General features: G+C 68.6%; 51 protein-coding genes and 1 pseudogene (1 of these 52 only partly in view). 17 read left to right on the top strand and 35 right to left on the bottom strand.

The genetic code is table 11. The annotated features are described in order from the left end of the window. Together F8M74_RS19535 and F8M74_RS19530 are read right to left on the bottom strand one after the other, a co-directional pair. Positions 1–1,664: the 5' portion of a bifunctional UDP-sugar hydrolase/5'-nucleotidase gene (locus F8M74_RS19535; RefSeq protein WP_141255791.1), read on the bottom strand. It extends 196 nt beyond the left edge of the window; 1,664 of the gene's 1,860 nt are visible here — the first part of the coding sequence; the start codon lies at positions 1,662–1,664; its stop codon lies beyond the left edge, outside the window. 255 nt (positions 1,665–1,919) lie between these two features. After that, the gene (locus tag F8M74_RS19530; protein WP_162295058.1) at positions 1,920–2,552 is read right to left on the bottom strand and encodes a hypothetical protein; all 633 of its coding nucleotides are present in this window, start codon (positions 2,550–2,552) and stop codon (positions 1,920–1,922) included. Between F8M74_RS19530 and F8M74_RS19525 the strand changes: the two genes are divergently transcribed. Then, positions 2,509–3,912, top strand: a complete 1,404-nt coding sequence (locus tag F8M74_RS19525) for a radical SAM protein (protein WP_228560139.1) — start codon at positions 2,509–2,511, stop codon at positions 3,910–3,912. The genes F8M74_RS19530 and F8M74_RS19525 overlap by 44 nt on opposite strands. 55 nt (positions 3,913–3,967) lie before the next feature. Here F8M74_RS19525 and F8M74_RS19520 read toward each other — a convergent pair whose 3' ends face one another. Further along, complete coding sequence (locus tag F8M74_RS19520) at positions 3,968–4,795, bottom strand: carbonic anhydrase (RefSeq protein WP_141255797.1); 828 nt, start codon at positions 4,793–4,795, stop codon at positions 3,968–3,970. A gap of 363 nt (positions 4,796–5,158) precedes the next feature. Here F8M74_RS19520 and F8M74_RS19515 point away from each other — a divergent pair, with 363 nt between their 5' ends. Continuing rightward, positions 5,159–6,394: an FAD-dependent oxidoreductase gene (locus F8M74_RS19515; protein WP_141255799.1), complete on the top strand. Its 1,236-nt coding sequence runs from the start codon at positions 5,159–5,161 to the stop codon at positions 6,392–6,394. A gap of 16 nt (positions 6,395–6,410) precedes the next feature. On the opposite strand, the gene F8M74_RS19510 is transcribed toward F8M74_RS19515, so the two are convergent. Beyond that, positions 6,411–6,713, bottom strand: a complete 303-nt coding sequence (locus F8M74_RS19510; RefSeq protein ID WP_141255801.1) for an Mpo1-like protein — start codon at positions 6,711–6,713, stop codon at positions 6,411–6,413. Positions 6,714–7,005: 292 nt separating this feature from the next. Further along, the gene (locus tag F8M74_RS19505; RefSeq protein ID WP_141255803.1) at positions 7,006–8,334 is read right to left on the bottom strand and encodes a KamA family radical SAM protein; all 1,329 of its coding nucleotides are present in this window, start codon (positions 8,332–8,334) and stop codon (positions 7,006–7,008) included. 368 nt (positions 8,335–8,702) lie between these two features. Between F8M74_RS19505 and F8M74_RS19500 the strand changes: the two genes are divergently transcribed. Beyond that, the gene (locus F8M74_RS19500; protein ID WP_141255805.1) at positions 8,703–9,122 is read left to right on the top strand and encodes a GFA family protein; all 420 of its coding nucleotides are present in this window, start codon (positions 8,703–8,705) and stop codon (positions 9,120–9,122) included. 8 nt (positions 9,123–9,130) lie between these two features. Here the strand turns inward: F8M74_RS19500 and F8M74_RS19495 are convergent, their stop codons facing one another. The 5 genes from F8M74_RS19495 to F8M74_RS19475 form a co-directional block, all read right to left on the bottom strand. After that, on the bottom strand, positions 9,131–10,414 hold the full coding sequence (locus F8M74_RS19495) for a reverse transcriptase family protein (RefSeq protein ID WP_141255807.1): 1,284 nt from the start codon (positions 10,412–10,414) through the stop codon (positions 9,131–9,133). A gap of 178 nt (positions 10,415–10,592) precedes the next feature. Next, the gene (locus F8M74_RS19490) at positions 10,593–12,191 is read right to left on the bottom strand and encodes a hypothetical protein (RefSeq protein ID WP_141255809.1); all 1,599 of its coding nucleotides are present in this window, start codon (positions 12,189–12,191) and stop codon (positions 10,593–10,595) included. Beyond that, positions 12,188–14,053, bottom strand: a complete 1,866-nt coding sequence (locus F8M74_RS19485) for a gliding motility protein (protein ID WP_216620254.1) — start codon at positions 14,051–14,053, stop codon at positions 12,188–12,190. The genes F8M74_RS19490 and F8M74_RS19485 overlap by 4 nt, the downstream gene beginning before the upstream one ends. A 93-nt stretch (positions 14,054–14,146) precedes the next feature. Then, on the bottom strand, positions 14,147–14,707 hold the full coding sequence (locus tag F8M74_RS19480) for a hypothetical protein (RefSeq protein WP_141255813.1): 561 nt from the start codon (positions 14,705–14,707) through the stop codon (positions 14,147–14,149). 191 nt (positions 14,708–14,898) lie between these two features. Continuing rightward, positions 14,899–16,059, bottom strand: a complete 1,161-nt coding sequence (locus tag F8M74_RS19475; RefSeq protein ID WP_141255815.1) for an MBL fold metallo-hydrolase — start codon at positions 16,057–16,059, stop codon at positions 14,899–14,901. 72 nt (positions 16,060–16,131) lie between these two features. On the opposite strand from F8M74_RS19475, the gene F8M74_RS19470 reads away from it, so the two are divergent. Continuing rightward, entirely contained in the window at positions 16,132–16,671 is a 540-nt protein-coding gene (locus F8M74_RS19470; RefSeq protein WP_171410324.1) for a TetR/AcrR family transcriptional regulator, read from the top strand. Positions 16,672–16,876: 205 nt separating this feature from the next. Here the strand turns inward: F8M74_RS19470 and F8M74_RS19465 are convergent, their stop codons facing one another. Beyond that, entirely contained in the window at positions 16,877–17,377 is a 501-nt protein-coding gene (locus F8M74_RS19465; protein ID WP_141255819.1) for a hypothetical protein, read from the bottom strand. A 29-nt stretch (positions 17,378–17,406) separates the two neighbouring features. Beyond that, a complete protein-coding gene (locus F8M74_RS19460) occupies positions 17,407–18,162 on the bottom strand; it encodes a DUF6585 family protein (protein WP_141255821.1) in 756 nt (251 codons plus the stop codon). 217 nt (positions 18,163–18,379) lie between these two features. Between F8M74_RS19460 and F8M74_RS19455 the strand changes: the two genes are divergently transcribed. Next, entirely contained in the window at positions 18,380–18,592 is a 213-nt protein-coding gene (locus F8M74_RS19455) for a hypothetical protein (RefSeq protein ID WP_228560131.1), read from the top strand. A gap of 57 nt (positions 18,593–18,649) precedes the next feature. On the opposite strand, the gene F8M74_RS19450 is transcribed toward F8M74_RS19455, so the two are convergent. Next, a complete protein-coding gene (locus F8M74_RS19450; protein WP_011556194.1) occupies positions 18,650–19,078 on the bottom strand; it encodes a VOC family protein in 429 nt (142 codons plus the stop codon). A gap of 57 nt (positions 19,079–19,135) precedes the next feature. Between F8M74_RS19450 and F8M74_RS19445 the strand changes: the two genes are divergently transcribed. Then, complete coding sequence (locus F8M74_RS19445; RefSeq protein WP_140857118.1) at positions 19,136–19,723, top strand: TetR/AcrR family transcriptional regulator; 588 nt, start codon at positions 19,136–19,138, stop codon at positions 19,721–19,723. On the opposite strand, the gene F8M74_RS19440 is transcribed toward F8M74_RS19445, so the two are convergent. The 6 genes from F8M74_RS19440 to F8M74_RS19415 form a co-directional block, all read right to left on the bottom strand. After that, positions 19,701–20,126, bottom strand: coding sequence for a hypothetical protein (locus F8M74_RS19440; RefSeq protein WP_228560129.1), 426 nt, complete (start codon positions 20,124–20,126; stop codon positions 19,701–19,703). The genes F8M74_RS19445 and F8M74_RS19440 overlap by 23 nt on opposite strands. Positions 20,127–20,261: 135 nt before the next feature. Further along, positions 20,262–21,662: a family 2B encapsulin nanocompartment shell protein gene (locus F8M74_RS19435; protein WP_141255823.1), complete on the bottom strand. Its 1,401-nt coding sequence runs from the start codon at positions 21,660–21,662 to the stop codon at positions 20,262–20,264. A 35-nt stretch (positions 21,663–21,697) separates the two neighbouring features. After that, a complete protein-coding gene (locus tag F8M74_RS19430) occupies positions 21,698–23,107 on the bottom strand; it encodes a family 2B encapsulin nanocompartment shell protein (protein WP_141255825.1) in 1,410 nt (469 codons plus the stop codon). A gap of 27 nt (positions 23,108–23,134) precedes the next feature. Next, positions 23,135–25,402: a family 2 encapsulin nanocompartment cargo protein terpene cyclase gene (locus F8M74_RS19425; RefSeq protein ID WP_141255827.1), complete on the bottom strand. Its 2,268-nt coding sequence runs from the start codon at positions 25,400–25,402 to the stop codon at positions 23,135–23,137. Positions 25,403–25,565: 163 nt separating this feature from the next. Beyond that, positions 25,566–27,122 carry an OmpA family protein gene (locus F8M74_RS19420; RefSeq protein ID WP_228560128.1) on the bottom strand — a complete coding sequence of 519 codons (1,557 nt, stop codon included), beginning with the start codon at positions 27,120–27,122 and terminating at the stop codon, positions 25,566–25,568. A gap of 36 nt (positions 27,123–27,158) precedes the next feature. Beyond that, complete coding sequence (locus tag F8M74_RS19415) at positions 27,159–31,112, bottom strand: kelch repeat-containing protein (protein WP_228560126.1); 3,954 nt, start codon at positions 31,110–31,112, stop codon at positions 27,159–27,161. A gap of 229 nt (positions 31,113–31,341) precedes the next feature. Here F8M74_RS19415 and F8M74_RS19410 point away from each other — a divergent pair, with 229 nt between their 5' ends. Both F8M74_RS19410 and F8M74_RS19405 read left to right on the top strand, forming a co-directional pair. Beyond that, positions 31,342–31,662: a TetR family transcriptional regulator C-terminal domain-containing protein gene (locus F8M74_RS19410; RefSeq protein ID WP_162295090.1), complete on the top strand. Its 321-nt coding sequence runs from the start codon at positions 31,342–31,344 to the stop codon at positions 31,660–31,662. Positions 31,663–31,696: 34 nt separating this feature from the next. Continuing rightward, entirely contained in the window at positions 31,697–32,173 is a 477-nt protein-coding gene (locus tag F8M74_RS19405; RefSeq protein ID WP_141255830.1) for a VOC family protein, read from the top strand. A gap of 65 nt (positions 32,174–32,238) precedes the next feature. On the opposite strand, the gene F8M74_RS37905 is transcribed toward F8M74_RS19405, so the two are convergent. The 5 genes from F8M74_RS37905 to F8M74_RS19385 all read right to left on the bottom strand — a co-directional run bounded on the left by F8M74_RS37905 (position 32,239) and on the right by F8M74_RS19385 (position 35,855). Next, positions 32,239–32,574, bottom strand: a complete 336-nt coding sequence (locus F8M74_RS37905) for a hypothetical protein (RefSeq protein ID WP_228560124.1) — start codon at positions 32,572–32,574, stop codon at positions 32,239–32,241. Beyond that, positions 32,571–32,780, bottom strand: a complete 210-nt coding sequence (locus F8M74_RS37900) for a hypothetical protein (RefSeq protein WP_228560122.1) — start codon at positions 32,778–32,780, stop codon at positions 32,571–32,573. The genes F8M74_RS37905 and F8M74_RS37900 overlap by 4 nt, the downstream gene beginning before the upstream one ends. A gap of 237 nt (positions 32,781–33,017) precedes the next feature. Further along, complete coding sequence (locus tag F8M74_RS19395; protein ID WP_228560120.1) at positions 33,018–33,833, bottom strand: spermidine synthase; 816 nt, start codon at positions 33,831–33,833, stop codon at positions 33,018–33,020. A 139-nt stretch (positions 33,834–33,972) separates the two neighbouring features. Next, entirely contained in the window at positions 33,973–34,140 is a 168-nt protein-coding gene (locus F8M74_RS19390) for a hypothetical protein (RefSeq protein ID WP_228560118.1), read from the bottom strand. Between the two features lie 152 nt (positions 34,141–34,292). Beyond that, the gene (locus F8M74_RS19385) at positions 34,293–35,855 is read right to left on the bottom strand and encodes a right-handed parallel beta-helix repeat-containing protein (RefSeq protein WP_141255834.1); all 1,563 of its coding nucleotides are present in this window, start codon (positions 35,853–35,855) and stop codon (positions 34,293–34,295) included. Between the two features lie 240 nt (positions 35,856–36,095). On the opposite strand from F8M74_RS19385, the gene F8M74_RS19380 reads away from it, so the two are divergent. Together F8M74_RS19380 and F8M74_RS19375 are read left to right on the top strand one after the other, a co-directional pair. Then, entirely contained in the window at positions 36,096–38,702 is a 2,607-nt protein-coding gene (locus F8M74_RS19380) for an MXAN_6230/SCO0854 family RING domain-containing protein (protein WP_141341711.1), read from the top strand. Positions 38,703–38,939: 237 nt separating this feature from the next. Further along, entirely contained in the window at positions 38,940–39,185 is a 246-nt protein-coding gene (locus F8M74_RS19375) for a hypothetical protein (RefSeq protein ID WP_141258164.1), read from the top strand. A 58-nt stretch (positions 39,186–39,243) separates the two neighbouring features. Here F8M74_RS19375 and F8M74_RS19370 read toward each other — a convergent pair whose 3' ends face one another. From F8M74_RS19370 to F8M74_RS19345, 6 genes and pseudogenes are all read right to left on the bottom strand, one after another. Further along, entirely contained in the window at positions 39,244–39,705 is a 462-nt protein-coding gene (locus F8M74_RS19370; RefSeq protein ID WP_228560117.1) for a hypothetical protein, read from the bottom strand. A gap of 26 nt (positions 39,706–39,731) precedes the next feature. Continuing rightward, complete coding sequence (locus tag F8M74_RS19365) at positions 39,732–40,199, bottom strand: hypothetical protein (protein ID WP_141258163.1); 468 nt, start codon at positions 40,197–40,199, stop codon at positions 39,732–39,734. 5 nt (positions 40,200–40,204) lie between these two features. Then, positions 40,205–41,251, bottom strand: a complete 1,047-nt coding sequence (locus F8M74_RS19360; RefSeq protein ID WP_216620586.1) for a hypothetical protein — start codon at positions 41,249–41,251, stop codon at positions 40,205–40,207. Positions 41,252–41,326: 75 nt separating this feature from the next. Continuing rightward, positions 41,327–41,878 carry a response regulator transcription factor gene (locus F8M74_RS19355; protein WP_141258161.1) on the bottom strand — a complete coding sequence of 184 codons (552 nt, stop codon included), beginning with the start codon at positions 41,876–41,878 and terminating at the stop codon, positions 41,327–41,329. Continuing rightward, positions 41,865–43,238: an ATP-binding protein gene (locus tag F8M74_RS19350; RefSeq protein ID WP_141258165.1), complete on the bottom strand. Its 1,374-nt coding sequence runs from the start codon at positions 43,236–43,238 to the stop codon at positions 41,865–41,867. Before F8M74_RS19350 ends, F8M74_RS19355 begins: the two co-directional genes overlap by 14 nt. A 38-nt stretch (positions 43,239–43,276) precedes the next feature. Then, positions 43,277–43,423 (bottom strand): annotated as a pseudogene (locus F8M74_RS19345) (AraC family transcriptional regulator CmrA); the annotation flags it as partial. Between the two features lie 158 nt (positions 43,424–43,581). Between F8M74_RS19345 and F8M74_RS37500 the strand changes: the two are divergent. Next, positions 43,582–43,872: a hypothetical protein gene (locus F8M74_RS37500; protein WP_194857019.1), complete on the top strand. Its 291-nt coding sequence runs from the start codon at positions 43,582–43,584 to the stop codon at positions 43,870–43,872. A gap of 51 nt (positions 43,873–43,923) precedes the next feature. Here the strand turns inward: F8M74_RS37500 and ileS are convergent, their stop codons facing one another. Both ileS and F8M74_RS19330 read right to left on the bottom strand, forming a co-directional pair. Next, positions 43,924–47,667, bottom strand: coding sequence for an isoleucine--tRNA ligase (gene ileS / locus F8M74_RS19335; RefSeq protein ID WP_141258159.1), 3,744 nt, complete (start codon positions 47,665–47,667; stop codon positions 43,924–43,926). A gap of 54 nt (positions 47,668–47,721) precedes the next feature. Next, on the bottom strand, positions 47,722–48,003 hold the full coding sequence (locus F8M74_RS19330) for a hypothetical protein (protein WP_141258158.1): 282 nt from the start codon (positions 48,001–48,003) through the stop codon (positions 47,722–47,724). Between the two features lie 151 nt (positions 48,004–48,154). Here F8M74_RS19330 and F8M74_RS19325 point away from each other — a divergent pair, with 151 nt between their 5' ends. From F8M74_RS19325 to F8M74_RS19310, 4 genes are all read left to right on the top strand, one after another. Next, the gene (locus tag F8M74_RS19325; protein WP_141258157.1) at positions 48,155–48,895 is read left to right on the top strand and encodes a hypothetical protein; all 741 of its coding nucleotides are present in this window, start codon (positions 48,155–48,157) and stop codon (positions 48,893–48,895) included. Beyond that, positions 48,886–49,488, top strand: a complete 603-nt coding sequence (locus tag F8M74_RS19320; protein ID WP_141258156.1) for a toxin-antitoxin system YwqK family antitoxin — start codon at positions 48,886–48,888, stop codon at positions 49,486–49,488. The genes F8M74_RS19325 and F8M74_RS19320 overlap by 10 nt, the downstream gene beginning before the upstream one ends. Before the next feature lie 16 nt (positions 49,489–49,504). Continuing rightward, on the top strand, positions 49,505–50,602 hold the full coding sequence (locus tag F8M74_RS19315; RefSeq protein WP_141258155.1) for a trypsin-like serine protease: 1,098 nt from the start codon (positions 49,505–49,507) through the stop codon (positions 50,600–50,602). 84 nt (positions 50,603–50,686) lie between these two features. Continuing rightward, positions 50,687–51,061 (top strand): helix-turn-helix transcriptional regulator, encoded by a 375-nt coding sequence (locus tag F8M74_RS19310; protein ID WP_011556159.1) that lies wholly within the window; start codon positions 50,687–50,689, stop codon positions 51,059–51,061. 99 nt (positions 51,062–51,160) lie between these two features. Here the strand turns inward: F8M74_RS19310 and F8M74_RS19305 are convergent, their stop codons facing one another. Both F8M74_RS19305 and F8M74_RS19300 read right to left on the bottom strand, forming a co-directional pair. Then, complete coding sequence (locus F8M74_RS19305; protein ID WP_228560113.1) at positions 51,161–52,885, bottom strand: hypothetical protein; 1,725 nt, start codon at positions 52,883–52,885, stop codon at positions 51,161–51,163. Between the two features lie 101 nt (positions 52,886–52,986). Then, on the bottom strand, positions 52,987–53,253 hold the full coding sequence (locus tag F8M74_RS19300; RefSeq protein WP_141258153.1) for a hypothetical protein: 267 nt from the start codon (positions 53,251–53,253) through the stop codon (positions 52,987–52,989). A gap of 48 nt (positions 53,254–53,301) precedes the next feature. Between F8M74_RS19300 and F8M74_RS19295 the strand changes: the two genes are divergently transcribed. Together F8M74_RS19295 and F8M74_RS19290 are read left to right on the top strand one after the other, a co-directional pair. Continuing rightward, positions 53,302–54,126, top strand: coding sequence for an SDR family oxidoreductase (locus tag F8M74_RS19295; protein ID WP_141258152.1), 825 nt, complete (start codon positions 53,302–53,304; stop codon positions 54,124–54,126). Positions 54,127–54,256: 130 nt separating this feature from the next. Then, the gene (locus F8M74_RS19290; protein ID WP_228560111.1) at positions 54,257–55,528 is read left to right on the top strand and encodes a winged helix DNA-binding domain-containing protein; all 1,272 of its coding nucleotides are present in this window, start codon (positions 54,257–54,259) and stop codon (positions 55,526–55,528) included. 3 nt (positions 55,529–55,531) lie between these two features. On the opposite strand, the gene F8M74_RS19285 is transcribed toward F8M74_RS19290, so the two are convergent. Next, the gene (locus tag F8M74_RS19285) at positions 55,532–56,419 is read right to left on the bottom strand and encodes an RNA polymerase factor sigma-32 (protein ID WP_141258150.1); all 888 of its coding nucleotides are present in this window, start codon (positions 56,417–56,419) and stop codon (positions 55,532–55,534) included. Positions 56,420–56,667 lie beyond the last annotated feature (248 nt).

Below are 56,667 nucleotides of genomic sequence, written 5' to 3'. Positions count from 1 at the left end.
AACATGCTGTACCCGCCACCACCGCCCGCGCGGTAGTTGTTGATGGCGACGATGAAGACCTGGTCGTCGGTGACTTCATTGCCCTTGAAGCGCAGGTGCGTGGTCCGTGAGCCAGCGGGCTTCGTCAGGTCGTAGCCGTATTCGATGTGCGAGTAGAGGTCCCAGTTGTAGTCCGCGATGGAGGGCGAGGTGGCTTTCGCCTCCGCGGGCGTCGGGGGCAGGTTGCCCGGGTCAATCGTGGCGAAGTAGTTGGCGTTCATCTCCACCGCGCGCCGGAGGATGGAGCCGTTGATTTCCATGACGTACAGCGTGTTGTCGTAGATGTAGACGCTGTAGGCATCGCGCAGGGTGACGTCTCCCTCGGGCAGCGAGACATCGTTGGTGAAGATGGCGCCCAGGGACAGGTCCACGGCGAAACCGGCTTCGAGCGCGGCCTGCTCCTGCACGATGTTGATGAGGTCCCCCAGCGGGCCGTCCACGTAGCGTCCGGCGAAGCCGCCCGGGAACACGCCGGTGGTGGTGCCAATCTTCTGGTTCACGTAGGCGACCGTCGTGTCGTGGTGGACCTGGGTGCTCTGGGTGACGGCGGCATCCGCCGCCACCTTGTCGTCCACGACGTGGAGTTGGGCGTCATGGGTGTTCACGCCCCATCGCTCGCCATCCCAGGTGACCTGGAGCTGGACGTTGGCCAGGTGGCTGCCCCAACGGTTGGGCTGCGTGAGGAGGACCTCGCTACCGTCCACGTTCCGCAGCAGCATCTTCGGAATGGGCTGGTGCGTGTGGCCCGTGAGGAGGACATCCACGCCGGGGACCTGCTGGGCAATCTGGACGGCCTGGTTCTCTCCCGGGAGGTTGCCCCGGTCCGCCCACTTCGAATCATCCGCGTAGTCGGCCAGCCAGGACTCGGGGTTGCTCGCGCTGCCGGTCGGCTGCCGGTCGGGACCGCTGTGGATGGCCACCACCACCACGTCCGCGCCGGCTTCCTTCATTCGCGGCACGTAGTCCTTTGCCGTCTGCAGCGGGTCATCGAAGCGCAGGCCGGCGATGTTCTCCGCGCGCTCCCATGTCGTCACGCCAGGCGTCACCAGGCCGAGGATGCCGACCTTCACGTCGCACACCGTCTTGATGACGTAGGGCGTGAAAGCCTCGGAGCCGTCCGCGCTGTTGCGCACGTTGGCACCGAGCAGCGGGAAGTTGACCTCGTTCTTGAACTTGTTGAGGACGTCCAGGCCGAAGTTGAACTCGTGGTTGCCCAGGGCCATGGCGGCATAGCCCATCTCGTTCATGGCGGCGGCCATGGGATGCTGGGGCGTGTTGTCCACCAGGGCATAGTAGGTGCCCAACGGCGAGCCCTGGATGGTGTCGCCCGTGTCGACGAGCAGCGTGCAGTCCGGGTTCTTCTCTCGCTCCTGCTTGACGAGCGTGGCCACCTTGGCGACGCCGCGCTTCGCGTCGGGCTTCCCGGAGAAGTAGTCCCACGGGAAGATGTTCGTGTGCAGGTCGCTCGTCTGCAGCAGCGTCAGCGTACGAGGGGTGGTGTCGGGCGGGGGCTCGTTGCCGGGCCCTGGTTCTTCGCTGGAATCGCAGGCCGTCAACAGCGAGCAGGCACCCACGAGGCAGAAGGAAGTCGTGCGCAACGCGCGCGCCCAGGAAGGAAAACGCATCAGGAAACCTCTACAAAGTTGAATGCCGGGAAGAATCTCCCAGCAGGGGAGACCCTAACTCATGGCTCTGTCATTCCCGGCGCGGGGAGGTTTCGTCAGGCACTCGCTCAAGCGGCGTTTCTCAAATTCCGCCAGTGTCTCTGGGATTCTCGGGCTTCGGGAGCGCGGCGTTGCAGAGTGCCATGCTCGTCGAGTCGAAATCTCACGGGGCAAGAATTGACGCGGGCAGTCTTTGAAGCAGTGCGAAAAAGAGCATCAGCTCCGCCGCCGCGATGGCCGCGCATCCGCCATGGAACATCCGGAAGGTCCGGGGGGCGTACCAGTTCCAGTGACGCTCATGGCCCAGGTTCGCCAGCCATCCGTCAGGGAGAACGAAGCCACCGTGAACAGCGTGGGCCAGAGGGTGCCGGTCAGCAGGGGGATGCCCACGAGCCCGCGCGAGCCCAGATGACCGGCCACCGCGATGACTCGCTCTACCAGCATGGCGTTCCGTATCCAGCGCGACTTGCGCGCCCTCGCCGCCCACTGCTCGACGACGGGGCCCGTGGGGTTCGGGGACTGAAGCGCGCTCAGCCCCAGGAACAGGCATTCGATACATCCGGCGGAAACAGCGTAGGCAATCACATCCGCATGGGATGAAACATCCGCATGCCGGAACAGCAGCGCCGCCATGCCCAGTTCACACGCCGCCGACGCGAGCCCCTGGGCCGTGGCCTTGATGGCGGGGCTTCGTGCGCCGAGCCTCACGGACAGCTCCCCCGACACCGGCAGCTTCAACGCGAATCCCAGGGCCCAGGCCAGGGCGCCGAAGCCCGCGGCGCGCCAGGACGCTCCCCCGGTCAGTATCAGCGCGACGGGCAGACCGGCCCCGAGCAGGAGCGTCGCCACCCAGGTCGGAACGATCGACGTTGCGAAGATTCAGCAGCGCGCTGGGCGCGCGGAGCTCGTGGGCATCTCCTGCAACACGCTGAACTGGCCTACGGCCCGCGTCGTCGTCGAGCACATCAAGGACGTGTACCCGGACCTGCCCGTCGTCCTGGGCGGTATCCACCCGGGCGGCTATCCCGAACACGTGTTCTCCAAGTGCCGGGCGGATTTCATCGTCGCGGGGGAGGGGGAGATTCCGCTCGTGCGGCTCGTGGAGGAGCTGTCCGGTGGGCGCGACTTCGCCTCCGTCCCCGGACTTGGCTGGAGGGGCGGCGACAAGATACGCCTCCAGCCCAACGGCGGCCTGGCCTCCGTCGATGCCGTGGAGCGCCTGCCGGATCCGGCCTATGACTTGCTCCCCTCGGGCATCTACGAGTCGCTCTCCATCGAGTCCGCCCGGGGCTGCAGGTTCAAGTGCACGTTCTGCTCCACCAAGTTCCTCGGGAGCTGGCGGGGCGTGTCCGCGGGCAACTTCGTGGACCGGTTGGAGTGGCTTCAGCCCTACCTCAAGCGCACGTACTACAAGGTCTTCAGCATCATCGATGACCTCTACACGCTGGACATCCAGCGGGTCGCCGACGTCACCCGCGAGGTCAAACGCCGCGGCATGAAAATCCAGGCCACCCTGGATGCCCGCGCCACGGATGTCATCCGGGGGGAGGTCTGCGAAGCCCTGGCCCCCATCACCAACGACATGCTCATCGGCGCCGAGTGTGGCTACGACGAGGGCCTGAAGAAGATTGCCAAGGGCTGCACGACGAAGGTGCTCGAGCGGGCCGCGGCCATGCTTCAGGAGGTGGGGCTCTCCCTCAAGTGTGTGTTCTCGTTCGTCATCGGCTTCCCGTTCGAGACTCGCGAGGACTGCCTGCGGCCCATCGAGTTCGCCTCGAAGTTGCTCGTCAAATACAACGTCCGCGTCTACCTGCAGTGGTACAACACCATTCCTGGCTCGGCCATCTGGGAGGAGCTGGCGGGCAAGGGCCTGGTGTCCATCGACATGTATGACGACTTTGGCTTCTTCACGAACGAATACCTGTTCAAGGCCGGGGTCCACTTGCCGGTGGACCAGATTCGTGAAATCAGCAGCACCATCCGCAGCATGAATACGCTGCTGCTCTTCACGCAGCCGGCCAACGACATCATCCAGTTCGCGCCGCCAGACTGGTTGTTCCACGAGCCGACGGTGGACTTCCCGTCGCATGGGGGGCTGGAGAATGGCGCGCGCCCGGAGTCCCCGCGGCAGAGCGACGTGGCCGGGCTCGTGGGGCTGCGGCGTGGCAAGTCCCGCGCCGCGGGTGCGACGCCTCGGGGGCGGGAGTAGGGCGCGATACCGCCCAGGCCGGAACGAGCCGGCCTGGGACGTGTCCACCGAGAACTCAGTGCCCGCGTTGCGCGCTCACGACGCGGCCGTTCAGTGGCTGCAGCGGGCGGTTGTTCGGGTTGAGGTAGGGCAGACGCTGGAACGCGGCAATCTGCGAGTCCGACATCTCGATGGGGTTCTTCATCACATACCACTGGAGCCCTTCGGTGCACGGGGGCGTGGTGAGTGAGCCGACGTACTTGTAGAACGCCTTGTTGAACGGGAGCAGCGAGCTGGCGTTGATGACCGCGCCCAGGGGCTGGCTGTGCTCACCGACGTGCTTGGGCAGGTGCCGGAAGGCGGTGAACAGTCCCGGGTGCACGAGGCCCTCCTTGATGAGCACGCCCACGACCAGGGCCGGCGTGCCATGGGTGTCGGTGTGCACCAGGTGCACCTCGAGCGGGTACTCCACGCCGTCCTTCGTGTGCTCGCTGGGCGTATGGAAATGGAACTGCGCCAGATGATACGTGTTGCCACCCACCTGGAGGGTGCTGCCGGCGTCATAAGTGAACTGCACGGTGTGGCCGTTGTTCGTCATGCGCACGCGACTGGTACCGTAATGGAAGCTGGGGACGTCCAGGTGATGCTGCCGGTCCGTCTCCGCCGTCACCAGCGCGATGGGGGACTGGTCCAGTCCCGCCGCGCACAACGCATTGCCCGGGAGTTCGCCCCAGCGCTGAGGGCTGACCGTCTGTGAATAACCCCAATGCGCGTCCTCTTCGCTCAGGAAGACCGGGGCCGGGGTCCCGCGGAGGTCCTGGGCGAAGGCGCTTGAAGCAAGGCAAACGGATGACACCAACGCGCCCTGGAGGGCGCGCACTGAGACAGCGCGAAAACGAGACATGCGGATGCGTCCTTGGGGCTGAGACGACGAACACGAGCCGGGTGCCCCAGGCCTCACTTCAGGCCAGGGCCGCCCCACCCACGCGGACACGCACCGGGTTTCGAGCTAGTGGCCGGTGTCCGTGAATTCCATTTAGATAACGTGTTAGCCATTATTTCCGACACTTTCTGTCGGACTCGGCAGACGGCTTATCGGCGTGTCATGACGAGTCTGAAATGACATCGTTTCTTGTGCGCCGAGAAGCGCCCCCTTTGAATCGCCCTGCTGTCAGGGAGATACGTTCGGCCTTGGAAGGTCTGGTTGTTCCGGGTGGGGGCGTTCGTAGACTCTTGCTGCCTGGGGCTGACACGGCGGGGGACTGACATGGCCGACGAGGTGCGCACCACGCAGTGTTGTGTCGTGGGAGGAGGCCCGGCGGGGATGATGCTGGGCTTGTTGCTGGCACGGGCGGGGGTGGAGGTGACGGTGCTGGAGAAGCACGCGGACTTCCTGCGTGACTTCCGCGGCGACACCATCCACCCCTCCACCCTGGAGCTGATGCACGAGCTGGGGTGGCTGGATGAGCTCCTGGCTCTGCCGCATCAGAAGGCGCCGGTGTTGCGCCTCCAGCGCGGTGCCCATGACGTGATCGTCGGAGACTTCTCTCACCTGCCCACGCGCGCGCGTTACATCGCGTTCATGCCGCAGTGGGACCTGCTCGACTTCCTCGCGCGGAAGGCCGCCGAGTACCCGGGCTTCCACCTGCGCAGGTGTGCGGAAGTGATGCAGGTGTTGCGTGAGAAGGGGTGTGTCGTCGGCGTCCAGGCTCGGACGCCGGAGGGCTCATTGGAGGTTCGTGCGTCGCTGGTGGTGGCGGCGGATGGCCGGAATTCCGTCGTGCGTCAGCGCGCCGGCCTGGAGGTGGAGGTCCTGGGCGCGCCCATGGACGTCCTCTGGTTCCGTGTCTCGCGCAAGCCCGAAGACCCCGAGGACCCCATGGGCCGCTTCGAGCAGGGACAGATTTTCGTCCTCATCAACCGGGGCGACTCGTGGCAGTGCGGGCGTGTCATCGCGAAGGGCAGCTTCGACGCCTTGCGCGAAGCCGGGCTGGCGGCCTTCCGCCAGGACTTCGCCCGGCTGGCACCCTTTCTGGCGGACCGGACCCACGAACTGGCGACGTGGGACGACGTGAAGCTGCTCACCGTGCGGGTGGATCGGCTGCGCACCTGGTACCAGGCGGGCCTGCTTTGCATTGGCGACGCGGCGCATGCCATGTCACCGGTGGGCGGTGTCGGCATCAACCTGGCGGTGCAGGACGCGGTGGCCGCCGCCAACATCCTCGCGGGGCCACTGCTCGCCCGGCACGTGACGCCCATGGACCTGCGGCGCGTCCAGGAGCGCCGGGAGTGGCCCACGCGTGTCACCCAGCGGGCCCAGGTCCTCATCCAGAATCGCGTGCTCGGGCCCGCGCTGCGAAGCCCGGCGACGTCCACCGCGCTTCCCTTGCCGCTGTGGCTGGTCCAGCACGTCCCCTTCCTGCGGCGCATTCCGGCGCGCCTGGTGGGCATGGGCGTACGGCCCGAACACGTGCGCACGCCAGCGGCGCCTCCCAGGGCCTGAGCGATTCAGGCGGGCGTCAAGCCTTGCCCGCAACCTTCGCGGCCCACCACCGCAGGCCCACGAAGAGGAAGCGCCAGTCCTTGAGGAACTCAGGGGGCTTGCGCTCGAATGCATGGCCCACGAACTGGAAGCTCCACCCGACGACGAAAAGGGCGGCGGGCACTCTCCAGAGGCGAGGGACGAACGGGGATGCGGCGGCCAGGGGAACCGAGGCCGCAATCATCGGAATGCCCACCGTATGACACAGACGGTTGACGGCATGGGTGTGGCTTTTCGAGTACTCCGAAATCCACTCCTCCCAGGAACGGTCGCCGAGCATGACGCCACGGTATGCACCGTGCGCCCGAGGAGGAAGGTGCCGGGTGGGTGCTCGCCTGGCCAGGGAGGCGTCACGGCGTGTGATACTGGAAGTCACAAACCCTTGCGCGGCGTGGCGTGAATGGCTACTCGCTTTGCGTACGTGTGAAGCTTTGCATGACCGCTTCGACCGATGAGTCGGATGCCAAGCGTCTGACGCTGACGTTGACCATCCGGATCCGCGTCCGCTCCCAAGGGCATGTGCCCGGGGCGGGAGGCCAACCACTGGGGCCTCCCGCCGCTGGCGGCTACGACTACGCGGACGGCTCCTCCCACGGGAAGTGGGGGGCGCCCATCGCGGGCTTGAGGTCGAACAGCCAGGAGGCCTTCTCGTCGTACTTCGCGAAGAAGGGCCGGCCGACGAGCTCCGGGTCGCGCGCCTGGATGAAGTGGAGGACGAAGACCTTCTCGCCGGCAATCTCCGCCACACCGTCCACGCACACCTTGCCGGGCGTGGCGGACATCGACGGGCCGCGCACCGTGCGCGCCAGTCCAGACACGCTCTGGAAGGCGTTGCGGAAGATGTCGTAAGCCTCGGCGAGCGGTACCGCGAAGTAGTCCTGGGGCCCCGTATCCCGCTCGACGAACATGTAATACGGCACCATGCCGTGGCGCAGGTGCGTGCGCCACATGCTCTCCCAGGTGTCCGGGGTGTCGTTGATGGTGCGGATGAGCGGCGCCTGGGTGCGGATGACCGCGCCGGTGCCCCGGATGCGGCGCACCGCCTCCTGGACAATCTCGGGGACCATCTCGTTGGGATGAGAGAAATGCGCCATGAAGGCCAGGCTCTTGCCGGAGGCAACCACCTTCTCGAACAGGCGCAGGATGTCGTCCGCGTCCGAATCCGTGACGAAGCGCTGCGGCCAGTAGGCCAGCGCCTTGGTGCCGATGCGGATGGCCTCCAGGTGCTCGATGTCCAGCAGCGGCTCGATATACTTGGCCAGCACGGCCTCGGTCATGATCATCGGGTCGCCACCGGTGAACAGCACGTTGGTGACCTCGGGGTGCGCGCGGATGTAGTTCACCAGCGGCTCGATTTCCCGCGAGGCGAACTTCAGGTCCGCGTCCCCGACGAACTGCGCCCAGCGGAAGCAGTACGTGCAGTACGCGTGGCACGTCTGGCCCTGCTTGGGGAAGATGAGCACCGTCTCCTTGTACTTGTGCTGGAGGCCCGGGACGGGCTCTTCGTTGGCCTGCTTGGGGACGTTGAGCTGCATCTGCCCGGCGGGGTGCGGATTGAGCCGCGCGCGAATCTGGTTGGCGGCCGCGTTCAGCTCCAGGGTTGATGCACCGGAGCTCAGCAGGTCCGCCATGCGAGCCACATCATCCGTGGGCAGCATGTCCGCCTGCGGGAAGACGAGCCGGTAGATGGGGTCGGCGGGCGCGGCGGCCCAGTCGATCAGCTCGTCCACGACGTAGCTGTTGGTCCGGAAGGGCAGCACGTGCGCCACCGCTTGCACCGCGAGCCGTTCATCCGCTGAGAGCCCGGCCCGAGTCGTCAGCTCGTCCAGGTGTCGCGTGGTGTAGGCGCGGTACCGGCGACCCGTGGACAGAGCCAGTGCGGCGTTTGACATAACGCTCATGTCTCGTTTCTCCTGCGGTAGTCAGGGCGGCCACGAGGTCCACAGCGGCCACCCTGGCTGGTGGCCGGGCGTGAGCGCACACCGTTTGACCACCAACGAGGGAGAGTCCGGTTACCACGCCGAGGTGGAAGTGTCATCCCTCCGGGGCGAGCGGGCAGCCTGGATTCCACCTTGCGTTGCAATTCACAGTGACTCTACGTCTGTAGTGGCATGACGCAAGGTGTCGAAGGTCGGGGATTCTGCTGTCTCCAGTCTCCGGGCCGAGGAGTCCCTGCCGCCGCGGCGGGCCGGTAGATACCTGACATACCCCTGTCATGCGGGCTGCCTAAGTCATGGGCGTCGTTTCACTCGTTCGAGGAGATTCCGCCATGTCGAAGGACAGCAAGCTGAAGCACTACACCGGGGGATGTCTTTGCGGAGCTGTGCGCTTCGAGGCCGAGATGGACCTGTCGGAGCCCGTGAGCCGCTGCAATTGCAGCATCTGCACCAAGGTCGGTGGCACGCAGGCCTACCCGAAGCCGAGCGCCTTCCGCGTCACCGCGGGCACGGAGCACCTGGGTGAGTTCCGGAAGGGCTCGAGCCCGAACTTCCGCTCGTTCTGCAAGCACTGCGGCATCCATTGCTTCTCCGCCGGGTTCGTCGAGGAGCTCGGTGGAGAGTTCCGGTCCGTCAATATCCAGTGCCTGGACGACGTCGACCCCGGTGAGCTCAAGGTCGTGTACTGGGACGGCCGCCATGACAACTGGGAGGCCGGGACGCGCGACAGGCCCTGGCCCATCCGGAGCTGAGCCCTCGCTCACGTCCCGCGCGGCTTGCGACGGCGAGCGAGCCGCTCCGCCTGCTCCGGGTTGAGCATCTTCACGTAGGCCAGGAGGCCGTCGAGGTGCGCGCGGTGTGCCTCGCCGTCCTTCGACTGCCCCTCCTGGTGCAGCATTGCCCGGAGCCGCCGCCGCTCCTCGCGTGACAAACCCAGCGTCGTATTCACGGTGACGCCAGTGACGCGCTGGGCACCGCCTCGGCGTTGCACGCGGGTCTTCTCGCGGTTGACCTCGAAGCCTTCCTCCTGCACGTACCGCGCGGCCAGCGCGCGGACTCGCTCCAGCGCCGTGACGTCGTCGCCGGAGAAGGTGAGGTCATCCGCGTAGCGCGTGTACGTGTAGCCGTACCGACGCGCCAGTCCCGCCAGCCGCCGGTCCAGTCGCAGCAGCACCGCGTTGCACAGGGCGGGGCTGGTGGGGGCGCCCTGTACGCAGACGCGCGGGCCCACTGGAACGTGGAAGAGGGTGCCCTCCAGTTCCACGGGCTGGCGCTCGGACTCCGTCATCAGCACCGCGAGCGTGGCCGCCACGGGATATCCGTAGCCCAGGGCGATGAGCAGCCCTCGCACCCGCGCGAAGGTGACGGAGGGGAAGAAGTCCTTCAGGTCCAGCTTCAGGACCACCCGCCGGCCCACGTGCGGCGCGGCGCCCGTCTTGATGGAGCGGCCGGGCACGAAGCCATGGGCCTGTGGACTCACGGGGAGCTTCGACACCAGGAGCGCCAGCATCTGGCGTTGCAACGCCTTCAGGCGCCGCTTGGGCGCATGCAGCAGCCGGACGCCTCCGGAGCGCTTGGGCACGGCGAAGGTCACGTAGTGCCGCACCCGCTCGCGCGGGCGGTGGATGCTGTAGTGGCGGAGCACGCCCACCGAGACGCCCAGGGCCGCTGCCACGTCCTCTTCCGTGCGCCAGACCGGCAGGCCGTAGCGCGCCAGTTGTGCCTCGTCGGGCAGCAAGTCCCTCAGGTTCCGGTTCCGCGTGCGCAGCGTGGCGGAGAACAGCCGCCGGGCCTCGGCGGCCTCCATCCACTTCTTCCGGCCCGGGGTGTAGCGGCGGACGCCCTTGGGGAGCAGCCGCGCATCCCGGCGGACCTGTCGCAGGTGCCCCGGCTTCAGGGGGCCCGACGTGGAGACCGTCTCCGTCACGACGTCCTGGGGACGGCCGTGGGCATCCAGCGGCAAGTCCAGCCCGGTGGTGCTTCGCGTCACGGGACGGCTGAACAACCCCTTGAGCCAGGAGAGGGTGGTGTCGAACCAGCTCATGGTGCTCCGGAAGAGGCCAGGGGACGACCTGCGAGGCGTTGGACCCGGGGCTCCCTGCGTTGCGTACGCTGGGACCCTGGCGAAGAGATGGGGACAGAACACCCCCGCGGCGAAACACCGCGGTACTCATGGCTCATCTGCGAGCCCTGGCCTCTCCCGAGAGCACCTGCCGTTATCGTCATTCGTCGTCTCCCGGGTCAAGCGTCTCTGTGGGCCGCCGCCGCGCGTCCGCCTCCGCCGCCCGGGCCGCGAGCGCGTCCGCAGAGGCGGGCTCGGAGCTGCTGAGTTCACGGCGCTGCGCTCGCGCCAGGCGGCTGAGCGCGAGCAGGTGTGCGCAGGGGCCCTGGTTCAGCAGGTGCTCGCTGAAGTACTCGCAGCCGCACCGGCCGAAGAGGACACGGTCCTCGTCGTTCATCACCAACTCGACGCCCGACTGCGGGCCCGCGCGGCCATGCACCACCCAGTCCCGGTGAACCACCTCGCGCGTGACGGACCCCTCCGGCGTGGGTAGCGTGCGTACCTTGCGCTTCTCTCGCGGCGCCGCGGAGGTCACCTCCACCTCGCCCGCGGCCTCCAGGCGCTCCGCTTCCTCACGGCGGGCGTCAGGCGGGTACAGACGGCCCAGGTCCACCGGCGTGGCGAACAGCTCGCGGTGGCGCCAGCGCCGCGCCTCCACGTCGAAGAGGGCACGCCCGGCCGCGCATTGCGCCGCCAGGGCGCCCGCGGCCCGCGCCGTGTCCACGCCCAGGGCGGTGGCCACGTCCTCGGTCGAGGCATGAAAGCGCTCGCGCAGCACGCCGAGCACACGCTCCGCCAGCGCGTCGTCGCGCGCCGGCTCCAGCAGCAGGTCCATGCCCGCGGTGTTCGTCCAATGATTCGCCGTCCACCCGGACAGGCCCAGCAGGAAGCGCACGCCGCCGGGCAGGTGCGCGACGTAGAAGTGCGGCAGCGCGCGGCCCTTCAGGTAGATGTCCACCCGCTCCGCGTAGGGCAGCAGCGGCTCCAGCAGCCGCAGCCGCCGGCGGCCCCAGGTCCGGATGATGCGAGGCGCCGTGTACCCGTGGGCCGCGCCCTTCAAGGGCACGGGGTGCTCCCAAGGCTCCAGCATCAGCCGCGCGTCTTCGCCCGGGTGGAGTTCGTAGCGCAGCGCGCGCGGTGACACCTTGGCCTTGGTGTGGCTGAGGAAGCGCACCGCGGCGAGCAGGTCCACCGGCCGCGCGGTCAGGCGGGTGCCGGGCATCGCCATGCCGCCCTGGAGTTGGAGCAGGCCTCGCACCCAGGGCTCCGGGACGTCCACCTTCTGCTCGAAGCGACCGCCCGCGCCGGTGGTGCGCACGTCGAGTCCCTCCGGGCCGATGCGTAGGTGTGTCTCCCGGGTGGAGCGCATCTCGGCCAGCGCCGCCCACAGCCAGGCGGTGAAGTCCACGTTGGTGGTGCCGCAGCGCACCTCGCCCTCGGGCTCGAAGAGGCCGCGGTCCACGATGACGAGCCCGTAGGCGCTCTGGTCCTGGCTGAAGGCCTCGAAGAAGACGCGGTCGGGGTGCACGGTGATGAGCGGGTCCAGCAGCCCGCCGCCCCACGTCTCGTTCCACGCGTCCGATTGCCAGATGAGCCCGCCGAGCGCCTGGAGCGCCATCCGGAGAGACAGGACGTCCCGGGCCACGCGCGCGTGGAAACGCACGGGGCGGTGCGCGTCCGCGGACAGGCTGAGCTGCGCGCGCTCCCGGGTGGACTCGAACACGGAGGGCGTGGCGTAGAGAAAGCTGGAGGCCGTCACGCGCCGTCTCCTTTCGCGGGCAGGCCGAAGACGTGGGGGACTTCCGCTGTGTCTCGCAGCTCGGGCCAGCGCGCCAGCATGCGGGCCAGCAGCGCCATCAGCGACTCCTTGGGATAGCGCGAATCCGGCAGCGCGAAGGCGTCACGCACGCGCGGCACCAGCACGCGGGCGGCCTCCACGCCGTGGGCGGCGGCGTTGGCCAGCGCGTCGAAGGCGGCGTGACGCGTGCGCCGGTGCAGGGGTCTCAGCAGGGTGGCCTGGAGCAGGTCCAGGTTCTGCGCGGCCACCTCGCGGGCCTTCGCGGAGTCGCGGCCGAGCAGCCGGAAGGCCAGCGCCTGGACGTGAATCTGCGGCGCCTCCAGCAGGTCGCGCACGGCGCGGGGCTCGGCCAGGTAGAAGTCGTCCGAGCGGAGGAAGAACAGCCGCGCCAGCCGGTTCTTCTCCATCAGCCCGTCGAAGGTCCAGATGGAATGGGCGGGCAGGGCGCCCAGCGCGTTGGCGGCGCGGCGGGCGAAGACGCCGCCCTCCTTCGGCAGGGCCTCGTAGTGCGCGGCCATCGCGTCGAGCACCTTCTCCCACTCCTTCGCGCTCCCCGTCGCCGGGAGGTGCATGGCGGCGCGGCTGGCGAGGTAGTCCAGCAGGTCCTCGTCGTTCGCTTCCAGCGCGCGCATCACCAGCTTGGGGTACGCGGCGCGCCAGCCCGAAGCGACGTGCATGCGGAAGGGGCCGCGTACCAGCTCCGGAAAGCGCGCGTACAGGGCGGTGGCGGTGGCGTCCGTCAGCGGCTGCACCCGGGCCAGGCCCAGGCCGGGGAGATTCCATTCGCCGCCCGCGCCCGCCAGTTGGAGCAGCCGGCGCCGAGTCCGGGCCGGGAGCGATGCGTCGTCCTGCACCAGCCGCAGCACCTCCGCGTCATACGTCTCCGCCATGGCCGAGGTGCGCAGGAGCGCGCCCCATACATCGTCCCAGTCCCGCGCCCGCGCGAGCGCCAGCAGCTCCGGGAAGCCCTTCGCGTCCTTTCGTCCCAGCGCGCCCCAGCGAGGCGCCACCGCCTGCAGGTGGCCGAGGAGGTAGGGCACCACGTCACGTCCGCGCGCCTCCGCCAGCTCCACGAAGAGCCGCGCCGCGCCGGGCATGGGCATCTCCGGGTGGTGTGCCTTCAGCGCGGCGACCAGCTCGGCCGGGGGCTGGACGGTGCGTGCGAGCGCCAGGGCATCACGGCACCATGTGGGCTCATCCACACATCGCCGGTAGAGCGCGGAGGCCAGGGCCGCGTCCCCCCGCGCCTGGGCCCGCTCGCGCAGCGTGTTCCACATGGGCTGGCGCTCGGGGGGCCATCTCCACGGCAGATGCTCCAGGATGAAGGGCCGGGCGGCCTCCGCGTCCAGCGCGTCCAGGGCCAGGGCGGTGGGCTCGTCCAGCCGACCCCAGTCGATGTCCATCTTGGCAAGCTCGGTGTGCCGCGCCGCGCGCGTGGGCGCTTTCTGGACACGCCGCACCACCTCGGTCCGCCAGAACTCCGTCTGCCGGGGGGCGCGCAGGCCCGCGAGCTTCCAGGCCAGGAGGCGACGGAACATCTCCACGTCGTCGGCGCGGTCCGCGTCGAAAAGCCAGACCTCCAGCGCGGAGGCATTCTCCCCGAGCCAGGGGTTTCCCCACTTCCCGTCGGCGGTGACGCTGCTGGGCGAGAAGTAGGACAGCATGAGGGGGCGGAAGCGGACGCGGTCCCTGGCGTGGAGGGCGGGCCCCCACAGCCAGGTGAAGGACGGGAAGGCGGGGCGGCGCGCCAGTTCCTCGAGGGCGGCACGGAGTTCTTCGTCGGACTGTGTCCGGGACAGGACGCCACGCAGGGCGGCGTCCATCTCTTTGACCTCTCGGCGGAATCGCCGCTCCCAGCTTTCGTTCACGCTCCCCGGTTTACACCGCCCGCTCCGGGAGACACAGGGGTGAAGCGGTCAACCCATGTAGGAAGGTGGGTCGCTGGCGGGAAACGAAGACATGGAGCCTTCGGCGACGATGTCGCGATTGCCCGCCGCGTCGCGTGACTCGCCGGGGAGGATGTTCCACCGTCCGTGTTCGCCCGCGCCGTACCGCGACGGGTCGCGAAGGCTGGAGGCGCGTGCGTCGATGACCACCGGCATGCGGCTGCACGCGCGCCACTGCGCCGCGAGCAGCGCGGACTGAACGGCCGCGTCGGCCAGGAAGACGGCGGAGCGCCGCTTCCGGTTCGTGGCGTACGTGGAGACGTCGACCACCAGGATCGTGAGCGCGCTCCAGATGCCCAGCTTCCTGAGTTCCGGCGTGACGCGGCCATGGCGGTGCGCGGACAGGAGCGTCGCGCCCACCGTGCCGGCGAGTCCGCCCACCGTCTTCATCAGCCAGCCTTCGCGGATGGGCCCGGTGAGCCGGGTGACCCGCTTCTGCTGGAGCCAGGGCAACAGGCCCTTCAGCAGGAAATACGCGCCCTGGACTTCGGCCGGGTCTCTTCGGAAAAACGAAGCGAGTCGTCTGTTCATCCGCTCTCTGCCTCCCGCGCTCAAGGTGCTTCCTGGGGCGGGGAAGGGCACCCGGGCCGGGCGGACGGGCAGGCGCCACCCTGGAGGGCAGGCGGGCTGTACTGTGCAGCTCCACGGCCTGGGGCCGAACCATGGCACCAGAGAGGATGACTCGGATGTGAGGGACTCCTGGACTCAAAGGGGCAGGGACGTCAGTCCAACTGGGTGGAGACGATGGGGTCCTGCGCCGCCGTGTTCCACGGCAGCGAGGGCCACCAGCGCTCGGGGGAGGACGGCGCACCGGGTTCGACGCGCTCACCCGGCTTCGGGACGATGACGTTCACGCCCGTGGCCTCGCCCGCCGCGAGCACGCGTTCAATGGGCTCCGTCCATCCGTGGAGCGCGAGGGTGAACAGGCCCCAGTGTACCGGCAGCAGCACGCGCCCCCGGACCCACTGGTGCGCGGTGACGGCCTGCTCGGGGCCGATGTGCCAGTCGGGCCACGCGCTGTGGTACTGGCCCACCTCAATCATCGTCAGGTCGAAGGGCCCCAGCCGCTCGCCAATGTCCTTCATGGCGGGGAACAGACCCGTGTCGCCCGAGTAGTACACGCGGTGCTTGGGGCCCAGGAACGCGAAGCCCGCCCACAGCGTCGCGTCCTTGTCGATGCCCGTCCGGCCCGAGGCATGCCGGGCGGGGGTGCAGACGACCTCCAGCGCTCCCACGCGCGCACGCTCCCACCAGTCGAGCTCGATGATGCGCGACTCGGGGATACCCCAGCCCACCAGGTGTGCGCCGACGCCGAGCGGCACGATGAAGGAGGTGTCCCAGTCCTTCATCGCCAACAGCGTTCGATGGTCCAGGTGGTCGTAGTGGTCATGGGAGATGGCGACCGCGTCGACGGCGGGCAGCTCCGTCAGCGCCAGGGGTGGGGCGTACCAGCGGCGCGGTCCTATCCAGCTCAGGGGCGACGCGCGCTCACTCCACACCGGGTCGATGAGAATCCGCTGACCGTCCAGCTCCACGAGCGACGTCGAGTGTCCGAACCATGTGACGCGAAGGCCGGTGGCGGGCGGCGCGCCGAACGCGCTCCCGTCCAGCGTCACCGAGGGCAGCGCTCCCTGGGCAGGGCTCACGTCGGGACTGGCGCTGAACATGCTCGCGATGGAGCCCCAGGTGTCGTTGCGCAGGGGCTGCGGGTTGTCGAAGTGCCCGTCCTGCCACTGGGGCGAGCGCTCCATACGTGCCCGCCGCGCGCCGTCCGCGGCCTGACCCAGCGCCGGCCAGGCCTGGATGGCGACCACCGTCAGCAGCAGGGCCAGCAGCGCCGCCATTCCCATTGCCGCATACGCCAGCCTTCTGCGCCACGTCATGCCGTCCACCCGCGCTCGTCGTTAGGCGGCGATGAATTGACGAAATAGTCCATTTTTGTCAATTTGATCCGCATGGCGGGCACCAGGAGCGAAGAGCGTGATGCGTTGCGCCGGACGGCGATTCTCGACGCCGCCCTGGAGTGCTTCCTGCGCTTCGGCTACGCGAAGACGTCCCTGGATGACATCGCGAAGCGGGCGAACCTGTCGCGGCCGCTCCTGTATCTGAAGTTCAAGAACAAGGAGGGCATCTTCGCGGCCGTCTTCGAATCCCTGTTCGAAGCGCGCTACCCGCGCGTGGAGCAGGTGCTGGCGCGGCCGGGCGCCGCGGGCGACAAACTGCTCCAGGTGTACGAAATCATCCTCCTGGAGCCGTGGGAGTTGATGGCCGGGGCGCCCATGGCGTCCGAGTTCTACACCGCCTGCGAGCGGCTGTTGCCGGAGGTTGAGGCGAGACACCGCCGACGCTGGCTCAAGTACACGCAGGCCGTTCTGGAGTCGCGGCCGCTCGCCGAGGTGTTCTTGCTGGCCGTCGACGGGCTCCAATCCGACCTGCCCACGACGCGGGTGTTGCGTCAGCGCCTGGAGTTGCTCGTCAAGCGCTTCACGGGCTGAGGGCGGCGGATCCGCGGGCCACGCTCGGCGCGCAGCTCCCGCTGTTGTCGGGTGACGCACGGCTGGAGACCGAGGACCTGCTCGCGCGTGTCTCCGCGGCGGTGTCACCCTGCTACCGCTGACCGGGCGCCCCCGGTATCTCCCCAGGGGCGTTCCGACGTGGCGCCGTGCCAGCCTTCATGCCGGCGCGGTGCCAGGGTTCTCGCTACGCCCGTGCAGGGGCCAGCGCCGCGCGCTTGCTGTAGGTGTCGCAGAGCTCCAGGTATTCGTCGCTGTCGATGTCGAGCGCCGCCACCCGCATCTTCTTCGTCTTGGGCTTGTCCAGCGTGGTCTTGATTTGAATCATCTTGAGCGTGGGGATGCCCATGTAGGACTGGCTGTAATAGGTATTCTCGGTCATGTCAGCCCATTCAATCAGCAGGCCATCCTCGAAGCGGATGCCATCCCGGCCGATAATCAGCGCGGGCTTGTCCAGGTTGCCCAGCGGCCTGATGCAGTTGTAGAGCATCCAGAGCATGCAAAGGTTGACCGCCCCGCAGAGGGCCATCACGCCCGGGCTGTCCGCCAGCCGGAAGGTGAGGATGCCACAGAGGCCCGAGGCCACCGTCCAGATGACCGCACCGATGATGAGCTTCGTGCGCGAGTAGTAGACCTCGCGCGGCTTCTGCGTCTTCTGCTTGTTCTGCGAGGAGCTGTAGATTTCCATGAAGTGCGACCTGTGAGGGGAGAGGGGAATCAGTTGGCCAGCCGTTGCGACAGGTAGGCCAGGAGGACGGGCGCGTTGACGATGCGGGCCTCATCAATCTTGAGCGGCTTGCCCTGGGCGGCGATGATCAGTTCGCGGGTGGAGACGCCCTCGCCGAACTCGTCCTGGAAGCGGATGCTCTCGATGTCGTCCCAGCGCATCAGCCGCTTCTTGTGTGTCAGCCCGGCACCACTGAGCGTGAGGGGGCCGAACTGCACCGCCTTGCCGGCGTTGACCTGCCGGTGCACGCCGTCAATCAGCGCATCGACGACATGGTCCGTTACGTGGGCGTACAGCTCGTCCGCGTCGCTCCACAGGTTCAGCCTCAGCCGGTAGGTGCCCCCGCGGTGGCGCAGGACGAGCCGGTCGTGGTTCTGCACCGTGATGATGGCGCTCACGTTCCGCCATGCGATGCGCGTGTCACCCGCGCGCAGGTACTCCTCATCCACCACCAGCTTCGGCGGCGCGGCCAGCCACGCGAACAAGTCGCTGGCCCGCCAGAAGATGAAATAGAGGCCGCAGGGGATGCCCGCCAGCAGGACGATTGGCGCGGAGTTGTAGCGGAAGAGCCCTTTGATGAAGTCCTGCGGGAGCAGGTAAATCTTGCCGAACGAGAGAAACGCCGCGGCCACCACGTAAATCAGGGCGAAGCCAGCGGCGAGCCAGTACAGGACGTGCGTGGGGAATTCCCGGGTGTGCGAGCGCTTCAGTGAAGCCTCCAGAGCCGTATCGAAAAGTACACGCACCTATAAACAATCGCGTGTGTCATTTCGATGAGATTCGCCACTGCGCTCAGGGTGAGACCTGCGTGGCGCATTTTGCCAGGGTCTCATACCCCATGTGATGTTTCAGGGCTGCTCAGGTGCGGCGAATTCGAGAAACAATTGACGTTCTCATGTCGTGAGAAGTCATTGGGTGGGGCTGTGTGAAACACAGCCTTTCCGAGTCTGTCGTGCCTGCGGCATGGCGGACGGCACGCTCGCCCCAGTGGAGAGCGTCGAGTTGGGTGACAAGGTCATCGCCGACGCCAAGGGCACGGTGCTGACCGTCACCGACGTGGCGCGGGGCAACGAGGCCAAGCCGCTCTTCCGTCTGCAGGTGTCGCCCCTCAATCGCCTGCCCAAGGCCTGGCACACGGACTTCCGCAACGGTGTCCGCTCCACCCAGGCGCGCTGAGACTCGCGTCTGGCCGGGCCGGGAGCCGCGCGTCCACGCGGCTTCCGGCCCCGGCCGTCACCCGACGGGAAGCGCGCTGGCCTCGTACTGCTTCGCGAAGTCCTCGCTCGGCGGAATGGGCTTGATGACGTCGATGAGCACCCCGTTGGGGTCCGCGGTGATGAAGTGCCGCTGGCCAAACGCCTCGTCCCTCAGCGGGAGGTGGATGGGCAGGCCGGCGGCCTGCACGTCCCGGTAGACGGCGTCCGGGTCTTCCACTTCGAAGTTCAGGATGGTCCCCGCCACCGTGCCCCGGGCCACCGCCGGCACCGTTTCGTGCCGGCCGTCGAGGATGGCCAGCGCGACATGCTCGGCATCGTCCGATTGGAGGTGGACGTACCAGTCGCTGGTGAAGCGCGGGCTGAAGCCGAAGTGCGCCGTGTAGAACGCCGCCGTACCCGCGACGTCGTTCGTCATGATGACCGGGTAGTAACTGGTGATTTTCATGGGCTCCCGCTCTCCTTCGTGCTTGTCTTTCGATGAGGTAACATACAGGCTGCATGTATGCAGCCAAGGGCACGAAGAAGCAACGATGAGCGCAGCGCGACGACGCGGCAGGCGCTCGTGAGCGCGAGCCGGGCGCTGTTCGTGGAGAAGGGGTACGCGCAGACGTCGACGCCGGAGGTGGTGGCCGCCGCCGCCGTGACGCGCGGGGCGCTCTACCACCACTTCGAGGACAAGCAGGCGCTGCTGCGGGCGGTGCTCGAACGGGAATTCGCCGAGCTGCGCCGTGCCATCGACCAGGCGACGCCGCCGGCCCTGGACGCGCGTGAGGCGCTCATCGCGGGAAGCCTGGCCTACCTCGACGCGATGGCCGTCCCGGGCCGCACGCGCCTGCTCCTCGTGGATGGGCCGGCGGTGTTCGGCCATGCGGAGATGATGGCACTCGACGAGGCCTCCGCCGCGGGCTCGCTGCGAGAAGGGCTCGCCGCCTTGCTGGGGGACGGGCCGCTGGTGCCCGCGCTCGCCAGCCTGTTGTCCGCCGCCTTCGACCGCGCGGCCCTGGCCATCAGCACCGGCGGCGATGCGAAGGCCTACCGCGCGGCGATGCTCGCGCTCATCGAGCGAGTCACCGCTGGCGTCGGTCGTTGAGCGGCAGCGGCTCCAGCGTGTTCGACTCCGTGTCGTCCGACAGGGCCGAGACCAGATGGACCAGGTTGGTTCCGCTCAGGTAGGAGGCGATGATGGCGGAGATGCGCAGCACGAGCAGCGTGGGCTCGAAAGGGAGGATGTCGCGTTCCTGGAGCCAGGCGAGCGTCTGCGGCGCGTAGGCGGCGTTGCAGGCCGCCACCACGCCCAGGAACAGGAACATCTGGACGATGCCCAAGAAGGTGTTGGTCCGGGAGCGGACCAGGCCGGCGAGCCCGCCCAGCCGTTCCATGACCAGCGGCCTGATGAACTTCATCACCAGGATGCCCTGGATGATGCCCACGGCCAGCGGAACGAAGATGTCGGCCAGGGCCATGACTGTCTGGGTTTGGTCGCTCGAACTCATGGCCGCGGACGATGCTCCGTCACGCAAAGCGAATCAACCCGGCCCGCCGGTTGACGGATGCGGCACGCGAGCGTTTCGGACGGCACAGCGGGTCCAGGCATTGCGCCTGAACCCGCCGTGTCACTTTCCGAAAAATCAGACGCCAAGCTCCACGTTCTCCAGCACGCCCAGCGCATCGGGGATGAGCAGCGCCGCGGAGAAGTAGGTGCTGACCAGGTAGTTCGTGATGGCCTTGTCCGTCACATCCATGCGGCGCACGGAGAGGCCGGGCTCGACTTCGTCCGGCAGGCCGGTGCGGCGCAGGCCGATGACGCCCTGGTCCTCCTGGCCGGTGCGCAGCACGAGGATGGAGCTGGTGCGCTGCTCGGTGATGGGAATCTTGTCACACGGCAGCAGGGGGACCCCGCGCCAGGCCATGCACGGCGTGCCCTGGACCTCGACGGGCGTCGGATAGATGCCCCGGCGGGTGCACTCCCGGCCGAACGCCGCGATGGTGCGCGGGTGCGCCAGGAAGAAGCGCGACTTGCGGCGCCGGCTGAGCAGCTCGTCCAGGTCATCGGGCGTGGGCGGCCCGTTGCGGGTGTGGACGCGCTGCTTGAGGTCGGCGTTGTGGAGCAGGCCGAAGTCCCGGTTGTTGATGAGCTCGTGCTCCTGCCGCTCCCGCAGCGCTTCGATGGTCAGCCGCAGCTGCTGCTCCGTCTGGTCCATGGGGTCGCTGAACACGTCGGAGACGCGCGTGTGGACCCGGAGCACCGTCTGGGCCACGCTCAGCTCGTACTCGCGGGGCGTGAGCTCGTAGTCCACGTAGCCGCCCTGGATGTCCGGCTCACCGGAGTGGCCGGCGGCCAGGGGGATGGCGGCCTGCCCCAGCTTGTCCTGGGGCTTCTTCAGGCGCTCCCGGTACCGCTCCACCTGGGCGCGCAGCGTGGCGGACCGGGCAATCAGGTCCTCGAACACCTGCTGCGGCAGGGACAGCACCGTGCATGGCGTGGTGGCCTTGACGGTGAAGGTCCAGACGTCATCCGACTCCGCCACCGCCTGGTCGCCGAAGTGGTCGCCGTCCGCCAGCACGTCCAGGGTGACGGGCGCGCCATACGGGCCTGCGCGGAGCTTGCGCGCCTTGCCGTGGGCCAGCAGGAACACGTGCTCGGCGGGAGTGCCCGCCTCGACGATGACGTCGCCCGCCTTGTACTCCGCCTGGGTGAACCGGCTGGCCAGGGCGGAAATCACCTCGTCGTCGCCGCTCAGGCCCCGCAGCAGCGGCAGCTTGAGCAGCTCCTGCGGGATGATCTGCACCTTCGCGCCGATGTTGCTGAACACGAGGCGGTCATCCGTCACCGCGTAGCTCAGCCGGCGGTTGACCCGGTACGTGCCGCCCGTCACCTCCACCCAGGGCAGCATGCGCAGCAGCCACCGGGGGGTGATGCCCTGCATCTGCGGGACGGTCTTCGTCGTCGTCGCCAGCTGGCGCGCCGCGGCCGTGCCCAGACTCAGCCGCGGGGTGTCGTCGCCACCTGTCTTCACGAAATTCGCCATGTGGATTCCCTCACGTCATTCGAGCGGGAGGAGGACTAGTCGCCGCGGCCGATTTCGACGCTCTCCAGGATGCCCAGCGCGTCGGGCACGAGGACGGCCGCGGAGAAGTAGCTGGTGACCAGGTAGTTGATGATGGCCTTCTCGTTGATGCCCATGAACCGGACGTTGAGGCCGGGCTCGACTTCGTCGGGGATGGTGCCCGGGTGCAGGCCGATGACACCCTGGTTCTTCTCACCCGCGCGCATCAGCATGATGGACGTGGTGCGCGAGTCGCTGACGGGAATCTTGCTGCACGGGAAGATGGGGACGCCGCGCCAGGCGGGCACCATGTTGCCGTTGAAGTCCACGCTGGTGGGGTAGATGCCCTTGCGGCTGCACTCCTGGCCGAAGGCGGCGATGGCGCGCGGGTGGGCCAGGAAGAAGGACGGCTCCTTCCACACGGTGGCCAGCAGCTCGTCCATGTCGTCGGGCGTCGGCGGGCCGTGGCGGGTGTGGATGCGCTGCTTGAGGCCGGCGTTGTGCAGCAGGCCGAACTCGCGGTTGTTGATGAGCTCGTGCTCCTTGCGCTCCTTCAGCGCCTCGATGGTCAGCCGGAGCTGCTGCTCCGTCTGGTTCATGGGCTCGTTGAAGAGGTCCGCCACGCGGGTGTGAATCTGGAGCACCGTCTGCGCCACGCTCAGCTCGTACTCGCGGGGCGACGTCTCGTAGTCCACGTAGGTGCCCGGCAGCACCGGCTCGCCGGTGTGGCCCGCGGCCAGCTCGATTTCGGCCTGGCCCGTGGTGTCCTGCTTCTTCTTCGAGCGCGCCTTGAACCGCTCGACGTGCTTGTGCAGCGAGGGCGACTGGGCCACCACGGCCTCGAAGTCGGACTGCTGAAGCACCAGCACGGTGGTCGCCGTGGCGGCCTTGGCCGTGAACTTCCAGTAGTCCTGCGACTCCAGCAGCGCCTCGTAGCTGTAGTGGTCGCCGTCCGCCAGAACGCCGAGCACGGTGGCGTCACCGTACTTGCCGGCGCCAATCATGTTCACCTTGCCGTGGGCGATGAGGACGATGCAGTCCGCTTCCTTGCCCACCTCGGTGATGACCTCGCCGGCCTTGTACGTCTTCTGCTCGAAGCGGTTGGCCAGCGCCGTCAGCACCTCGACGTCGTCGTAGCTGCGCAGCAGGGGGAGCTCGCACAGTTCCTGCGGGATGACATGCACCTTGGCGCCGGTGGTGGTGAACGTCACGCGGCCATCGCCCACCGCGTAGCTCAGGCGGCGGTTGACGCGGTACACGCCACCGGACACCTGCACCCAGGGCAGCAGCTTGAGCAGCCACCGGGAGGAGATGCCCTGCATCTGCGGGACGGACTTGGTCGTCGTGGCCAGCTGGCGCGCGGCGGCCGTGCCCAAGCTCAACTGGGACTTCTCGGCGTCACCGCCCGGCTTGATGATGTTCGACATGATAGGCCTTTCGAGTGGAATGGAAGATCAGGCGCCGGAGCGCAGGTTTGCGAACAGGGAGGAGATGCGTGCGGCGGAGGTGCCCAGGCCGGTGGGGCCCGACGAGAGCCGCGGCGCCAGCTTGCGGGACGCGCGCAGCTCGAACTCCTTGTAGCGGTCCACCGTCTGGTGCCAGATGAGCACACCGCTCATCCACCACTGCAGCTTCTGGACGTACTGCTTCAGCTTGTCCTGGGCCTTGCCGTCCAGGTTGAAGTTGCGCGCCAGCGGCTCCAGCTCGTTGGCGATGATGTATTCGAACTGCTGCATCCGCGCGGTCATCAAGTCGTTGACGACGGAGACGGCCCGCGCCGGGTCCAGGTCCAGGAAGCGCTGGACGACCAACACGCCGTTGTTGAGCTCACCTTCGAACTCAATCTCCTTCTGGTAGGAGAAGACGTCGTTGATGAGGCAGGCGTAATCCGCCGCGGAGTTCTCCAGGCTGCGGATGGGACGGGTGTGGAAGACTTCAGGCGGTAGCGCGTCGCCATGGGCCAGGCGGGACAGGCTCATGGTGAGGTCCGAGCCGAACGTCTGGCGCCGCATCTCCACGTAGTCGATGGGGTCCGGGATGCGGTTCTGGACTTGATTGGCCAGCTCCCACACCCAGCTCTCCGTCATGTCCAGGATGGCCTTGCGGAACAGGCTCCGTGAGGCGGGCGTCACGCCTTCGGTGGTGCGGGCCCACAGGTCCGCCAGCCCGCGCTCCACCGGGTTGGTGGGGGGCGGAACCACCGTGCCGGCGTCCTCCGGCACGAACAGCGCCAGCCGGGCGTTGAACACCTTGGCGCCGGCCATGTCCTTGGTGTGACCGTAGAAGGCCGGGAAGTAGTCGTCCGCGTAGGTGCCCCAGACGAGCCAGCAGGAGGACAGGTTGAGCTGCGCGGCGGTGGCGTGGGGATGAATCAATGCGCCGCAGAGCGCCACGTCCGCCACGTCGAACTTGTGGTCATCCCAGATGTAGCCGCCGGGGACTCCGGGGAGCACGTCCAGCATGCCCATGCGCCGCGCCCACGCCTTGGAGTCGCGCCGCGCGGCGTCCAGGTGGGGGCTCGGCTTCGTGGAGTACGGCATGTAGAACTTCGGCAGCTTCACCGGGCCCACGGGCTGGTACGGCACGTGGGAGAAGCTCTTGAGGCGGGTGAGCCCCAGGGCCGTGGGCGACTGCGGCAGCCGCGCCGCGGAGGTGCCCAGGCCGTTGGGGCCCAGGAAGAAGCCGCCCGCGCCGCCGGAGCCCTTGTTCATGTAGCGGCTGGAGCGCATGTGCCACTCGTGCCCGCCGGACTGCCAGTCCTGGAGCCCCCGGACGTAGGTGAGCACCTGGGCCTGCTCCACCGGGTTCAGGCCGAACTCGACGAACAGGGACGGCAGCTCCGTCAGGACGGTGTTCTCGAACTGCTGGAGGCGCGAGGTGAGGACCTCGTTGACGAGGTGCGCGGCGCTGGGCGGGGAGATGTCCAGGAACTTCTCCATCACCAGGACGCCGTTGGAGAGCTCGCCTTCCTCCAGAATCTCCCGCTCGTAGGAGAACAGGTCGTTGCGCAGGTGGACCGCGTCGGAGAACGTGTCCTTCAGCACCCGCATGGGGCGGCTGGCGGCGACCCGGTCCGGGACTTCGGCGAAGACGGCGTGCTCCACCAGGTTCGCGGACCAGGGCGCACCGCCGACCTTGCGGCGCATCTCGATGTATTCGATGGGGTTGGAGACGCGGCGGTCGCTGATGTTGGACAGCTCCCAGCTCGACTCGTCCAGCAGGTGCTTGGTGCTCTCGAAGAACCGGCGACGCCACGCCATGGAGCGGCTGGGGACGGTCCGGTTCCACAAATCCAGCAACCCGGCCTCTACCGGGTTGGTCGGAGGCGGAGGCGTGGCCGCCGGGTCGACCGGCATGAACAAGGGCAGACGGTCCAGGTAGGCCTTCGCGCCGACCTGGTCCTGGGAGCGCTTGTAGAGCTCCAGGAAGTGGTCATCGAAGTAGAAGACCCAGACGTACCAGTCGGTGACGAGGTCCAGCTCCGGGCCCGGTGCCTCCGGATGCGTGTAGGCGCAGAGCAGGGCGTAGTCCATGGCATCGAACTTCGCCTCGCTCCAGATTTCCGGAGCGCTGCCATCCTTCGGGCGGCCAATGATTCCCAGCTCGCGTGCCCAGGCCTTCGAATGCACCCGGGCGCCTTCGAGGTTCGGATTCAAGCGCGCCGGCCAGGGAACGTAGAAGTCTGGCAGTTCGAATGGCTGCTTGTTTTTCGCCGTACTCATGGACGCCCCTCGTTGAACTCAGGGGGGCGTTATAGTTAGGCGCTGAACACTTATCCAAGTGTTTCTTGCATAAAAGATTCTCTTGTGAAGTCGCGATTTGCCTGCTGGCGCACGGATTTAGCTCCATCCGTGCGCCGTATTGCTCCCGCGATAAGTCGTGTTTTCATTCACCAGTAGTGCTGGTGACGAACTCCACGCGGCGGTTGGCGCTCCGTCCCTCGGGCGTGTCATTGGACGCAATGGGTTGGGTGGGGCCGTAGCCCTTCGCAGTCAGACGCGAACTCTCAATTCCTTGTTGGATGAGATATTGCCGCACTGCGTCCGCGCGTTCCTGGCTCAGTGTGCGATTGAGCTCCTCGGGGCCGGTGTTGTCCGTGTGTCCTTCGATGCGCAGGGACACGCCCGGGTTGGCCTTCAGGTAGTCCGCGATGGCGTCCAGGTTCCGCCGCTCCGAGTCGGAGAGCGTCGACTGACCCACCGGGAACTGAACGTGGTGCTCGGTCGGCAGCCGCGTCGGCGCCTCGGTGGTGGGGGCCTGGGGCGCGGGCTCGGGAGCGGGCGGCGGTGGCGTGGGCTCCTGCTTGGGTTCGGGGCAGCCACGGTGGGCGGCGACACCGGCCTCGTTCGGGCATGCGTCCTCGCGGTCCACGACGCCGTCGCCATCCGCGTCGGTGTCCGGGCAGCCGTCGTTCTCGGGCGGGCCGGCTTCGAGCGGGCAGCGGTCCTGCCCGTTGGGAACCGTGTCGCCGTCGTCATCCAGCGCGGGGCACTGCTCCGGCGTGTGACTCCGGCCGCTCCGGCACACGTCCTCCCGGGCGGGCGGCTGATGGGCCCAGGCGATGCCCGCGGCCGCGCGGATGGACGGCGTGCCCGGGATGTCCGTGAAGCCGTGTCCTGCGATGGCGAAGGCCTCGAAGCCGCCGCCGACGGGCAGTCGCACGCCGCCCAGCAGCTCCAACGCGAGGTCCGGCTCCACCAGTGACTCCGCGGCTTGCAGCGCGATTTCGCCGCGCAGGCCCTTGCCGCGCGTGGACACGACGATGCCCTGCTCCAACTCGGTGCCGTAGTCGCGTCCGGGCTCGTTCTCCGTGGAGCGGATGCGCACGCCCGCGCTGGCGCCGAGCACGACGGGGCCCAGCTCCCGGCTCACCGCGACCCGGGGCGCGACCTGGAGGCCCGCCCAGCCCTGTTGCCGGCCAAAGGCATCCGCGGTGCCACCGGGCGTTCCCACGTCCAGGCCCAGGCTGAGGAAGACGGGGGCGCCGTCCTCGCGCCGCAGCAGCGCGTAGCGGGCGCCCAGCTCCGGGGTCCCGAGGCCGAAGGCGTCCGGCGCGGAGATGCCGACCAGCGTGTCCGCGCCATTGCCGCCCTGGTGGATGATGACGGGCAGCCGCGCGGACAGCTCCAGTCGGTCGGTGGGAGACCAGGCGCCCGCGAGCCAACCGGAGACGCGGTAGTCGAGGATGGAGCGCTCCTGGCCATCGCTGCCCTTGAGCAGGAGGATGCCGCGCTCATACCCGGCCATGAGCATCAGCCGGTAGGCGCCCTGGGGGAGCACGTGGCCTGTGTCCACGAGCATCGAGTCCGTGGCGGCGGGGGTGAAGCGAAGCCGCTCCAGGTCGATGGGGACGAGCGCGCCCGTGGTGCTTTGTGCCAGGGCATTGGGCGCGATTGAGGAGATGAGCGCGGCCAGCGCCCAACTCCGAGCCTGTGTACGCAAGGTGAAGTCCATTCGCGAAAGAGGGTGACGTGCGGGTCAGTGCGAGGCGTGACGCGAGCGGCGACGCAGTCCGCTCCACGATGCCAGAACCACCAGGATGGCCAGCGACGAGGCAGCGCCACCGCCAGAGGCCTGGCAGCCGCCTCCGGCGATGGAGACGACCGTTGCCTGGACGGTGACCTGGAACGTGCAGCGGGCTTCATTGCCCGCGGCGTCCGTAGCGGTGACAGTGACGGTGTTGTTGCCGTGCCGGAAGGTGCTCCCCGATGCCGGCGAGGACGTGACAGAGGGCGTCGAGACGCCGTCCGTGGCCTCGGGCAACTCGAAGGTCACCGTCGTGCCCGACGCATCATCGGAGGTCGTCCGGATGTCGGCGGGGCACGTCAGCGCGGGCGGGGTGGTGTCCCGCACCTCGACCTGGAACGTGCATGTGACTTGCGTGCCGGATGCGTCCTCCGCGGTGGCGGTGACGGTCGTGGTCCCCAGCGGCAGGGTGCTGCCCTCCGCCGGTGAATAGGTGAGCGTGGCGGGTCCGCCCGCTCCGGGCGTCACGGTGGCGGGGGGCCAGCTGCCTGGAGCGCCGTCGGGCCCTGTTGCCTCGAGGATGGTGTCCTCGGGGCAGGTGATGGCCAGGGGTTGGGTGGCCTCCACCTCGATGTCCACCGAGGGCTCGTTGCTGTCCAGGCCGCAGTCACTGACGCGGTAGGTGAAGCTGTCGGCGCCCACGTAGCCCGGGTCGGGCGTGTACCGGAGGTTCGGCGGCGTGCCGCTCAGCGTTCCATGCAGGGGCGGCGTGACGATGGTCCACGTCAACGTCTGGTCCGCGTCCGGGTCGGTCGCGGTGAGCGTGATGTCCTGCGGGACGCCGGTCATCGTGGCGATGCGCACGGCGTCCGCGGTGGGCGCGGTGTTGGCGCGCACCGTCACCATGCGTCCACCCGGAATGGCGTTGGCGAAGACGGACAGGGCATACGGGCCCGGCGGCGCCTCCGCGGGCACCCGCACCGTCGCGCGCGTGGTGGACATGTCCGTGGCGGGAAGTGTCCAGAGCCGCCCTCCCTCGGCGGCGCGCAGGCGCACCAGGGGGAAGTCCGTTGGCGAGTCCAGGTAGCTGCCGCTGGACGCGCCCGAGATGCCCCGGAAGCCCTGGCCTTCGATGACGGTGGGGCAGGTCTGGTAGAGCGTCTCCGGCGCGGAGATGACCGGACGCCAGGCGGGAGGCGCGAGGACGTCCTCGTAGCGCTGGGCCGTGGTGGCGGCCGTGCCTCCCGCGAGCAGGACCTCGCCCGTGGGCAAGGCAACGGCGACGGCCCCACCCCTCACGTCGGGCGCGATGACCGGTGTCCAGGTCCGCGAGGGGGCGCCGTAGGTTTCGGCCGAGGCCACGTAGGTGTCTGGCGCGCTCAGGCCTCCGGCGACCAGGAGCGTACCGGAGGGCATCAGGGTGGCGGTGTGGCGCCAACGCGCTTGCGTCAGCGGGCTGTCCGGCGTCCAGGTGTTCGCGGCGGCCGAGTACCGCTCCGTGGTGGCGAGCGCCACGCCTCCCGCGGCGCCGCCCGTCGCCAGGAGCTCTCCGGAGGGCAGCAGCGTCAGCGTGAAGCTCTCACGTCCCTGGGCGAGGCCGACGACGGGCGCCCAGGTGTTGGTGGCGGGGTCGTACACCTCCGCCGACGCGAGGGCTGCTCCACCCGCGTCACGTCCTCCCGCGATGAGCACCCGTCCATCGGGCAGCAGGGCGGCGGCGTGCGCGGTGCGCGCCCCGGCCGCGGACGCCGCGGCGGTCCACGCCTGGGTGCCCGGGTCGTACAGCTCCGCGGAGGCGAGCACGTCCGCGCCGTCCTGGCCACCGACGACGAGCACCCGTCCATTCGGCAGGCGCGTCGCGGTGTGCAGGTGTCTCGCGCGGGTGAGTGACGCCGCGGGGCTCCAGGTGTTCGTGGTCGGCGCATAGCGCTCTGCCGTGTTCAGCGTGCCGCCTGCGTTCGTGCCACCCACGACGAGCAGCTCGCCCGAGGCCAGCGTCGTCGCCGTGGCATCCGCTCGCGCGGTGGAGAGGCCCGCGGCCGCGGACCAGGCGTTCGTCGTCCGGTCATACAGCGAGGCGGACGCCAGCGCGGTGCCCGCTCCGTCACGGCCACCCGCCACGAGGACGCGGTCCGTGGGCAGCAGCGCCATCAGCGGGTCAATGCGAGGACCGCCCAGGGTTCCCGCCGCGGCCCAGCCCTGGACGCCAGGGTCATAGACCTCCGTGTCCGCGTAGAACGTGGTTGACGGATTGGAGTGGAAGCCTCCGGTGGTGAGCACCTTGCCGGAGGGGAGCAGGGTCGTCGTGCTGTTCTCCCGGCCAATCGCCATGGAGCCCGCGAGGGTCCACGTGCCGGTGGCGGGGTCGTAGAGTTCTGATGCCGGTTGGGCATCTCGCGCGGCGTTGGAGCCGCCCGCGACGAGCACCCGACCGTCGGGCAGCAGGGTGGCGGTGTGGCCGTTGCGCGCGAAGTTCAGGCCGCCGGTGGCCGTCCAGGTGTTGGCCGTCGGGTCATAGAGCTCGGCATGCGTGGTGACGATACCGCCCGAGGTGAATCCGCCCACGAGCAGCACGCGGCCATCGGGGAGCAGGGTGGCGGTGGCGTAGTGCCTTGGGACCAGGGGCGGCGCGGCGGCGCTCCATGTTCCCGCCACCGGGTCGTAGAGGTCGGCGCCCGGGACTTCGTTGTCCACGTTGTTGAAGCCGCTCACCGCGAGCACCTGCCCGTTCCGCAGCAGCGTGGCGGTGTGGGCGCGCCGGACCCTCAGGAGGCTGCCGGTGGGGAGGAACGTGTTGCTCGCGGGGTCGTACAGTTCGGCGGTCGCGAGATTGCTGCCGCCCGCGATGAGGAATTGACCGGAGTCGAGCCGCGTGAGGGTGGCCAGGGTGCGGGGCGCGGCCATGGGGCCCGTGGCCGACCAGGTGTCCGTCGCGGGGTCGTAGATGCGCCCCGATGTGGAGCCGTCCGCCAGCACGAGCGCACGCCCGTCGGAGAGGCGCGCGGAAAGGGTGACGTTGCCTGAAATCCCGGCGGCGGCCGCCGCGCTCCAGGTGTCGGTGTCGGGGTCGTAGCGTTCGGACGAAGCCACGAAGCCCAGGCGGTTGACGCCACCGACGACCAGCAACTGGCCGGTGCCGAGCAGGAGGCCGGTGTGCTGAGCGCGGGCTTCCGCCATGGTGGCGGTGGAGGACCAGCCTGGGTCGACGACGAGCGGCGCGGTGAGCCCGGCGAGCGAGACCTCGGTCGTGATGCGGACCTGCGCGCCGTGCACGTCGAACACCTGGGTGCGCGGATTCATGCGTCCACCCGCGAGCCGCGTGCTGCCCGCGCGCGAGTGGCCGTTGGCGTCTCGCACCACGGCGGGATGGAAGCGGAGCACGGGTCGCGCGCTTTCATCAAGGAACTGGAGGTAGTCGCCCGTGTCCTGGATGCGCCGGACGGAGGCCGGCAACGTGACGGTGTACTCGGCGCGGTGCGACGGCTTGTCGCCGCGCGCCTCCGGTACCGCGTCCAGGATCCACGCCTCCTCGACCCGCGAGGTGCGCCAGCCCTGTTCGGTGGTCTGCGTGCTTCCCGCGGGCCACCAGAGGTGCCGCTCGCCCTGGAACGCGGCGAAGCGCTCGCGGTGGAGCGTGCCCGGGGTGGAGGCCGCCGGCTGGACCTGGAAGGTCAGTCCGCGCGTGGTCAGCGTCAGCCCGCCGTCATTCCTGAGCTGCGCATCGAGCAGCCGGGCCGAGAGCGCTGAAGGGGCCGGACCCGTTTCAAGGTCGGGGAAGTAGGCCAGCGCCAGCGCCAGCGCGGTGGTGGCGGAAGGGGCCTGCTTCCACTGGGACAGGGCCTGGCCTCGTGTGGCCGCCAGCGCGTCTTCACCTGGAGGCGGCAATCCCTCCTTCCCGCATGACAGGAGGATGACGCTCCCCACGAGTATCAGGCGCCTGCTCCAGACCGCGCGATGTGACTGCATCCAGGAACTCCGGTTCGAAAGGAGCGGCGGGACGGCTCGAGCCGTGAACCCGACGCTGTGAGTCATTTTCAACGGATTATCCGCTGCAGGGTCGGATGGGCAACGTCGACCGTGTCTCAGTTGTGCATTCTGTGCGTCTCCAGGCTCACGGCGCTGGAAGCTTCCGTTCCCCCTGTCGCTTGACGGGGTGGGGGTGGATTCAATACAGCACGGCGGGATGCTCACCTGCATGGTGGGCATGCTTTCCCAGGAACTGGCGCTGTCCAGCGTCACCGTGCGTCAGGCGGGTGAAGGCTACATGGAGGCCTGGGTCGGCGCGGTGGCGGGGCTGCTCACGGAGGCGAAGCGGCTGCATCCGCCGCGCGTGGGCTTCGACCCCAACGCCGTGGCCTGGATGCTCTACAGCACGTGGCAGGGCTCGATGCTGGTGGGCAAGACGCGGCAGCGGCCCGAAATGGTCATCGAGAACCTGCGCCAGATGCGCACGTATCTGGATGGGCTCTTCGCGTCGCCAGTGAAATCAAAGTCCAAGCAATCCAAGCGCGCCTGACGCCGGGCGCATCCTGAACAGAGGAGACCGCACCATGCAGAAGATCACACCCTTCCTGTGGTTCGACGGCAACGCGGAAGAAGCCATGAAGTTCTACGTGTCCGTCTTCAAGAAGGACGCGAAGATTCTCAGTCTCAACCGCGCCGGGGACTCGGACACCGCGCCGGTCGTCTCTGGCACGTTCCAGCTCCATGGACAGCAGTTCATGGCGCTGAACGGAGGGCCTCACTACAAGTTCACCGAGGCCATCTCCCTGTTCGTGGACTGTCAGACGCAGGAAGAGGTGGATGAGCTGTGGTCGAAGCTCCTGGAGGGAGGAGGCCAGACGCAGCAGTGTGGCTGGCTCAAGGACCGCTTCGGCCTGTCCTGGCAAATCATCCCGTCCGTGCTGGGGAAGATGCTGAATGACAAGGACCCGGAGAAGGCGCGCCGGGTCATGGAAGCCATGCTGGGCATGGTGAAGCTCGACATCCAGGGCTTGCAGCGCGCGTACGACGGTGCGGGCAAGTAGGTTGCCCGACGGCACTGTGGTGCCGCCCCCCTGTCCGTACGGGGCAGGGGGCCGCTTTCAACGCATTACTGCCGTACGATCCGGATTCCGTGCCAGCTGCAGCCGACCCTGGCGCGGCCCAGGAAGCTGCCGGCCTTCATGTCGTACGAGTACGTGCTCTGGCCGACCGCCACGTTCCAGTCGAAGGTCCAGCTGTTCTTGTGGCTGTAGCCCCGGTGCTTCTCGGCCTTTCCGAGCGTGATGCGGAACCGGTTCTGCTCTTTCAGTGAGTTGACCTTCTTGGTGTATTCCGCGTACCGGTTGATGTAGGTCGGGTCGATTGCGTTGATGATTCCTCGTTCGATGCCAGCCCACACGTTGTTGAGTTGGCCTCCGATGAATTGGTTGAGCTGGTTGTTCACAAGATGGAGCGGAACAGAAAGAGGTTGAGCTTCTTCGTCTTGAAGATGAATCGCCGGTCACCGAACTGCGTGGTGCCTTCCTTGTTGAACCCGCTTCCCACCGTCAGCAATTGATAGGCGGGCAGCGGCGGGTTGCACTTGTCGCCACCTGATTCGCCCTTGAGCTGTTCCTGCGCCATCACGGTGGCGAAGGGGGAGTTGGCCACACATTCGAACTCGTCGGTGCCGTCGTAGTCGTCGACGATGAAGCCACAGCCGGCCGTCCGCCAGGCGTTGTTGGGCTTCGAGGAGACGGCGATCTGGCGGATGGCGGTGGAGCCCGGCCAGAACTTCTGGCTGTAGGAGAGGCCGCCGATATTGCAGCCCGAGGTGCAGTCGGGGGCCGCCTGGATGTGGAAATCGCCGGGGCGATGGCGTCTTCAACGTCAGTCGACACCTGCGCGTCAGCCGTGGCCGTTCGCGGGGCCGCGGCTGACGCTCACGCGGCGGGCCACCCGTGCGCGGAGGTTGAAGGGCACGCCCCATTCGCGCGCGAGCTGCCCGGCGCGTGCCAGCAATTCCGAACGGAGGAGCCTGCGCGCATGGGGCAGCCCCACGAGGATGCGGTTGTCCGACGCCTTCACGTCGAAGGCGTAGAGCTGCGGGAAGCTGGCCTTCCACAGCGGGTCCATCAGTGAGCCGGCCCGACCTGACTTCCGGAGCACGTTGCCCACCACCACCCCGTCGGGGGTCAGCCTCGCCAGGGTGGCTTGCACGAACTCCCGCGTCGCCATCGCTGCTGGGATGCTGCGCGTGCCGTAGGCATCCAGGATGATGACGTCATACGGCGCCCCAGGAGATTCAATGAAACGGCGCCCGTCCGTGACATGGGCGTGCAATGCCTCGTCCTCGTGGAAGTCGAAGTAGCGCCGGGCCGCGTCCAGCACCTGCGGCTGGATTTCCACCGCGTCGATGTGCGCCTGGGGGAGCACCGCGCGGAGGAAGGTGGGGATGGTGCCGCCTCCCAGGCCCACGACGAGCAGGCGCTTGGGCGCGGGCGCGAAGGCCAGCGCCGCCGCCACCGCCCGCGTGTAGTCCAACTCCAGGCGCAGCGGGAAACCCGGCCACGCCGCGCTCTGGAAGGCGCCAATCCAACCGAACTGGAGGTAGCGGCGGCCCTCGTCGTCCTCGCTGACGATGATGGGACCACTGGCGGAGCGGGCGACGTGCAGAATCTTTCGCGGATACTCGAAGGCCCGGGAGACTCGCGCCAGGGCCACGACACTCCTGTGGCGCTGCCTCGCTCGTGAAGGCTCCTTCAGTTGCCACCGGGTGGAGCTGGCGAGTGCCGTGTTCCAGGGCTCCGGGCCCCACTCTTGTCCTGCCTGGCGCATCCACCTCACGCCCCGAGCATACGGGCTACTCGGCGCAGGGGAAGGATGTGTCGAGCGTCTTGCTGGCCTTGAGTCCACTGCCCGTCAGGGTGGCCGTCACCTTGACCTTGGACGCGCAGTGGTACGGGAGGATGAAGGGCACCTGCGTGACGCCGTTCTCCGCGAGCACCGCCAGCTCGCGCGTCTGCGTCACCTTCCACGCGGGCCGGTCACCCGCCGCTTCGGAGGACTCCTTGGGCGCGCGGACGGGAAGTGCTGGACCGGGTGCCCCGAGGTTCCGGCGCGCTGAGTGTAGCTGGCAACCGCGCACCGCCGCCGCTGTGCCCCGCCGCCAGCTTTACGCAGCTACCAGCGCTGCGCCGCGTCGCGCTTCCGCCTGAGCCCCAGGACGCTGAGGAGCGCGAGCACCAGGGGACCCGCGAGGCTTGCTCCGGATGCCGCGCAGCCACCAGCGCCCTCGTCGTCATCCGGCTGCTGGGGTGTCGTGCCCGCGTCGGGCTCGGTGCCCGTGCCTGCGTCCGGCGTCTCTGTCCCAGGCGCGGAGGCATCCCCAAACGCGCCGATGTGGGCCGGGCTCACCTGGGCTCGCGGCTCACTTGCCGTATGCTTCACGTACTGCAAGGTGACTGGCTCGCTGCCGGTCTCGGCGGGGAGCGCCACCGCCTGACTCCGTAGGGCGGAGCCGGTGGTCAGATGGAAGTCCTGTCCGGCGAGGTTGATGAACCCCGGGTCGGTGCCGGTGAGATTCCCACCTGCGTCCACCACTGCGCCGGTGAGCGTGCCGAAGGTGCTGACGTAGCCAGGCTTGTACCAGTTGCCACCGTGCCGGAGCGTGCCCGCCTCGTCTGTGAGGGACAGCGTATTGCCATTGGCCGCGGCCACCAGCACCACGTTGTTCGTCACATGCGCCGTCTGGTTCTGGTGCGACAGCCGCAACAGCGTGGTCCGGTCCGTGCGGCTGGACACCACGGTGTTGTGGAAGAAGTAGAGCGTGCCCCGGTAGTTGGCTGTGTTGCCGGAGTCACCACCGAAGTGGACGATTTGCCGGTTGCCCGCGCCCTCGGGCTCCAGCAGCACATTGCCGTAGACGAAGGTCCGCGCATACGACGGCGCCGCGCGCAGCGCGTCGCTGGTCGAGTCCACCAGGTCGAGCTGCCGGTTGCCTCCCTCAATCCAGTTGTACCGGATGAGACTGCCCGCCGAGCGGTCCTTCAGGTTGTTGCCCAGACAGCCGGTGCAGAGCGGACCGAAGCGATTGAACTGGTAGGTGATGCCCAGCGCTTCGGTGTACGCGTTGTGCTCGAGGATGCTGCCGGTGTTGCCGTTGCCCAGGATGTGGCTGTGCTCGACGGTGACATTCGACGCCTGATTGGCGATGAACAGGCCGTTGCCGCTGTCTTCGAGCACGCAGCCCCGGATGGTGATGTGTTCGCCCTTCTCGATGAAGATGGCGGCGGCGTTGTCCAGGTAGGTGGACGCGCCATTGCGGCCGGTGAAGGCGCCGCGTGCCCGGCGCAGGTGGAGGTTCTCCACCACCAGGTGCGCGGGCATTGTGTCCGCGGGCCGGTTGGAGCCACCAATCTTCAGGATGCCGCGCTCCTCACCCCAATAGTTGAGCTGCGAGCGCGTGGTGGCGTTCTCGCCGACGATGATGGGCAGGTTGCCCTGCGCGTCCTTCACGCCGCGCACGGTGATGGGCGCGGCGGCCGTGCCCCGGCGGCCCAGAACCCACTTCTCCGCGTAGGGCGTGGGCCGTGCGTGGACGAAAACGGTGTCTCCGGGCTCGAGTGACTCCCAGGGCACGTCACCCAGGCGGGTGTACTGCTGGTCGGGGCCCACGCGGTATTCCGCGGCCTGGGCGGCCAGCGGCTGGAGCAGGACGAGGAGGGCGGCTCGCGAGAGGTTCATGTCTCGCAGTCTGACGGCTCCACCCAGTCCAGGTCCACGAGGGCGGAGACTCCCCTTGGGCTCTGGTGAAGTGCTCCGGGAAATTGCTGCCCGGGGGACAACCGCGTGCTGCAACGGTAGCGGCGCCCCGCCGGGCCCTGATAGGATTCACCACGGGGCGGCCCTGGGTGTGCTTCCTTCTCACTCCTGAGGTAGCGGATCCGCTCTCCGCCCCGTTTTTTCCTCTCGCTTGGAGTCACCATGGGCTCCCCTTCGCTCGACGTGATGGGCGATACCGCCGCGTTGCTGCTCCGGACCACGGGGCTTGTCTTCCTCCCCTCAGGACTTGCTCCCAGCGGTGACTCGCAGGCGCGGGAGCAGGGCATGGATGCCCTGGAGGCAGACCTCGCGGGGGTGGGCTACACGCTGGACGGCGCGCTCCGGGAGGCGCTGCTCGCGCTGCCCACCGAGGTCATGGCGGCTTCCGGCCGCTTCATCTACGACAACTGCGCGGCGCTCCGGGGGACCAACCGGCCCTTCGTTCCATTGTTCCGGAACTTCCCCGAGAGCGTGCCGCACGACACCCGGCAGTTGTACGTGCAGCGGATGCTGGGCTGGTTGTTCCAGTCGCCGGAACAGCCGTGCATCCACTGCGGCGCGCAGGGCACGGTGCGTGCGCTGTCGCCGTGCGCCCACCTGGTCTGCGAGCGGTGTTACGACGGAAGCGACTACAGCGCGTGTCCCATCTGTCACCGTCGCTTGTCTCCGTCCGAGCCATTCCTCAAGCCCACGGCGCTCAAGGCCGCCGAGCGCGTGTATGCACTGGCCGTCAACCGGCTGACGCGGCTGTCCTTGGGGACCGACCCGGATGCCGCGGGGAGAGAGGTCATGCGGCGCCTGGTGTCCCGATCCACGGTGCTGCGCCCCTCCGAGGTGATGTTGCTGAAGATGCTCGTCTCCGCCACGGGGGTGCGCATCCTGGGGTGGCTCCCACCGAGCATTCCGGTGAAGGAGACGCTGGCGCAGGTCATGGGCTTGCTGCTTCAGGATGCCCGCACGGCGGGAGATGTGCTGGCCAGCGCCGCAGCATACGTGAAGACCGCCACGGATGTGCTCCGGATACTCGTCGCGTGGGCGGGCGGCAACCCCGACCTCACCGTCAAGATTCCGCTGAAGAGCCCTCCGCGTCCGGTACGGCGCGCCGTCCTGCGGATGCTGGAAGGCTTCTCCGTGCTGAACCTCACCGAGGACCTCCGGCGCCACCCCGGCTTGTGGAAGGCCCAGGCGAAGCTCCTGCATGTCTTCGAGGAGTGGCAGCGCCATCCGAAGGTCGCGCTCGCGTTCGCTGTCTTGCGCGAGACGGTGTTGGTGTCGGAGACACCGTTCGGAGCATCCGCGCTGAGTCTGGCCAGCGAGCATCCGGCGGCCTTTCACAGGCTGGAGGCCGACGGAGGCGTCCGCATTGGCTTCCGCTCCTTTGCCTCACACGTCGAAGCGGCGCTGGACGCGCGCGATGTCCGCGGCGCGCTGCGGCTGCTGCGGCAGCGGCCCGGCGAGCTGCTGCGCCGGTTGGACCATGTGAGCCGCCTGTCGGTGGCCCAGTCGAACTCCGCCGCGCTCGACCCGGAGTTGCTCGGGGTGCTCGGTGCGGTGCTGCCTCGGGGCGCGCCTGGGCTGCTGCTCACCGCGGCGGCGCACCTGCGTCAGCGGCACAGGCCGTTCGCCAGGCGCGTGTTCTTTCCCAAGGGCGAGGCCACCCACGCCTGGGGCATGGAGGACCGGCGCCCCTTGCTCCCCGGTGATGCCATTGGCCAATTGGTGGCGCCGCTGGAGCGGGAGCTGCTGCGCCGGGCGGAGGCTCTGCCGGCCTTCCCTCAAGCGGTGCTCGACGAGGCCCTGGCCGACCTGATGGTTCCGTTGGCGGAGAAGACGGCCTCTCGGGCGTTGGTGGCGGTTCCGCGTGGAAGCCTGCTGCCGCTGCCGGAAGGGAAGACCTTGCGCTTCTTCGTCCACTGGACGGAGCCCAAGGGGACGCGGGTGGACCTCGACTTGTCGGTGGCCTTCTACGACAAGGATTGGTGGTTGGTGGACCTGTGTGACTTCACGAACCTGCGGCTGGCGGACGACGCCGCGGTGCATTCGGGGGATGTCACCTCCGGGCCCCTGCCGACGGGAGGCGCCGAGTTCCTGGATGTCCATGCGCCACGGCTGCTGGCGCAGGGCGTTCGCTACGCCATCCCAGTGGTGTTCTCCTACAACAGCGTCTCGTTCGACCGCATGGAGGACGCGTTCGCGGGCTTCATGGTCCGGGACGGGGAGGGCGGGCCCCACTTCGATGCGCGCGCGGTGGAGCAGCGCTTCGACCTGCAGGGGAGCGGGCAGATTTCCGTGCCGCTCGTCATCGACCTCGTCGAGAAGCAGCTCCGTTGGGTGGATGTGAAGGTTCCTCCCGAGGATGGCTTCCAGAGCGTGCACAGCTCGCGAGGCGAGCTCGCGAACCTTGGAAAGGACACCCTGGCCTATTTCGGAACCGGCGCCCGCCCCACGCTCTGGGAGCTGGCCTGCCTTCACGCCGCCGCGCGCAGCCGCACGGTGCAGGTCCGGCGACGGGATGGCACTGTGTCCGTCCTGAATCGGGGCTCGGGCGAGGACACCGCCGCCTTCCTGCGCAGGCTGCGTGGCATTGAAGCGGATGCCACCACCTTCGACTTCTCGCCCGGCACGGCGCCTACGTTCTTCGCGGGGATGACGGACCTCCCCTCGCTCCCGGCCGGCAGCGAGGGCTATGCGCTGCGCTTCCTCCACACCTCCGCGGAGTCCGTTTCACGGCTGGCCGCGGGTGACCTGGTGTCCGCGCTGAAGGCATAGCTCGGTCCAGGTTCGCCTGGATGCTGCGCACCTTACGTCACGATGAGCGAGAGCCCGGTGCCGACCCGGCTGAGGCCGTCGCCCGGCAGTAGCCGCCAGGGCGGTAGAGGTGGGGCCCTGACGCGTCGTGTGCGGGGTTCCTCCCTCTGGGATGTTGCTCCAGGCGCACTTTAATAGGAGGGGCGGAAAGTGCGATAGTTGTGACGGCAACCAACGCCTTCACGGGGAGCGACTGACGTGCCTTTGTACTACGTGCAGAACTTCACTTACGACGGTCCTGGCAGCTCGAAGATGTATGGCGCCATGGGGGCCCACAACCACAGCCAGGCCAATCAGTTCTCCACGGACTGTCTCGCCTACCTGGCGGCCATTGGGTGCACGAACGTGACGGCGACGGGCAGCTTCGCGAGCAACCAGGCCGAGCCGCTCCATGGCAAGGAGATGCGCTGGGACGTGCTCCTAAGCAAGTGGGTGAAAGCTTAGCGGTGCTCGCGGGCGTGCCTCTCCTCGCGGGCCGAGGCACGCCGCCGCGTCCGGAGGCTCAGGGCGCATCCATCGCGTGCGTCAGGCGCCTGCCGTCCTTGGGCGCGGCGAACCGGGCCTCGTCGCGCGAGAAGCGGTACTTCTTCATGGCAGAGAAGTCCCCCTTCATCCGAGGGAATTCGAGGTCCATGACGACCCGTCCTTCCTTCACGAAGACGAGCAGGCATTCCGATTCATAGATGTCTCGCGCGCCGGACCAGTCGTTGCCGAGCGATTGGCGGATTTCCTCCGCGACCACGTAGGGCGTGAAGACGTGGAGGGTGTCCCAGTCGAAGCCCGTCACCTCCGACAGGTGGAAGGCATCTCCTGCCTCCGTGGCGGAGCGGATGCGCTGCTCCAGCTTCGTGGCGAGCGCCGCGCGCTCCTTGCCCCTTCCACAGCCGCTCATCGCCACGCCGCAGGCGAGCCAAAGCGTCACCGCAATCACTGACGTGCCTGCCCAGTTTCTGTGTCCGCGCATGCGCGGCACTCTAACGGTCTGTCTGGCTAGAAGTCCCGGAGCAGGGGCCGTCCGTGGGACAAGCCGGGCCAGGGAATGGCCAGTGCGACGAACAGCATGGCCAGCAGGAGCCCCACCGCCCAGGTGCGGTGCTTGGATTGAGCGGGCGCCTCCCGCCGCGTCATCGCGGAGGTGGCGTGCGCGGCCGTGAGGGCCAGGAGCATCAGCAGTGGGTGCTCCAGGCTGAAGAAGCGCAGGTGGCCGATGGACATGCTCATCCGCAGCGCGTCCAGGCTCCGGGGCGTGACGGGGCTGAGCGCGAAGTAGAGCGTTATCCCCAGCAACATCTGGATATCGAAGGCGGAGACGAAGAAGACCTGGAGCCGCCGGTCGCCGGGCGTCCAGTCACGGGCTCGCGCCCAGCCCACCAGTGCCCTCACGAGCGCGAGCACTCCCAGCACCACCACCGCCCAGCGCAGCCAGGAGTGGAGGAGCAACACCCCCGAGTAGAGCATGGCGCCTACCCCTCCTTCTTCGCGGGCATCGCTTCAATCCAGCGCTGGATGAGCGCCCGACCCTGTTCATCCACCATGCGGGTGCCCAGGGGTGGCATTTGCATGAAGTCCCCGCGCTGGCCCATCCGGTAGAGCAGCGAGCTGTGCTGGACGTCACCCGGCGCGACGCGCTGCGAGCTCTTCCCGAACATGCCCGACGTCTGGATGAGCGCCTTCACATTCACGGACGTGCGCCAGGTGTCAGTCTCCTGCACGGAGCCGAGCTCGCCCGCTTCCAGGCGCAGGTGCAGGCCGGAGCCGCTGCCCAGCGCCATGCGGTTGGCGCTGTGGCACGACACGCCGCAGTTCATGTGCAGGTAGCCCAGGGCGGCCTGCTCCACCGGCGTGCCAGGAATGCGGGGCACCTGCGCGGGCGGGTGGCTCAGGAGTCCCTCTTCCACCAGCTTCGCCAGCGTGAGGCCCTTCGCGCCGTCGTGGGCCAACGCGACGGCCTCGAAGCCGAGCACCTCGTCGCCGCGCCCTCGGTGGCAGGACTGGCAGTCCTGCTGGCTGGGGATTTCGTAGCCCTCCGTGCCGGGCACGTCCTTCTCACCGCTGGTCAACTCGAGCGCCGTCTTCCCGTCGTCGCTCCAGCGGTAGGTGGTCCGCAGCCAGCTCCCGTCCGGACGCTTCCAGAGGAAGCGCGTCTCGATGGGCCGCCCCTTCCAACTGAACTCCTTCCAGAGCTTCGTGCCCACGGGGAAGCGCCACTCGTCGCTCTTGGACGTGTCCACCTTCGTGCCGGGCGGCAGGTAGATGAAGCGCGTCTTGTCCAGGCCGTCGCTCCAGAGCTGGAGGCCGGGCTCATAGGGGCGTACCTCAGGGGGAATCGCCCGGGTCGCCCACCCGGTGCCGCCCTCGCCGTAGAGGCCCGTGCAGGCCAGGTGCTGGAGCTTCTGGCACTGGATGCCGCCGTTGGCTTCCTTCCGGCCCTCCTCGGTGGGCGTCTTGGTACAGCCTCCGGCGGACACCATGATGGTGAGCAGCAGCGCACTCGCGCGTGGCGGGGACATCGGGCCTCCTGACGCCTTCCACCCTACCGGCTTGGGCGCAGCGTTTCGTGCGTCTTGCTGACGCACCCCGGGGGCTCACTTGGGAACGGGGTACTTGGACAGCTTGCGTTGCAGGCTCCGCCGCTGGATGCGCAGCAACCGGGCGGCCTGGGAGATGTTGCCCCCGCAGTCGGCGAGCACGCGCTGGATGTGCTCCCACTCCGCGCGCGCCAGGGAGGGCACCTCGTGGGTGAGCGCGGCCTCCTGCCCGGAGGGGAGGGTGGCGCCGGCGAAGGCCAGCAGGATGTCGTCCACGTCCGCGGGCTTGGCCAGGTAGTGCGTGGCGCCTCGCCGGACGGCCTCCACCGCCGTGGCGATGCTGCCGTAGCCCGTCAGCACCACGACGGTGGTGCTCGCGTCCAGGGCCTTCAGTTCGCGCACCAACTCCAGGCCGGAACCGTCGGGCAGGCGCAGGTCGACGACGGCGTAACCCGGACGCAACGCCCGCGCGGCATCGAGCGCCGCTTGCGCGCTGGCCGCGCCGTGGGCCTGGAAGCCGTGCCGCACGAAGGCGCGCACCAGCCGCTCTCGGAATCGCTCGTCGTCGTCGATGACGAGCACCGTGGCGGGGGCTTCACCTGGTGGCATCGGACGACTCCTTCCTCAAGGGCAGCTCCAGCGTCACGCGCGTTCCGTGTCCCTCCTCGGAGCTGAGCTCCAGGCGGCCTCCACACAGCTCGGCGTACGTCTGGGTGAGGAACAGGCCAAGCCCCATGCCCTGGCCCGCGGGCTTGGTGGTGAAGAAGGGCTCGCCCAGCCGGGGCAGCAGCGCGCGCGGGATGCCGGTGCCCCGGTCCTCCACGATGAAGCGCAGGCGGTCCACCTCGTGGTGCGCGGACACCACGACGTTCGCTCCGGTGGCCTCGCTGGCATGCAGCCCGTTGCGCACCAGGTTCGTCAGGACCTGCACCAGTCCTCGCACGGGGCACCAGAAGGGCACGTCCGGGCCGGGCTCGAGTTGGAGGCGCGCCTGGTCGGTGGTGCCCAGTTGTTCCCGGAGGCGGGCGAGCACGTCGCTCGGCGTCGTCCGTTCGGGGACCTCGCCCAGCGTTTGTCCGGCGCGGGCGCTCATGCGCTCCAGGATGTCCCGGCAGCGCTCCACCTCGTCCCGGATGAGGCGGGCGTCCTCCAGCGCTTCCTGGGGCGCCTCCAGGATGAGCGCGTCCAGTTCGTTGGCCGCGATGGCGATGGTGCCCAGCGGCGTGCCCAGTTCGTGTGCCGCGCCGGCCGCCAGCGTGGACAGCGACGCCAGCTTCTCCGCGCGCGCCGCCAGCCGTTGCGTGCGCGCCAGCGCGGCATGCCGGTCTCTCAGCGCGGCGGCCACGCGGGCGACGACGAAGGCGATGATGAGCGCCGTCAGCGTGAAGGCGACCCACATGCCCACGACGTGGAGCGAGTCCAGGCCGTGGCTGCCCGGCGGGTTCACCGTGTCGGGCAGGGGGACGTGGCAGGCGAAGAGGCTGGTCGAGCCCAGCACCGACAGCAGCGCGATGAGCGTCGTCCAGCGGGGGCCCAGCACGATGGCCGCCAGCGTCACGTGGACGAGATACAGCATGGCGAACGGGTTGGCCGGGCCACCGGACAGCGCGAGCAGCCCCGTCAGCAACGCGGTGTCGAACGCGAGCACGGCGCCCAGCAGGCCGGGACGGACCTCGGGCTCGCGGCGGAGCCAGAGCGAGAGGAGCAGGTTGGACACCGCCGTCGTGGCCACCAGGGCCAGCAGGGGCGCCACGGGCAGCTCCAGCTCCAGCACCCGGACGGCGACGCCCACCGTCAGCGCTTGTCCGGCGACGGCGTGCCAGCGCAGGCGGACCAGCCACCCGAGCGCGATGTCGCTGGAGGACAACCGCGCCGCCATGTCCCCGGTGGAGCGTCGGAAGGCGGAGCGCGGCAGCGAGGACAGGACGTCAGGCGACGGCGCCTCGGTGTGAGTCGGCGCGGTGGACACCCGCACGTCATATCCCGGTGATGGCAGTGGAGTGTGCGTCAAGTTGACGCATTGGCCTGCCGGGCCGGTGCCTGGCCCTGGAGCGTGCTTCGCAGCCGGGAGATGTCTCGCGAGGGCGGCGCGCCAAACAGCCGGCTGTACTCCCGGCTGGACTGCGAGGGGCTCTCATCGCCCACCGAGTGCCCCGGCCAGCTCGGCCTCCGGGTAGGGGACGGTGATGCTGTCGATGCGGCTGGGCGTCGTGGCGGACAGGAGTCTGGGTCTTGATTGACGGCCTGCCTTACGTTTAGTAATCGCGTAAAAGCAGTGAATATTGAAATAGCGGAAATCGTTGAGTGACGTCATGAAGCTGGCAACGGGAAAGCTGTTCTGCGCCATCGCCACGGTGTTGATGGCGGCGAGCGCGGGTGCACAGCCCATCGCTGGCGTCTATCGCGGCGAAATCTACTTCACGCCGACGTTGGTGATTCCCATCGCGCGGCCGACCGGGACGTACCGCGTGGACACGCTCGTCTACACGTCCAACGGGTCCCAGATGTTGCTGTACCGGAACGACACGACCTTCACCGCGAACAGAGTGAAGGCTGGCACGGCCCTTTCTTCACGTGGGAAGGGCAGCGCCGGGGTGCCGTGACTTGCGGGCTGCCTCATCGCGGGGATGAGGCAGCCCGTATTTTTTCGCGGCTCAGGCCCGTTCCACGCGGATGCGCGCGGGCAGGCCGTTGATGCTGGCTTCTTCTTCCGTGCCGGTGAGGCCCTCGGGGCCCACGAGGATGCTGGAGGCCAGCGTCTCCCGCGCGATCAGCTCCCGCGCTTCGTCCGTCACGCGCTTCACGCGCGCGTCGCCGTCTACCCAGAGCTGGATGCGGTCGGTGTAGCCCAGCTCCATGTCCTTGCGCGCGCCCTGCACGCGGGCGAGCAGTTCGCGCACCAGGCCCTCATCCACCAGGGACTCGGTCAGCTCGGTGTGGAGCACCACCACGCCCACGCCCATGCCCGCGGCGGCGTAGCCGGGGTTGGCCTCCACCAGCGTCTCCAACTCCTCGGCGGTGAAGACCAGGTCCTCGCCGGCCACCGTCATGGCCACGCGGCCCGTCTGGAGCAACTCGCGGTGCAGCGCGGCGCCGTCACCCGTGTCGAAGGCCTTGCGCACCGGGGCCAGCTTGGGGCCCAGCCGTCCCCCCACCGCGCGCAGGTTGGGCCGGACGCGGAAGCGCACCACGTCCGCCTCCGGGCTTCCCGGCTCCACGAAGCGCACCTCGTGGACGTTCAGCTCGTCCGCGATGAGGTCGCGGTACACCGCCACGCGGTCCGTCAGCTCCTTGCGCGCCAGGATGACGTCCGCGCGCGACAGCGGCTGGCGCACCTTGAGGCGGTTGTCCGTGCGCACCTTGAGGCCCAGGGAGACCAAGTCCCGCACCGCGCCCATCTCCGCCGCGAGCCCCTCGTCGATGAGGGACGCATCCACAGTGGGGAAGCGCGCCAGGTGGACGCTCTCCGGCTGCGTGGTGGGCCAGGGCTTGCGCACCAGGTTGCCCCACATCTCATCGGCGAAGAAGGGGATGAAGGGCGCGGACAGCGAGGCGATGGTGGTGAGCGCCTCGTAGAGCGTGAAGTACGCGTCCTGCTTGTCCTGTTCGAAGCCCGGCGCCCAGAAGCGCGAGCGGCTGCGGCGCAGGTACCAGTTGGACAGCGCGTCCACCAGCGCCACCATCCGCTGGGCCGCGTCGTAGACCTGGTAGGTGTCCAGCGCGCGGGTGACGTCGCGCAGGGTGAGGTGGACCTCGGACAGAATCCAGCGGTCCAGCACCGGCCGCGCCTTCACCTCGCGCCAGCCCTGGCTGCGGCGGATGGCTTCCCACGGCGAGTCGGACGCGTCCGTGTTGCCGGCCGCGGGGTTGAAGCCGTCGATGTTCGCGTAGATGGTGAAGAACGAGTAGACGTTGCGCAGCTTGACCTGGAAGTCCTTCTGCAACAGCCGCACGTTGCTCAGCGAGTGCCGCGTGTTCGACCAGGTGGGGCTCGCCGCGTAGAAGAACCAGCGGAACGCGTCCGCGCCCGGCGCCTTGGCGGCGGGGTCCTTCAGCACCACGCGCTCGGAAGGCGCCAACCGGGGCACCTCCACCGGCATGACACTGGCGCCACGCGCGGAGGGCGCCACGTCCAGCGTCTGCAGGTCAGCGGGCGCCAGCAGCAGCACGCGGCGCTTGAGCTTCTTGTGCGCCTTCACCGTCGCGGTGATGACCACGTCCGGACGGTCTGGCCGGAAGAGCTGCACCTTGGCGCCCTCCTGGATGTCCAAGCCCTCCAGGTCCTCGCGAGCGATGAGCGCCACGCCCGGCTCACCCGGAACGCCGGCCTCCGTGGCCGTCAGGACCGCGAAGTCCATGCGCACTTCGTCCAGGATGATTTCCGGCGGCGTGTAGTTGCCCTTGGACTTGGACTCCTTGCGGCCCTCCTTGTCGGAGACGTGGCCCAGCACGATGCAGCTCTTGTACGGCTGCGGCCAGCCGCGCTGGGGTGACAGGCCCATGCGCGCCTGCGTCTCCTCGTCGAAGATGAGCGTGCTCACCATCAGCAGCGAGTAGAACCATCCACGCGTCTGGTCGATGGCCTCGGAGATGAAGTCCGCGGGGAAGGCGCGGTTGAAGATCTCCCGCGAGCCCGGCGCGTGCGGGAAGCCCCACTGCGCGAAGGGCATGCAACCGGAGTCGAACCACACGTCGACGACTTCGGGCACGCGCTGGAAGCGCCCCGGGGTGCCGGGCTTCTCGAACGTCACCTTGTCGATCCACGGCTTGTGGACGATGAGGTGCTTCGCGTTGGCCTCGTGCGGTTTGCCCGCGAGGAAGGCATTCAGCTCCGCCTCCACCGCGGCCACGTTGTTGCCCGGCTTCTCGCGCAGCGCCTGGAGCGAGGGGACGGCCTCCACCTCACCCGTCTCCGAGTGCACCCATAGCGGCAGCGGCGTGCCCCAGTAGCGCTCGCGCGACAGGGCCCAGTCCACGTTGTTGGCCAGGAAGTCGCCGAAGCGGCCTTCCTTGATGTGCTCGGGCACCCAGTTGACGGCGCGGTTGTTGGCAATCGCCTCGTCCTTCACGGACGTGGTGCGGATGTACCAGGCGGGCCGGGCGAACTGGATGAGCGGGTCGTCGTCCGCGCGCCAGCAGAAGGGGTACTCGTGCTTGTACTGCTCCGTGAAGAGGACCAGCCCGCGCTCCTTCAGGTGGCGCTGGATGTCCTTGTCCGCCTCCTTCACGAAGCGCCCCGCGACGAGCGGCACGTCGTCGGAGAAGGTGCCGTCCGGCTTCACCGCGCAGAACAGCTCCAGCGCCTCCGGCTGGGCGAAGCGGGCCTTGTCCTTGCGGAAGGCCTCGTAGTCGTCCTCGCCAAAAGCCGGGGCGATGTGGACGATGCCCGTGCCGCTGTCGAGCGTCACGAAGTCCGCGCCCAGCACGCGCCAGGCCTGCACGTCTTCACCGCCGTCCTTCAGCGGCAGCCGCGTGTCGCCCGCGCGCTGGTGGTAGAGGTCGAAGGGCGGCTGGTAGCGCTGGCCCACCAGGTCGCTGCCCTTCTGCGTGGCGAGCACCGGCAGGTCCTGCTTGAGCTTCTTCGCCAGCGCCTCGCGCAGCGCCGCGGCGACGATGAGCTTGCGCTCGCCCGCGTCCACGGTGACGTAGTCCACGCCCGGGTTGACGGCCGCGTACATGTTGGACGGCAGCGTCCAGGGCGTGGTCGTCCACACCACCAGCGCGGTGTCCGGCGTGTCGCGCAGCGGGAAGGCGACGTAGACGCTCGGGTCGTCCACTGTCTTGTAGCCCAGGCCCACCTCCGCGGCGCTCAGCGCGGTGCCGCCCTGCGGCCACCACCACACCACCTTGTGGCCCTGGTACAGCAGGCCCTTGCGGTGCAGCTCCGCCAGCGCCCACCACACGCTCTCCACGAACGGACGGTGGTAGGTGACGTAGGCCTGATTCAGGTCCACCCAGAAGCCGATGCGCTCGGTGAGCCGTTCCCACTCGGAGGTGTAGCGGAAGACGGATTCGATGCAGCGCTCGGTGAAGGGCTCCACGCCGTAGCGTTCAATCTCCGCCTTGCCGTGGATGCGCAGTTCCTTCTCGACCTCCACCTCCACGGGCAGGCCGTGGGTGTCCCAGCCGGCCTTGCGGGGGACGTAGTGGCCCGTCATCGTCTTGTAGCGGGGGAACAGGTCCTTGATGACGCGCGTGAGGACGTGGCCGTTGTGCGGCAGGCCGTTGGCGGTCGGCGGGCCCTCGTAGAAGACGAAGCTGGGGGCATCCTCACGCGTTTCGAGCGAGCGCTCGAAGATGCGGCGGTCCTTCCAGAAGGCCTGGATGCGGCGCTCGTCGGAAGGAAAGTCCATCTCCGCGGGCACCGCATCGAACAGGGAAGGGGGCGTTTCAGGCATGGTGCGGTGCTTGATAGCACCGCCCGCGCCGGGGATGGATGCCCGTCCTGTGAATCAGTACAGCGGACAGATGACCGGCCCGTTGCGGCCACAGACGTTGCGGTCGATGTAGTAGCCCCAGTCCGGGCTGTAGTAGGCGTACATCGTCGGACCGCTGCTGCAGGACACGTACTGGGACGAGACCAGGCAGTGGATGTCCGGGTTGTACTCCGGGTAAAGCGCCTGGGACGTGGACTCCGTCGCGGAAGGCTCCGCCGTGGCTTCGTCCATGGCGCCACCACAGCCACCCATCAGCAGGGCGGCAATGCACATCAGGGTTGCGCGATTCTGGGGCATGGGTCTCTCCTGAGAGCGGCGTCCATCGCCGGGGTGTCGAGCCTAAGCTGGGATGGTATTGATTTCAGGGTAAGCATGTTGACGCCCGTGTGTGCGTGTTTCTAGATTCTCGGGCGTTGAGAATTTCCGCGCTCCTGGAATCGAGAGAGACATGAGAAGGCTGCTGCTCTGTGCCCTGTCGCTGGCTGTCGTGGTGGGTTGTTCCGACGCGCCGCCTGGACAGTCCATCGAGCAGGAGGGCTTCAAGGTCCTCCAGCACGACGCGACGACGCTGGAGGCCACGTACGGCTCCGGGGGCGCTGTGGTGCGGATGCTCGCGGTGGAGACGCAGGCCAACGTCGTCGAAGTGACGTACGACTTTGGCGACCCCGTCATCGGGTTCCACATCGACTTCAATCAGGGCGTAGGCCAGTTCATGCCGTCGGGCAGCCCGCTCGACGCGACCCATTCGCACCTGCTCGCGTCGCTGATGGAGGGGCTTGCCCGCGAGCTTCCCGAAGAGGGCCGCACCCGCGTCGAGGACGCCGCCGAGCGCCAGACGAGCTTCATGCAGATCGTCCCCGTGGGCGAGGTCCTCACGGCGTACGAGTACGTGTCCGAGCGCGGCTGGACGCACATCTCCTGCTCCTGCGGCCGGCAGTACATCGGCTCCGGCTACTACCGCACGGCGGGCATGGGCTGCGGCTGCACCGGCGGCTCGGGCAACGGCTGCAAGGGCCGCTGCGGGCAGGGCTGCGGCGTCACCAGCCTGCCGCGTTGCGTGGGCACCACGGCCTACACGCAGGACTGCGCCAAGCACGACTACGGCCTGGGCAGCTTCGCGGCGGCGTCGGATGACTACTCGTTCGCGGGCAACAACTGCAGCTGCAGCGGCGTGGGTTCGTGCAGTTGAAGAAGCGCGTGCTGACAGGTGCGGCGTTGGTGCTCGTCGCGGGGATGGCCCTGGGCTGCAACCGGGCTTCCGGGCCTTGTCCCGATGGCGCGCGGCTCCAGGGCCGTGCGCCGCCCGACGGGGTCCTCCAGTGGTGCGCCCAACTCGACGGCAAGAAGCACGGCCGTTGGGCGGAGTGGCACGCCACCGGGAAGCTGAAGACGGAGGGCACCTACGTCGACGGGAAGATGGAGGGCCGCTGGGTCAGCTACTTCGAGGACGGCGTGAAGCAGTTCGAAGGTGACTATCGTGGCGGGCTCAAGCAGGGCCTGTGGACCCTCTACTACGAGGAGGGACAGAAGAACCGCGAGGAGCTCCATTCACCCGGCTCCGGCCCGGTGAAGTGGACCGCTTGGCGCTCGGACGGCTCGAAGTGGGCGGAAGGGACGCTGGCGGGGCATCGCTCGCAGGGGGCTTATTCGGAGTGGCACCCCCATGGCGCGCTGGCCGTGCAGGGCCAGTACGAGAAGGGGGAGAAGACGGGTGAGTGGAAGTACTGGGACGTCGCGGGCGCCGCCACGGACGTTCCGCAGGGCGACTTCGACAGCGAGTGACGTCACGTCCGCCGCCGTGGGACTCCTGCTGGCGGCGGGAGCGTGCGGTCCTCCTGTTGTCCCCGTCTCTCAGGAGACGCTTACCCCGGCGCGGCAGGCCGTGGTGGGCGGAGCGCCCGAGCCGGGCTTCCCCGCGGTGGCCGCCATCGTTCCCGTCTCGCCCTTCTGTGGGGAGCCTGACGAGGTGGCTCGCGTGCTCTGCACGGGCACGTTGGTGGCGCCTCGGGTGGTGCTGACGGCGGCGCACTGCGTGGAGAACGCGGATGCTCCGCGGGTGTTCTCGGTGGTGTTCGCCGCGGAGACAGCCCGTGCCTCCGCCGCACAGCGCATCCGCGTGGTGGAGGGCCGGCTCCATCCCGCGTGGCGCCCGGGCGTGAGTGACCTGGGCGTGTTGATTCTCGCCAGCGATGCGCCGGTCGCTCCGCTGGCCTGGGCAGCGCAGGCGTTTCCCGCTGACGGCGTGGGGCGGCTGGCGCGGGTGGTGGGCTTTGGCGTGGACGGGGAGGGCGGCTCGGGCCTGCGACGTGGCGGCCTGTCCCGAATCACGTCGGTTGAAGCGGACGCGTTCTCCATCGAAGCGGCGCCAGCGATGTCGTGCGGCGGGGACAGCGGTGGCCCGGTGTTCATCGAACTGGACGGCCTCGAGCGCCTGGTCGGTGTGACTTCGTTTGGTGACCTCTCCTGCACCACGGGGACGAACAGCCGCGTCGACGTGCACGCGGACTTCATCCAGGTCGCCATTGAGGACGCCTCACGAGGCGCGCCCGTCCGGACGCCGGTGGACCCGGACGTGGACGCCTGCGCGCAGTGGTGCCGTGCGCATGCGGACTGCTCCGTGGGCATGGCGTGTGTCGCGCGGGCGGACGGCACCCGGAGTTGCGCGGTGGCGGGGCTCGAGGCGGGCCACTTCGGGCCTGCCTGCACCAGCGCGCGGGGTGAGCATCCGTGTGTGAAGGCGGGCTCGGCGTGCCGGCTGTGGCTGCCCTGCTCCGAGCCGCGGGATGCAACAGCGCAGGGAGGGTGCGCGGCGGCAGGGGGCGGAAACCCCGGCTTGATTCCGCTGGGGCTTCTGGCCTGGTCCTGGGGACGCGGCCGTCGCGCGAAGGGCGGGTAGTCCGCGAGCGCCTTCTGCTGCCCGCCTGCCCACCCCTCTGGCATGTTGTTTAACTGAGTGGTTTAGTTTAGGGCGGAGGTCGTTATGGTCACCCCCATGGTTCAGCAACGTTCCGAGCAACTCGACGCGGTCTTCCACGCGCTTTCCGACCCGACGCGGCGGGAGATGCTGCGCAGCCTGTCCTCCGGACCGAGGAGCATTGGCGAACTGGCGGCGCCGTTCAGCATGTCCTTCGCGGGCGCTTCCAAGCACGTCAAGACGCTGGAGCGTGCGGGGTTGGTGAACAGGTCGGTGGAGGGGCGCACGCATCGGTGCAGCCTCGCGCCGGCGCCGCTGGCCGGAGCGGCCGACTGGCTGCGTTTCTACGAGCGCTTCTGGAATGACCGGCTGGATGCCCTGGAGCGGGAGCTCCGCAAGCCCGAGCGCGGCAGCGCCAGGAAGGGCGCGCGACACGAGTGAGGGCCGGATGTGTCCGGCCGTCCTGTCGCATGCGACGTCCACCCGCGAGGAGGTGGACGCCATTCTCCAGCGCATGGGCTTGGGGCCCTGGCGTCCCGCTCAGCGGTGGGGCCAGAAGCGCGTCACGAAGGGAGCCGTGTTGGACGAGCCTTCGTCGGCGCGGAGGCCCGCCACGCACATCGAGCCATCAGTGTCGAGCGCGGCGGCGAGGGCAACCTCGGCTCCCGGCAGGTTGGTGCGGTGCGTCCGCAAGGCGGTCTTCCCATCCGAGGACAGCTGGATGAGGCCGATGCCATCCGTGGCGCCATTGATGGTGCTGGCCACCACCAGGACCAACTCGCCGCCATGCAGGATGCCCGTGCCCACCAGCCGCTCCTGCTGGGTTCCTGGCGCGGACCAGTGGGTGACGCTCTCGCCATCCCAGCCGAAGCTCGTATCAGGGCTGCCGCTCGCATGGACCCGTGTCACCGCGCCGCTGTTGGGGGAATCGGTGCCCGCATTCAACCGCGCGCTGCCGCCCACCAGCAACTTGCCCCCGTCCAGCAGATGCAGGGTCCGGGGGGTGAGGCGAGGCCAATCCGACGTGCTGCGGTACGTGAAGCTCGAGTCGGGCGTGCCGTTGATGTTGTAGCGACGCAAGGCCATGCGATTGCGGCTGGCATTCGTGGTTCCCGCCACCACGATGCGGTCGTCGGCCAGGGTGACAACGGCCAGGCCGTCCTCGTCTTCGCCCAGGTCATCCCAGGCCAGTCCATCCGAGCTGAAGGTCGTATCGGCGGCGCCCGTGGGCGTCAGGCGCATGATGACGAAGTCCAGGTCATCGTGCTGCACGGTGCCGGCGCCGACGATGCGTCCCCTCGAATCCACCGTGACGGCATGCAGCGCGGCGTTGCCCGCGGACATCTGGAAGGTACGCACCCCCGTGTCGCCAAAGGTGGTGTCCAGGTCGCCCGCCGAGGTGTACCGGGCGAAGAGCAGGCTCTGGTACTGCCTCCCCGAGCAGCTCCCAGGACCCGCGATGGCGCCCCCCGCGACGACGATTTTCCCGTCGGACAGCACGGTGACGGCGTCCACGTAGTCATCGCCGCCACAGACGTCCAGGGTGACGGTGCCCTGGGTGCCAAAGGCAGGGTCCAACGTCCCGTTCGCGAGCAGACGCGCCACCAGGACGTCGCGCATGCCGGTGGAGCCCGTGGCGCCCGCCAGGATCCACTTGCCGTCCGGCTGCGGCGCCAGGGCGTGGATGCGCACCTCCGGGTGGCCGAAGGCGGGCATCGCCACGCCATTGCCGCCGAACGACGAGTCCAGCGCCGCCGGGCCGGGCCGGATGACGAGGTTCAGGGGATGCTCGACGCGAGTCCCACCGCCGCTCGCGACCAGCGTCACGGGCACACTGCCGTAGCGGGCGAACTCCTGGGCGGCGAGCGAGAGCGTGGCTTGGGACTCCGTGTCGGCGATGACGGCGGTGGTCACGTGCACATGCTCGGGAAGCCCCTCGATGGAGAGGTGCACGGCATCGGTGAACGTGGGCTCGCGGGTGATGGTGACGTTCAGCCCCGCGCTTGCCTCCGGGATGAACCGGAGTGTCACTTCGGACGCGGTTTGGAGCGTGAAGCCGGGAGGCCGCTCTCCCGCGTCGGGGTCCTCCGTGCCGGCATCCGTGCCCGCGTCGTTCGTCGATGCCCCCGCGTCCGGCCGCTGGGTGCCCGCATCGGGTCTGGGGGAGGGCGACGGCTCCGACCCACCACAGCCCCAGGTGACGGGGGCCAGGCACAGGAGCATCAACGCCAGGAGCGACTTCCCGCGCGGCGATGGGAAGCCCATGACATCGGAGGAACCTCGACGGCGTGAATGTGCACTGTCCGTGGAAATCATATGAGCCGGCCTCATAAGCGAGGACTCGGCGATTCGTAAAGACAGACGCCTCAGGGTTCGCCGTGTTCTCGCGGTGCGTCATCCGTCCCGGGCCGTGTGCCCCGGAGCCGCCTGAGCAGGTGGCGCGGCCAGAAGAACAGCGCCATTCCGGCCATGACGAGGAAGAGGATGACGAAGGGCAGCACGAGCACGCCGCCGACGAAGCCGGCAGCCATGCCGCCCAGTCCCCACAGCAGGCCATGGGGAAACCCCAGGACGGCTCCGGTGAGGGTGCCCACCACCGCGCCCGCCAGGACACAGGGCTCGATGAGGTTCACTATGTGCTCCCACGTTGATGCTCGTCACGAGCCTGGGCAGGAACACGCATGAGCAAGTCGCGACGCAAGGTGGTCCTCATCACTGGCGCATCCTCTGGCATCGGTCAGGCCTGCGCGGAGCTCCTGGGGGCACATGGCCACGCCGTCCATGGTACCAGCCGCCATCCCCGCGCGGATGGTGCCCACCACCGGATGGCCGTGTTGGACGTCACGGATGAGGATTCCGTTCAGCGCGCGGTGGCGTCGGTGCTCGCGGCCGAGGGCCAGCTCGACGTGGTGGTGAACTGCGCGGGCTTCGTGATGGCCGGCGCCGTGGAGGACGTGTCCGTCGAAGAAGCCCAGCGGCAGATGGACACCAACTTCTTCGGCGCGCTGCGCGTCTGCCGGGCGGTGCTTCCCACGATGCGCGCGCAGCGGTCGGGCCTCATCGTCAACATCAGCTCCATGGGCGGCGCCGCCGGGCTTCCCTTCCAGGGGCTCTACAGCGCCAGCAAGTTCGCCCTGGAGGGAATGACGGAGAGCCTCCGGCAGGAAGTCGCCGCCTTCGGAATCGAGGCCACGCTGCTGCAGCCCGGGGATGTCCTCACGCGCGTGCGCGAGTACCGGCAGCGCGCCCGGCAGTCCGGTCCCGGGTCCGCCTACCAGGAGGCCTTCGAGCGCGTCATGAACCTGGTGGAGTCAGGAGAAGGCGCGGGCGTTCCTCCCGAGCAGGTCGCCCGGAAGCTCCTGGCCCTGGTGGAGCGGCAGCGTGTGGACGTGCGCTACTCCGTGGGGCACCTGTCGCAGCGCGTCGGCCTGGTGTCGAAGCGCCTGCTGCCCGGGCGCACCTTCGAGCACATCGTGATGGCGCTCCACGGCATGTCGCGGCGCTGAGCCGGGCCCGGCGGGTTGTACATTCCTGACATAGGACTGTCAGGGGCGGGTCGCAGGATGGCGTCCACGAAGCCCCTTGGGTTCTCCCGACCCAGGGGCGTTCGCATCCCACCTCCAGGTGCCACCCGACATGATTCCCTTCTTGATGATGTTGCCGATGCTCGTCCCCGCGGGTGTCAAACGTGGACGCTCCAGCAAGGCACGGAGGGAAGGGGGGCTGAGTCCAGTGCCTTCACCCACGAAGGAATCAGGAAGCGCGCCGCCTGTCCGTGCCTCCTCGCGGCGGCGGAGGCTGCCGGCCCAGGTCCTGGGGCAGCGGGCCCTCAACCGGGCCCTGCTCCAGCGTCAGTGGCTGTTGCAGCGCTCCCGGGCGGGCGTGATGGAGGCGCTGGAGCACCTGGTGGGGCTTCAAGCCCAGGTCACCCATCCTCCCTACGGCGCATTGTGGACGCGGCTAAGCGGCTTCCAGCAAGAGGCGCTGACCCGGCTCATGACCGAGCGCCAGGTGGTGCGCGCCGGGATGATGCGCGGGACGTTGCACCTGGTGACCGCGCGCGACTGCCTCGCGCTGCGTCCCGTGCTGCAACCCGCGCTGGACAGGGGGCTGAAGCACTCCTCCCATGGCAAGCAGTTGGCGGGCGTGGAGGTCCAGGCGCTGGTGGCGGAGGGACGGGCGCTGCTGGAGGCACGTCCCAGTCCCCGGGGCGAGCTGGGCCTGCGGCTCCAGGAGAAGTGGCCCGGCCATGATGCGAGCGCCCTGAGCATGGGCTTCTCGAGCCTGGAGCCGCTCGTTGCGGTGCCACCCTGTGGAACGTGGGGCCATGGCGAGCGGATGGTGTACGCCACCGCCGAGTCCTGGCTCGGCCAGCGCTTCGAGCCCGCCGCGCCGCCAGACGCGCTGGTGATGCGCTACCTCGCCGCGTTTGGCCCCGCGAGCGCCAAGGACCTGCAGGCCTGGTCGGGCCTGTCACGCATGGGTGCTGTCCTGGAGCGGTTGAGGCCTGAACTGCGCGCCTTCCGTGACGAGCACGGCGTCGAGCTGTTCGACATCCCGAATGCCCGGAGGTCCGACCCGGACACGCCCGCGCCCGTCCGCTTCCTGTCCGAATTCGACAGCGTGTTGCTGGCCCACGCGGACCGTACGCGCATCATCTCCGATGCCGCCCGCAAGCGAGTCTTCACCATCAATGGCATCGTGCGCGCCACCATCCTCGTCGATGGCTTCGTTCGAGGAACCTGGCGCATCGAACGTGCGCGCGGCACCGCGACCTTGTGCATTACGCCCTTCGCGCGGCTGTCGCGTGAGGACCGCGCCGCGCTGAGCGACGAGGGCGGGCGGCTGCTCGCCTTCGCCGCCGCGGATGGCCAGCACGCCGACATTCGCTTCGAGCGGGTGGGGTGAGGCTCAGGCGTTGAGCGTGCTCTCGTCGACGCCGGCCTCGGCCATCAGCGTGGCCAGCGCGAGCTTGAGCTTGTCCTTCGCCCGAATCTCCAGCTGACGGGCGCGCTCGCGGGAGAATCCGAAGTGCTCGCCCAGCTCGCTGAGCGTCATCTCCGCGTCACCCATGACGCGCTGCTCGATGATGAAGCGCTCGCGCGGGTCCAGGCGGCGCAGGGCGCGCTGCACGAGCTCGCGGGTGAGGTTGGCCTGCTGCCGGTCGGCGACCTCGTCCACCGCGGAGGTGGACTCGGACTCCACGAAGTCCAGGTGCGTGGCGTCGCCGTCCTCGCCCATGGGCGCGTCCAGGGACAGGTCGCGGCCACCCATGCGCTGCTCCATCTCGCGCACTTCGGAGGCCTTCACGTTCAGCTTGCGCGCAATCTCCTCGGCGTTGACGACGTTCGCGTCGCCGGCGCCCATCTTCTCCAACTCGCGGCGCGTGCGGGCCAGGCTGAAAAAGAGGCGGCGCTGCGCCTGCGTGGTGCCCAGCTTTACCAGGCTCCAGTTCTTCAGGATGCAGTTCTGGATGTACGCGCGAATCCACCAGACGGCGTAGGAGATGAGGCGAATGCCCTTGTCCGGATCGAACTTCTGCACGGCCTTCATCAGGCCGATGTTCGCCTCCTGGATGAGGTCCGACATCTTCAGGCCGTAGGAGCGGTACTCGTAGGCCACCTTCACCACGAAGCGGAGGTTCGCCGTCACCAGATGGTGGCCCGCGGCCAGGTCCCCCGCGCGGAAGCGCTTCGACAGCTCCTGCTCCTGTGGCTGGGTGAGCAGCGGGTACTGGTTGATCTCCGACAGGTAGGTGGAGAGCGAATCAGGGGAGGAGAAGGAGTTGGAAGCCTGCATGGTGTCTCTCGGGGAAAAAGAGATCTGGTTGGGGGACCGCGATGTCGCTACGGGGGGTTGCCCTTTGCGACCCACGTGCCAAGGGGTGGCACCATCGTTTCCAAGTGAATCCAGGGGTTTGCATCCAATCCGGCCCATGCATAAGGGCGGTAATCGGTCGTTTTTACAGCCAGCCCCACGGAAGTCTCTTCCGAGCGTCGACTGGCCAACGGCGTCGTTGGCGCCGGGGGGCAGGCAGGGGGAGCGGG

This window comes from Myxococcus sp. CA023, from assembly GCF_010998615.1.
Classification (GTDB): domain Bacteria; phylum Myxococcota; class Myxococcia; order Myxococcales; family Myxococcaceae; genus Myxococcus.
This window is presented reverse-complemented; position numbering and strand designations above follow the sequence as displayed.

Coding starts and splice junctions, on each gene's coding strand:
- F8M74_RS19425 (WP_141255827.1), bottom strand. CDS start 25,402: ATGAGTACGGCGAAAAACAAGCAGCCATTCGAACTGCCAGACTTCTAC.
- F8M74_RS19485 (WP_216620254.1), bottom strand. CDS start 14,053: ATGGACGCCGCCCTGCGTGGCGTCCTGTCCCGGACACAGTCCGACGAA.
- F8M74_RS19500 (WP_141255805.1), top strand. CDS start 8,703: ATGTCGAAGGACAGCAAGCTGAAGCACTACACCGGGGGATGTCTTTGC.
- F8M74_RS19310 (WP_011556159.1), top strand. CDS start 50,687: ATGGTCACCCCCATGGTTCAGCAACGTTCCGAGCAACTCGACGCGGTC.
- F8M74_RS19355 (WP_141258161.1), bottom strand. CDS start 41,878: ATGCCACCAGGTGAAGCCCCCGCCACGGTGCTCGTCATCGACGACGAC.
- F8M74_RS19505 (WP_141255803.1), bottom strand. CDS start 8,334: ATGAGCGTTATGTCAAACGCCGCACTGGCTCTGTCCACGGGTCGCCGG.
- F8M74_RS19295 (WP_141258152.1), top strand. CDS start 53,302: ATGAGCAAGTCGCGACGCAAGGTGGTCCTCATCACTGGCGCATCCTCT.
- F8M74_RS19325 (WP_141258157.1), top strand. CDS start 48,155: ATGAGAAGGCTGCTGCTCTGTGCCCTGTCGCTGGCTGTCGTGGTGGGT.
- F8M74_RS19520 (WP_141255797.1), bottom strand. CDS start 4,795: ATGTCTCGTTTTCGCGCTGTCTCAGTGCGCGCCCTCCAGGGCGCGTTG.
- F8M74_RS37500 (WP_194857019.1), top strand. CDS start 43,582: ATGAAGCTGGCAACGGGAAAGCTGTTCTGCGCCATCGCCACGGTGTTG.
- F8M74_RS19445 (WP_140857118.1), top strand. CDS start 19,136: ATGCAGCCAAGGGCACGAAGAAGCAACGATGAGCGCAGCGCGACGACG.
- F8M74_RS19475 (WP_141255815.1), bottom strand. CDS start 16,059: ATGACGTGGCGCAGAAGGCTGGCGTATGCGGCAATGGGAATGGCGGCG.
- F8M74_RS19385 (WP_141255834.1), bottom strand. CDS start 35,855: ATGAACCTCTCGCGAGCCGCCCTCCTCGTCCTGCTCCAGCCGCTGGCC.
- F8M74_RS19285 (WP_141258150.1), bottom strand. CDS start 56,419: ATGCAGGCTTCCAACTCCTTCTCCTCCCCTGATTCGCTCTCCACCTAC.
- F8M74_RS19470 (WP_171410324.1), top strand. CDS start 16,132: ATGGCGGGCACCAGGAGCGAAGAGCGTGATGCGTTGCGCCGGACGGCG.
- F8M74_RS19465 (WP_141255819.1), bottom strand. CDS start 17,377: ATGGAAATCTACAGCTCCTCGCAGAACAAGCAGAAGACGCAGAAGCCG.
- F8M74_RS19330 (WP_141258158.1), bottom strand. CDS start 48,003: ATGCCCCAGAATCGCGCAACCCTGATGTGCATTGCCGCCCTGCTGATG.
- F8M74_RS19405 (WP_141255830.1), top strand. CDS start 31,697: ATGCAGAAGATCACACCCTTCCTGTGGTTCGACGGCAACGCGGAAGAA.
- F8M74_RS19415 (WP_228560126.1), bottom strand. CDS start 31,112: ATGCAGTCACATCGCGCGGTCTGGAGCAGGCGCCTGATACTCGTGGGG.
- F8M74_RS19410 (WP_162295090.1), top strand. CDS start 31,342: ATGGTGGGCATGCTTTCCCAGGAACTGGCGCTGTCCAGCGTCACCGTG.
- F8M74_RS19365 (WP_141258163.1), bottom strand. CDS start 40,199: ATGCTCTACTCGGGGGTGTTGCTCCTCCACTCCTGGCTGCGCTGGGCG.
- F8M74_RS19510 (WP_141255801.1), bottom strand. CDS start 6,713: ATGCTCGGCGACCGTTCCTGGGAGGAGTGGATTTCGGAGTACTCGAAA.
- F8M74_RS19450 (WP_011556194.1), bottom strand. CDS start 19,078: ATGAAAATCACCAGTTACTACCCGGTCATCATGACGAACGACGTCGCG.
- F8M74_RS19455 (WP_228560131.1), top strand. CDS start 18,380: ATGGCGGACGGCACGCTCGCCCCAGTGGAGAGCGTCGAGTTGGGTGAC.
- F8M74_RS19380 (WP_141341711.1), top strand. CDS start 36,096: ATGGGCTCCCCTTCGCTCGACGTGATGGGCGATACCGCCGCGTTGCTG.
- F8M74_RS19440 (WP_228560129.1), bottom strand. CDS start 20,126: ATGAGTTCGAGCGACCAAACCCAGACAGTCATGGCCCTGGCCGACATC.
- F8M74_RS19430 (WP_141255825.1), bottom strand. CDS start 23,107: ATGTCGAACATCATCAAGCCGGGCGGTGACGCCGAGAAGTCCCAGTTG.
- F8M74_RS19370 (WP_228560117.1), bottom strand. CDS start 39,705: ATGCGCGGACACAGAAACTGGGCAGGCACGTCAGTGATTGCGGTGACG.
- F8M74_RS19495 (WP_141255807.1), bottom strand. CDS start 10,414: ATGAGCTGGTTCGACACCACCCTCTCCTGGCTCAAGGGGTTGTTCAGC.
- ileS (WP_141258159.1), bottom strand. CDS start 47,667: ATGCCTGAAACGCCCCCTTCCCTGTTCGATGCGGTGCCCGCGGAGATG.
- F8M74_RS19290 (WP_228560111.1), top strand. CDS start 54,257: ATGATTCCCTTCTTGATGATGTTGCCGATGCTCGTCCCCGCGGGTGTC.
- F8M74_RS19305 (WP_228560113.1), bottom strand. CDS start 52,885: ATGGGCTTCCCATCGCCGCGCGGGAAGTCGCTCCTGGCGTTGATGCTC.
- F8M74_RS19515 (WP_141255799.1), top strand. CDS start 5,159: ATGGCCGACGAGGTGCGCACCACGCAGTGTTGTGTCGTGGGAGGAGGC.
- F8M74_RS19360 (WP_216620586.1), bottom strand. CDS start 41,251: ATGTCCCCGCCACGCGCGAGTGCGCTGCTGCTCACCATCATGGTGTCC.
- F8M74_RS19435 (WP_141255823.1), bottom strand. CDS start 21,662: ATGGCGAATTTCGTGAAGACAGGTGGCGACGACACCCCGCGGCTGAGT.
- F8M74_RS19480 (WP_141255813.1), bottom strand. CDS start 14,707: ATGAACAGACGACTCGCTTCGTTTTTCCGAAGAGACCCGGCCGAAGTC.